The sequence below is a fragment of the Bacillus sp. AFS088145 genome (genome assembly GCF_002564465.1).
Taxonomy (GTDB): Bacteria; Bacillota; Bacilli; order Bacillales; family Bacillaceae_G; genus Gottfriedia.
The window spans coordinates 115,344-165,148 of sequence record NZ_NUUX01000039.1; the positions used below are offsets into that span (position 1 = coordinate 115,344).

Annotated in this window: 50 protein-coding genes (1 of these 50 only partly in view); 8 read left to right on the forward strand and 42 right to left on the reverse strand. The window is 32.5% G+C overall.

Annotated elements, in window-relative coordinates:
• The 3 genes from COI44_RS19975 to COI44_RS19985 form a co-directional block, all read right to left on the reverse strand.
• Positions 1-420, reverse strand: the beginning of a protein-coding gene (locus COI44_RS19975; RefSeq protein WP_098429505.1) for a D-arabinono-1,4-lactone oxidase. 888 nt of this gene lie to the left of the window's left edge; only the first 420 of its 1,308 coding nucleotides appear in the window; the start codon lies at positions 418-420; the stop codon falls past the left edge of the window.
• Positions 408-1,583, reverse strand: a complete 1,176-nt coding sequence (locus tag COI44_RS19980; protein ID WP_098429506.1) for an amino acid deaminase/aldolase — start codon at positions 1,581-1,583, stop codon at positions 408-410. Before COI44_RS19980 ends, COI44_RS19975 begins: the two co-directional genes overlap by 13 nt.
• Before the next feature lie 97 nt (positions 1,584-1,680).
• Positions 1,681-3,954, reverse strand: coding sequence for an AAA domain-containing protein (locus COI44_RS19985; RefSeq protein WP_098429507.1), 2,274 nt, complete (start codon positions 3,952-3,954; stop codon positions 1,681-1,683).
• 531 nt (positions 3,955-4,485) lie between these two features.
• Between COI44_RS19985 and COI44_RS19990 the strand changes: the two genes are divergently transcribed.
• A complete protein-coding gene (locus COI44_RS19990) occupies positions 4,486-4,716 on the forward strand; it encodes a hypothetical protein (protein WP_098429508.1) in 231 nt (76 codons plus the stop codon).
• A gap of 191 nt (positions 4,717-4,907) precedes the next feature.
• Here COI44_RS19990 and COI44_RS24310 read toward each other — a convergent pair whose 3' ends face one another.
• Positions 4,908-5,051: a hypothetical protein gene (locus tag COI44_RS24310; RefSeq protein ID WP_179887198.1), complete on the reverse strand. Its 144-nt coding sequence runs from the start codon at positions 5,049-5,051 to the stop codon at positions 4,908-4,910.
• Positions 5,052-5,292: 241 nt separating this feature from the next.
• Here COI44_RS24310 and COI44_RS19995 point away from each other — a divergent pair, with 241 nt between their 5' ends.
• Positions 5,293-5,814 (forward strand): hypothetical protein, encoded by a 522-nt coding sequence (locus tag COI44_RS19995; RefSeq protein WP_098429509.1) that lies wholly within the window; start codon positions 5,293-5,295, stop codon positions 5,812-5,814.
• 621 nt (positions 5,815-6,435) lie between these two features.
• Here COI44_RS19995 and COI44_RS20005 read toward each other — a convergent pair.
• The 3 genes from COI44_RS20005 to COI44_RS20015 all read right to left on the reverse strand — a co-directional run bounded on the left by COI44_RS20005 (position 6,436) and on the right by COI44_RS20015 (position 9,347).
• On the reverse strand, positions 6,436-7,176 hold the full coding sequence (locus COI44_RS20005) for an esterase family protein (RefSeq protein ID WP_098429511.1): 741 nt from the start codon (positions 7,174-7,176) through the stop codon (positions 6,436-6,438).
• 17 nt (positions 7,177-7,193) lie between these two features.
• Positions 7,194-8,381, reverse strand: coding sequence for an ATP-grasp domain-containing protein (locus COI44_RS20010; protein ID WP_098429512.1), 1,188 nt, complete (start codon positions 8,379-8,381; stop codon positions 7,194-7,196).
• A gap of 135 nt (positions 8,382-8,516) precedes the next feature.
• Entirely contained in the window at positions 8,517-9,347 is an 831-nt protein-coding gene (locus COI44_RS20015; RefSeq protein WP_098429513.1) for an alpha/beta hydrolase, read from the reverse strand.
• Positions 9,348-9,862: 515 nt separating this feature from the next.
• Between COI44_RS20015 and COI44_RS20020 the strand changes: the two genes are divergently transcribed.
• Positions 9,863-10,375 (forward strand): GNAT family N-acetyltransferase, encoded by a 513-nt coding sequence (locus COI44_RS20020; RefSeq protein WP_098429514.1) that lies wholly within the window; start codon positions 9,863-9,865, stop codon positions 10,373-10,375.
• A 77-nt stretch (positions 10,376-10,452) separates the two neighbouring features.
• Here COI44_RS20020 and COI44_RS20025 read toward each other — a convergent pair whose 3' ends face one another.
• From COI44_RS20025 to COI44_RS20035, 3 genes are all read right to left on the reverse strand, one after another.
• Positions 10,453-10,920 carry a hypothetical protein gene (locus tag COI44_RS20025; RefSeq protein ID WP_098429515.1) on the reverse strand — a complete coding sequence of 156 codons (468 nt, stop codon included), beginning with the start codon at positions 10,918-10,920 and terminating at the stop codon, positions 10,453-10,455.
• A 69-nt stretch (positions 10,921-10,989) separates the two neighbouring features.
• Positions 10,990-11,499: a hypothetical protein gene (locus tag COI44_RS20030; RefSeq protein ID WP_098429516.1), complete on the reverse strand. Its 510-nt coding sequence runs from the start codon at positions 11,497-11,499 to the stop codon at positions 10,990-10,992.
• On the reverse strand, positions 11,474-12,040 hold the full coding sequence (locus tag COI44_RS20035) for an RNA polymerase sigma factor (protein WP_286164008.1): 567 nt from the start codon (positions 12,038-12,040) through the stop codon (positions 11,474-11,476). The genes COI44_RS20030 and COI44_RS20035 overlap by 26 nt, the downstream gene beginning before the upstream one ends.
• A 219-nt stretch (positions 12,041-12,259) precedes the next feature.
• Between COI44_RS20035 and COI44_RS20040 the strand changes: the two genes are divergently transcribed.
• Together COI44_RS20040 and COI44_RS20045 are read left to right on the forward strand one after the other, a co-directional pair.
• Positions 12,260-13,234, forward strand: coding sequence for an NAD(P)H-quinone oxidoreductase (locus tag COI44_RS20040; protein ID WP_098429518.1), 975 nt, complete (start codon positions 12,260-12,262; stop codon positions 13,232-13,234).
• Positions 13,235-13,260: 26 nt separating this feature from the next.
• Positions 13,261-13,965, forward strand: a complete 705-nt coding sequence (locus COI44_RS20045) for a DUF554 domain-containing protein (RefSeq protein WP_098429519.1) — start codon at positions 13,261-13,263, stop codon at positions 13,963-13,965.
• A 41-nt stretch (positions 13,966-14,006) separates the two neighbouring features.
• Here the strand turns inward: COI44_RS20045 and COI44_RS20050 are convergent, their stop codons facing one another.
• Entirely contained in the window at positions 14,007-14,705 is a 699-nt protein-coding gene (locus tag COI44_RS20050) for a YoaK family protein (RefSeq protein WP_098429520.1), read from the reverse strand.
• A 996-nt stretch (positions 14,706-15,701) separates the two neighbouring features.
• On the opposite strand from COI44_RS20050, the gene COI44_RS20055 reads away from it, so the two are divergent.
• The gene (locus COI44_RS20055; RefSeq protein ID WP_098429521.1) at positions 15,702-16,589 is read left to right on the forward strand and encodes a Vgb family protein; all 888 of its coding nucleotides are present in this window, start codon (positions 15,702-15,704) and stop codon (positions 16,587-16,589) included.
• A 116-nt stretch (positions 16,590-16,705) separates the two neighbouring features.
• Complete coding sequence (locus COI44_RS20060; RefSeq protein ID WP_098429522.1) at positions 16,706-17,269, forward strand: GNAT family N-acetyltransferase; 564 nt, start codon at positions 16,706-16,708, stop codon at positions 17,267-17,269.
• Between the two features lie 626 nt (positions 17,270-17,895).
• On the opposite strand, the gene COI44_RS24315 is transcribed toward COI44_RS20060, so the two are convergent.
• From COI44_RS24315 to rsgA, 13 genes are all read right to left on the reverse strand, one after another.
• The gene (locus tag COI44_RS24315) at positions 17,896-18,063 is read right to left on the reverse strand and encodes a hypothetical protein (RefSeq protein ID WP_179887199.1); all 168 of its coding nucleotides are present in this window, start codon (positions 18,061-18,063) and stop codon (positions 17,896-17,898) included.
• Between the two features lie 62 nt (positions 18,064-18,125).
• Positions 18,126-18,632 (reverse strand): protein kinase, encoded by a 507-nt coding sequence (locus COI44_RS20065; protein ID WP_098429523.1) that lies wholly within the window; start codon positions 18,630-18,632, stop codon positions 18,126-18,128.
• 183 nt (positions 18,633-18,815) lie between these two features.
• Positions 18,816-19,010, reverse strand: coding sequence for a DUF6199 family natural product biosynthesis protein (locus tag COI44_RS20070; protein ID WP_098429524.1), 195 nt, complete (start codon positions 19,008-19,010; stop codon positions 18,816-18,818).
• A gap of 165 nt (positions 19,011-19,175) precedes the next feature.
• A complete protein-coding gene (locus COI44_RS20075; protein ID WP_098429525.1) occupies positions 19,176-19,415 on the reverse strand; it encodes a hypothetical protein in 240 nt (79 codons plus the stop codon).
• A 50-nt stretch (positions 19,416-19,465) separates the two neighbouring features.
• The gene (locus tag COI44_RS20080) at positions 19,466-19,696 is read right to left on the reverse strand and encodes a hypothetical protein (RefSeq protein WP_098429526.1); all 231 of its coding nucleotides are present in this window, start codon (positions 19,694-19,696) and stop codon (positions 19,466-19,468) included.
• Between the two features lie 177 nt (positions 19,697-19,873).
• Complete coding sequence (locus tag COI44_RS20085) at positions 19,874-20,377, reverse strand: GNAT family N-acetyltransferase (RefSeq protein ID WP_179887201.1); 504 nt, start codon at positions 20,375-20,377, stop codon at positions 19,874-19,876.
• Between the two features lie 224 nt (positions 20,378-20,601).
• Positions 20,602-22,026 carry an aldehyde dehydrogenase family protein gene (locus COI44_RS20090; RefSeq protein ID WP_098429528.1) on the reverse strand — a complete coding sequence of 475 codons (1,425 nt, stop codon included), beginning with the start codon at positions 22,024-22,026 and terminating at the stop codon, positions 20,602-20,604.
• Between the two features lies 1 nt (position 22,027).
• On the reverse strand, positions 22,028-23,392 hold the full coding sequence (gene gabT / locus COI44_RS20095) for a 4-aminobutyrate--2-oxoglutarate transaminase (protein ID WP_098429529.1): 1,365 nt from the start codon (positions 23,390-23,392) through the stop codon (positions 22,028-22,030).
• 169 nt (positions 23,393-23,561) lie between these two features.
• Positions 23,562-26,753: a DEAD/DEAH box helicase gene (locus tag COI44_RS20100; RefSeq protein ID WP_098429530.1), complete on the reverse strand. Its 3,192-nt coding sequence runs from the start codon at positions 26,751-26,753 to the stop codon at positions 23,562-23,564.
• A gap of 138 nt (positions 26,754-26,891) precedes the next feature.
• Entirely contained in the window at positions 26,892-27,530 is a 639-nt protein-coding gene (locus tag COI44_RS20105) for a response regulator transcription factor (RefSeq protein WP_056476946.1), read from the reverse strand.
• A gap of 11 nt (positions 27,531-27,541) precedes the next feature.
• A complete protein-coding gene (locus tag COI44_RS20110; protein WP_098429531.1) occupies positions 27,542-28,558 on the reverse strand; it encodes a sensor histidine kinase in 1,017 nt (338 codons plus the stop codon).
• Positions 28,555-29,292: a cell wall-active antibiotics response protein LiaF gene (gene liaF, locus COI44_RS20115; protein WP_098429532.1), complete on the reverse strand. Its 738-nt coding sequence runs from the start codon at positions 29,290-29,292 to the stop codon at positions 28,555-28,557. Before liaF ends, COI44_RS20110 begins: the two co-directional genes overlap by 4 nt.
• A 757-nt stretch (positions 29,293-30,049) precedes the next feature.
• A complete protein-coding gene (gene rsgA / locus COI44_RS20120; protein ID WP_098429533.1) occupies positions 30,050-31,096 on the reverse strand; it encodes a ribosome small subunit-dependent GTPase A in 1,047 nt (348 codons plus the stop codon).
• A 686-nt stretch (positions 31,097-31,782) separates the two neighbouring features.
• Between rsgA and COI44_RS20125 the strand changes: the two genes are divergently transcribed.
• On the forward strand, positions 31,783-33,177 hold the full coding sequence (locus COI44_RS20125) for a peptide MFS transporter (protein WP_098429534.1): 1,395 nt from the start codon (positions 31,783-31,785) through the stop codon (positions 33,175-33,177).
• 54 nt (positions 33,178-33,231) lie between these two features.
• Here COI44_RS20125 and COI44_RS20130 read toward each other — a convergent pair whose 3' ends face one another.
• The 18 genes from COI44_RS20130 to COI44_RS20215 form a co-directional block, all read right to left on the reverse strand.
• The gene (locus COI44_RS20130; protein ID WP_069032426.1) at positions 33,232-33,681 is read right to left on the reverse strand and encodes a dCTP deaminase domain-containing protein; all 450 of its coding nucleotides are present in this window, start codon (positions 33,679-33,681) and stop codon (positions 33,232-33,234) included.
• Positions 33,682-33,800: 119 nt separating this feature from the next.
• Positions 33,801-34,625: a GNAT family N-acetyltransferase gene (locus COI44_RS20135; protein ID WP_098429535.1), complete on the reverse strand. Its 825-nt coding sequence runs from the start codon at positions 34,623-34,625 to the stop codon at positions 33,801-33,803.
• 98 nt (positions 34,626-34,723) lie between these two features.
• Entirely contained in the window at positions 34,724-35,788 is a 1,065-nt protein-coding gene (locus COI44_RS20140; protein WP_098429536.1) for an undecaprenyldiphospho-muramoylpentapeptide beta-N-acetylglucosaminyltransferase, read from the reverse strand.
• Between the two features lie 390 nt (positions 35,789-36,178).
• Positions 36,179-37,063 (reverse strand): hypothetical protein, encoded by an 885-nt coding sequence (locus COI44_RS20145; protein ID WP_098429537.1) that lies wholly within the window; start codon positions 37,061-37,063, stop codon positions 36,179-36,181.
• A 142-nt stretch (positions 37,064-37,205) separates the two neighbouring features.
• Positions 37,206-37,610: a MaoC/PaaZ C-terminal domain-containing protein gene (locus COI44_RS20150; RefSeq protein ID WP_098429538.1), complete on the reverse strand. Its 405-nt coding sequence runs from the start codon at positions 37,608-37,610 to the stop codon at positions 37,206-37,208.
• A complete protein-coding gene (locus COI44_RS20155) occupies positions 37,607-38,056 on the reverse strand; it encodes a MaoC family dehydratase N-terminal domain-containing protein (RefSeq protein WP_098429539.1) in 450 nt (149 codons plus the stop codon). Before COI44_RS20155 ends, COI44_RS20150 begins: the two co-directional genes overlap by 4 nt.
• Before the next feature lie 18 nt (positions 38,057-38,074).
• Positions 38,075-38,833 carry a 3-oxoacyl-ACP reductase FabG gene (gene fabG / locus COI44_RS20160; protein ID WP_098429540.1) on the reverse strand — a complete coding sequence of 253 codons (759 nt, stop codon included), beginning with the start codon at positions 38,831-38,833 and terminating at the stop codon, positions 38,075-38,077.
• Positions 38,834-38,851: 18 nt separating this feature from the next.
• Complete coding sequence (locus tag COI44_RS20165) at positions 38,852-40,030, reverse strand: acyl-CoA dehydrogenase family protein (RefSeq protein WP_098429541.1); 1,179 nt, start codon at positions 40,028-40,030, stop codon at positions 38,852-38,854.
• 50 nt (positions 40,031-40,080) lie between these two features.
• Positions 40,081-41,061, reverse strand: coding sequence for a quinone oxidoreductase family protein (locus tag COI44_RS20170; protein ID WP_098429542.1), 981 nt, complete (start codon positions 41,059-41,061; stop codon positions 40,081-40,083).
• Between the two features lie 21 nt (positions 41,062-41,082).
• The gene (locus tag COI44_RS20175; RefSeq protein WP_098429543.1) at positions 41,083-41,877 is read right to left on the reverse strand and encodes an enoyl-CoA hydratase/isomerase family protein; all 795 of its coding nucleotides are present in this window, start codon (positions 41,875-41,877) and stop codon (positions 41,083-41,085) included.
• A 24-nt stretch (positions 41,878-41,901) separates the two neighbouring features.
• Complete coding sequence (locus tag COI44_RS20180; protein ID WP_098429544.1) at positions 41,902-42,969, reverse strand: phosphotransferase family protein; 1,068 nt, start codon at positions 42,967-42,969, stop codon at positions 41,902-41,904.
• A gap of 31 nt (positions 42,970-43,000) precedes the next feature.
• Positions 43,001-43,402, reverse strand: coding sequence for an acyl-CoA thioesterase (locus COI44_RS20185; protein WP_098429545.1), 402 nt, complete (start codon positions 43,400-43,402; stop codon positions 43,001-43,003).
• A 79-nt stretch (positions 43,403-43,481) separates the two neighbouring features.
• Positions 43,482-44,051: a TetR/AcrR family transcriptional regulator gene (locus COI44_RS20190; protein WP_098429546.1), complete on the reverse strand. Its 570-nt coding sequence runs from the start codon at positions 44,049-44,051 to the stop codon at positions 43,482-43,484.
• A gap of 163 nt (positions 44,052-44,214) precedes the next feature.
• The gene (locus COI44_RS20195; RefSeq protein ID WP_098429547.1) at positions 44,215-45,837 is read right to left on the reverse strand and encodes a long-chain-fatty-acid--CoA ligase; all 1,623 of its coding nucleotides are present in this window, start codon (positions 45,835-45,837) and stop codon (positions 44,215-44,217) included.
• Between the two features lie 60 nt (positions 45,838-45,897).
• Positions 45,898-46,650, reverse strand: coding sequence for an SDR family NAD(P)-dependent oxidoreductase (locus tag COI44_RS20200; RefSeq protein ID WP_098429548.1), 753 nt, complete (start codon positions 46,648-46,650; stop codon positions 45,898-45,900).
• A 35-nt stretch (positions 46,651-46,685) separates the two neighbouring features.
• Positions 46,686-47,924, reverse strand: a complete 1,239-nt coding sequence (locus COI44_RS20205) for an acyl-CoA dehydrogenase family protein (protein ID WP_098429549.1) — start codon at positions 47,922-47,924, stop codon at positions 46,686-46,688.
• Positions 47,925-47,986: 62 nt separating this feature from the next.
• Complete coding sequence (locus tag COI44_RS20210; protein WP_098429550.1) at positions 47,987-48,736, reverse strand: 2-phosphosulfolactate phosphatase; 750 nt, start codon at positions 48,734-48,736, stop codon at positions 47,987-47,989.
• Positions 48,737-48,772: 36 nt separating this feature from the next.
• Positions 48,773-49,546, reverse strand: coding sequence for an SDR family oxidoreductase (locus tag COI44_RS20215; RefSeq protein ID WP_098429551.1), 774 nt, complete (start codon positions 49,544-49,546; stop codon positions 48,773-48,775).
• Positions 49,547-49,805: the final 259 nt, after the last annotated feature.

Sequence of the window (49,805 nt, forward strand, 5' to 3'; positions counted from 1 at the left end):
TTCGATTTGTGTAGATAAAATTCCGTGATCAATTCCTGTCCCGTGGGTACCCGTTAAAAATGCTCCCGCAATCGATTGAACATTAATATCACCTAAATTTTCTTGCGAATAACCTGATTCGTATAATTCATTTCCTAATTGCTCAAGCTTAGTTCCAGCCCAGACTTCGGCAATCTGTTCCTCTTTGTTGATTGAAATAACACCATTTAAATTATCTAATGACATTAAATAGTCGTTTGTTGAAATTAGTGGAGTAAATGAGTGACTTGAACCTACTACTCTTATTTTCTTATTTTCCAAGTTAGCTTTTTTAACGAGGTTTACAACTTCTTCAATCGATGATGGATACAATACTTGATTCGGTTTAAACTTTACACTTCCAGACCAGTTTTTCCATAACATACTTTTCATAGGAAGCACCCCCTATCTCCTCTGTATGTTGTAAACTGGTCGATGATTTTATTTTTACTTACTACATATAAATGAGAAAAACGCTCAGCAATTTCGCCGGACTTACTTGGTCTAAATAAAATTGCTTCTCCTATTTTTAAATCTTCATGTCCTGAATAAAAAACTGGGGTTTGAACTTCACCAGCACCTTCTAGTGGCAATAAAGTACAATGATCTGGGGAATATGGAGTTGGTAATTTTTCTTTTCCTACAGCACCTGATGCGATAAATCCTCCACTAGTGCATGTAAAAATCTTATCCGCTGGTTTTCGAATGATTGGTAAAGCAAAGCCAATTGCAGGTTGATATTGAAAACTTCTGTATTCATCAAATAAAGTTGGAGCGTAAAATCCTGAGCCTACTGTTACTTCAGTAACTACTTTTTCCTTTGTCGTCGAGTGAAGACTTCCTGTACCTCCACCATTTACAAACTCAAGTTGATAGCCATCTTTTTCAATGTATTTAACAATTTCTCTTCTTTTTTTCGCTATTTCACCTAATGATTTCGTCTTTAAAAACTGGATTATTTTATTTTTCAAAATCTTATTTTTGGCATCATCACCAACACCTGCAATTTGTGCCTCATATCCCATAATTCCTTCCAAGCGCACATTCAAGGACTGCAATATATGGGTTAGTAGAGGTACTAAATCTCTAGTTTCTTTAATAGGTGACCTTCTTACCCCAAAATGAAATCCTAAATATGAAGTACTCATGTCTATGTCAATACAAAGTGGAATAACAATCTCCTTTTTTACCGCGATCTTTTCAATCATACTAATCTGTTCTGTCTGATCCACCATACAAATAATTTTTTTACCCTTTTTTATTTGACATGCAATTTTATTTAATCCTATTACATCAACTGTTGGATAGCCAATTAATAAATTATCAAATCCATTTTCAGCAAGAAAATCTGCTTCATGGGGGTTATAACACATTAACCCCTCATAACAATCATTGCTCTCTAAAATATATCTTAAAACTTGTACACTACGAATTGATTTTGTAGCAATTCGAATTTTCTTACCGTTTGATTTAGCTGCAATATCATCCACATTTTGAACAAAAGCATCCCAATCTAAAAAAGCACATGGCATAGACAATTTAGAAAATACCGATCGATCGACCATTTATTCACCTATCCCGATAGCATTTTTTATTAATTTATGCTGAAAATTATTTAATAAGAATAAAAAAAAATTACATAGAATACTTTCTATGTAACTTTTAATAGTCGATAAAGCCTTTTAATATTTGACATGTTAAAGGACAATTCAATCTCGCAGAGTTATTTGATTGGTTTAAACTAACATTTGACAAAGGAATTCCATACCACAAAAGTTCATTATCAATCATAATAAAAGGTTGTACTTGATCTTTTTTAATAAAACTTCTATTTTTTTGATTTTCAAAATGAGCTTCACTTATAAATAGCATTGGTATCTCAACCTCATTGATAAGTTTTCGAATTTCCAAAGACATTTCGGATAAATTTGGCATGGAGACGATTATTTTTATCTTAGCATTTTTTAGATCATTTACTAATTCATTTTTCAGGTCCATTGAATCATTTGAAAACAGTCTTAACCTCTTTGATATACTCTTTGAAAAAACCTTTTCAAACTCTTCTTTACTCACCTTGTATTCATTATCTATTTGGAAATGAATTAACTTATTAATCGTCTTTTTTGAATTTGTTTTACTTTTTATAAATGGAATATCTGCAATATGAATAAATTTACCTCGAGCTCTAGTCAAAGCAACATTTATTAATCTTTCACTGTTTTGATCTGTTAGCAATAATCCAGGAGAATATTGTGGTTTCGTATCAACTGAATCAAAAATGATTACGTCGCACTCCGCTCCTTGAAATCGGTGTACTGTTGCGATTTGTATTGGTAATTCTCGATATTTTGTTTTCCCGATAATCTCTTTATGGAGTGCCGTAAGTAGCTTTGCCTGTGCTCTATATGGCGTAACAATTCCAATTGACTTGACCCCATCTACTATACTTGAAAGAATACATTGAATTGCAATAATCGCAGAGCCTAAATTATATCTAGAATTCGTATTTGAATCTTTTAAAGCATAGGTTTTTAGAAATTGTGAATTTATTAAACTATTTGCTTGCATTGTAAATGGTCTATGTTTTGCGATTTCCTGTCTTTTTTTGACAGAAGGATGATCAAACACCAACGAATGATAGATTTCATTATTTGTAAATCCAGATATGGCCGGATGCATTCTCCTTTGTTGATTCAATAAAACTAAATTAATTAATGGCTCACCATTTTCTATTTTTTGCACAATGCCAGTATGGTGAAATAAATCTTCCTGTAACCACTTTTTCACATTTTCATTATGAAAGCATGTTGCAATTGGCGGTAATTGTTTAAAATCTCCACATACAACAATTCGTCTCCCTAATGTTGAAGCAAAGGCGATTTGTGGTGTATATGCCATACTAATTTCATCAACAATGACTAAATCGAACTGGCGTAAATAGATTAAAGGATCAATTGAACATTTCGATAATGTAGTTCCGATCACTTTTGCTTGATCAATCAATTCTTTTTCTTTTTCACGAATTTCCCCTCGAATTTTATTTAACTTATTTTGAATTTTACTTAAATCATCTAATTCTTTTTTTGAGGCTGCACCCCTTCTAGCTTTCCTTAGCATCGAGTGCTTTCGTTCATCTAAATTTTCCAACTCATATTGATTTATACTTCCATTTACTTCAACAAGCTTTGAAGAAAGAACATCTTCGTGTTGTAATAACACTTCATCTTTTGTATACCCATAGCGGACAATCTCGCCACTTTTCCATTTATCTTTCTTTTCTAATTCATGAATTACATTTTTCATTAAAACATCTACTGCAGCATTAGAATGGGCAATTACTAAAACCGACTTGTTTTTTTCGTAATGTTTTAAAATAATATTAGTTAAATTATAAGATTTCCCAGTACCAGGTGGTCCCCAAATATATGTTGTTTCATTATAAAACGAACGATAAATTAGCTCCTGCTTTGTTGAACTTTCTTTCTTCATTTTACTTAAATGTTTAACAGTAGAATCAGCATTCATTAGCTTCATAATCATTTTTTGTTTACTACGATAATCTTTTATTTCCTCAAGTCTTTCAATTAATTGATCTAGTAGCTCCCATGGTTCATTAAAAAGCTCCGCATATGGAATCGTCGAAGTAATTCTTTCATTTATTTTAATTTCAACTTGAGAACCTTTAAAGGACAATAATTCACCTTGATACTCTTGATTTTCTATTTTTATTCGAACCGGCGTTCCTTCTGGGACAAAAATTTCTGCATAAATCGTAAACAAGATAACCGTACTTTGTCCAATTTGATATAGTGGAGTCCCCTTAGAAAGGGTATAACTTCTCCCACCATGAAATTTCAAATAATTTCGTTCCGCTTCAATAGCAGTTTGCCATTCTGTAATTAACTTATTTACGTCATTTAATGTATTTACAATCATTTATTTCACCTTATTAATTTTAAAATTGATATTTAAAGAATTCTCTTTCTCTTTATAGCGTTAGTGAATTTCATTAAATTTTGGAAATCATTTTAACATACAAATGCTCCATAACTAGCACTATTAGAAGTTTAATCTTTAATAGTAATTTACTTATCATACACTAGTTCTTATAGTTTATTAAATTATTACATCCTATCTATTCAGTTAAAATTTTGTTCTACATGGTTCTTAACAAGTATTTAATAAAAAAATATAGATCCGATAATTAAATTATTGGTTAGAATATCAACTATTCTCACGGTGTTAGAAATCCATTAGTGAAAAAAGTGCAAGTATTGAGAGTAGTTAAATTAGACAATAGTAGTATTGCATTAGCATTTAGTAAATATGATGGATTTTATGGCAGGACTCGTTTAGTTGAAGGACCAAATGGGGAAGTATCAAATCAAAGGTTCTTCGTGGAGATGTAGAATAGACCCTGCTGAAGTCGAAACATTTTAAACAAACAAAGGAAAATACCAAGTAATTATGGGTAATAATGCAAGTGGAGATATTGATAAAATTGAATTAAGGGCATTTACTTTGAATAATAGTAGTCGAGTTTATTCGGATTACACTACGACCCTAGAAGTCCCAAAACAAGATGCTTATTTCATCTATAAAAAAATCCCAACAGATTATAATCAAAAAAACTTTGTGGGCGATATTGAATTTGTTTGTAAAAATAAAGAAAGAAAAGTTATATTTCCTGTTCAATAATTCATTACTTTAAAAATATAATATTCTTATACAATTATCTCATGCTTAAGTTACATAAGAAAAAACAGAATCTTCTATAAGGAGATTCTGTTTTTAAAATAAAGGTTAAGTATTACGATTATACTTCGCTGCTCTTTTAAGTTCTTCTACTTCATCATCAGATAATTTTTCTTTACCAGTAAAGTGATCAATTACTTCTTTTGTAGAAAATTCACGTGTTTCTTCAACTTTTTTTGGCCCATATCTGGATCTAAAATCGAACTAAATGTTAATCCTTCTTTGATACCTTTTACTACACCTTTTAATAAGCCATCCTGTTTTATATTTTCAGTCATTAAAAATACCTCCCCTCACAATTAATTGTATAAAATTTCCATTTATTTGTATAGACCACTAGAATACATTGACACTATTTCACTAACGAATACCATAGTTGAATAACAAATCAAAAGTTCCTACTTGATTAGAAGAATCTTGTTTATCAATTAAAATATGATATCCACTCTAAGTATTTCATTAGTAATTTAGGGGATAATTTATAAGTCTAAAGAATTATTTTAATAGGAGGATATATTATTGATTTACTACAATAGGTTTGGTACTAAAAGAGAGTTAACAGTAAGTGAAGGCGATCGTGTTGAAATTATTAAAAGAAGTGACATTTATTGTATTAATGACGAAGAACCTATTTATCATTCAGGGACGATAACGAAAATCGATTATGAAGATTTAAATAGAGATCCAGAAAAAGAACCTATTGGTATTTGGGTAAAATTTGATAAGGATAATGTATTTAATGATGGTGAAGAAGAATTTATTGCATTAGCTGAAATAGAGGAATTGTTTAAGAAAATGTATGACATTGTTGGTTATGCTATGGTAAATGAAGGTGTTACCTTAAGTATTACAGGAGATGGTATAGGAAAAATCATTAATTTTGATTATCAAAATGGAGATTTAATTCCTGTATCAATACAAGGAGGTACCGGGGCAGAAAAAGGAAATATTACTGAAAATGATGAAAAATTAATTCAAGAAGTCAAGCGTTATGGTACACCACAAAAGTACTTTCATTATGTGCTAACTCAGTCAAAATAAGTTTCACATTCTGACATCATTAAGAATCTTCAATTGTTGGTTATCAAGAACAAATTTATATTAAAAACTAAAAAATAATTACGCATCTAGTCATATTTCCTAGGTATTACATAAAGGTTTCGAATTCAAAAAAGGCTCTTTCGTAATGAGCCTTTTTTCGATTCAATTGATTTGATTCCATACAAACCCTAAAGAAAATTTATTCGCAAATTTCTCTTTGATAAGTTTTTAAGAAGTCTCTTTTTAAACAATCGACTAATAAAAACATCGTTGACGTCAGTCCCATCTAGACATTTAAATTCTATTTTAAATGTTAGAAGCTTTTGTGAATAATTAATGTAATCAATATTCGAGTAATAAACTTTTCGATATTTTGCTAGTTTATAGTAAAAACCCGATTGAAATATATTACCTTTTATCTCAAAAAATTCTTTGCGAAATATTATTTTTCCACTTGCCCTTATCTCATCTTCCGATCCGACTGCACAATATATTTTTTTCAATATTTAGTTCCCCTATTGTGGATTTAAGAAATATATTTATAACCTAATGCTGGGAAACATCCATTTTCTATATTTTGAACATGCATAAGAATAATCTGGTAATCATACTTCTGACAATTTATTTAAATAATTCTCCTAAATAATACGGCATTTGTTTTCGCCACCAAACCCAGTCATGCGAAACATCCCCGCCCCACTCATCAAACCATGCTTTAATTTGTTTTTCTTCAAAGGCTTCTTTTAATGTAAAATATGAAGGTAGTCCGTCTTGTTCCCAATCTCCCTGTCCGGTACAAATTATGATATCTGCTGAACGGTATCGATCAATAAACCACCCGTCATTTTGATTCCATATGTAATCACTTGGTGAATTTTCGTATACAAGAGGATCATTTCCGTAGTCCCCGAAAAAGAAACGCACATCGTAAACACCGCTAAGTGCAACGGTTTTTTGGAAGACATCCGGATGTCTTAGGAAAAAGTTCAACGCATGATATGCCCCCATACTACAACCCGTTGTCATCATTGGATTAAACCAACCTGTTTTGTGTTTAATAAATGGAATAGCTTCTGAAATCACATATCGATCATATGCTTCATGAGCTAATGCACGGTCATGTACCGATTTTGAGTCGTGTAGCCAGCTTTCACTATCTATAGTAGACAGTGTAAAAAACTGCACGTTTCCGGATTCAATAAAGTCATGACATACATCAATCATTCCAAAATTATAGTATTCAAAATGAGTCCCCCCAGAAGAAGGAAAAACTAGGATTGGCATACCACTGTGTCCATATCTGTTCAACTGCATTTCGCGTCCTAATTCCCCGCTCCAATGGCTTAAATGTTCTATATTCATAGATAAATCTCCTATCCTTATACGTTTACAATGCTGCAATTTTTTCGTTCATGAACGAAACGAATGATATCATCAACTTCTTCCTGGGAATCTGCATTAATCGCATAAAATTGATTACCTTGTAGTTCCGCAAAAGCATCTGGAATACGCTTTTCAAACTTTACACTGTCGCCAAATCGTTCATAAATAGAATTTGTATCGTGGTTATACTCATACGCATCACGCTGTGTTATACCGACACAATACTGGTTTTCGGCATCGGATTCCTTAATTTTCCCACCTGTTACAATAGAAGCATACTGATCAAATAAATCAATGGAGTATGCGAAATTGTACATATCTATCGTGTAGCCACCAGCTAAGCGGTTATTATATTCAAGTGCAACATAATCCCCATCTTCTAATTTAAAAAACTCAATATGGAAAAAGCGTTCTTTCATCCCAAAAGCTTTTACAATTGATTTACCGTAGTATTCAAGCTTTGGATCAATTTCTTTTTGAATAATATAAGCTAAATCCAACTGACCTTTTACAAGTTCCAGAGTTGGCACATTATATGTAAAGCTTGTTTGGAAAACAATATTCCCTTTCTGATCGACTAAACCATCAAATGTACAAAGTACCCCACCTTCGACATATGGTTCAATGAAGTAGACTTGTTCTTCATCCCATACTTCTTCAAAATTGCGTACAGCCTCTTCTGAACATAATTTAAATGTTGCAGCCGAACCAACACCATTATCCGGTTTAGCAATAACTGGCAAACCTAATTCATCAATGGCTTTAGTTAACTCATTTTTAGTTTTAACGACTTTTCCATCTACTACAGGCACCCCTGCTTTTTTAAACAGCTTTTTCATTTCAGATTTATATTTAACTTTTTTCAAGTCACTTGGTTTATTACCGTATACATTAAATTGCTCACGTAACTTCGCATCAAGTTCTAACCAGTGTTCGTTATTGGATTCAATGCGATCAATCGGACCATGTTTATAAAATAAAAATGCGACAGCTCGTTTCACTTCATCTAGATCTTCTAAATTATTCACACGATAATATTCTGTTAAAGCGTTTTGTAATTTGGGACCTAATTGGTCATATGGCTCTTCGCCAATACCTAATACATTAACACCTGCTGCTTTTAAACGATGAGCAAATGCCTGAAAATTTTCTGGATAATATGGAGAGATCAAAATATAATTCATAAAAATGCTCCTTTCTAAATATCAAAAAATTTATTAATTACATAATTTATTTCAATTTAAAATCAATGTAAGCTTCTTTATAAAAAGTAAGTAATAGGTATCTTATTTAAGTCAAATATCATTATTTTAGTTCATTCAAGACCATTTCTCACTTAAGAAACGTAAACATTCTGGTAAGTGTTTTGCCCAAGCTTGTTCATCATGTACTTCATCTGCAAAAATATTTAAACAAATGCTATCAATTGGAACAGAGCCTTTTATTAGTTGTTTATAATACTTAAGCGAGCAATCGATATATGCCTGCTTCATATTTCCATACATCAATTGGCGATCGGTATCATCACCTTCCTGAGTACCAACTTGAATATACACTCGTTGTTCAGGATCCAACTCTTCACTAGCTATATAATGATCAAATGCTTTACTTGTAATCCAATTGGCTAAAGAAAAAATACCTAAACCACCAATTTGATCTTTATATTCAACACCCATAAAAGCAGAAATATTTCCTCCTAGCGAACTACCAATCACCGCTGTATGATATTTATCCGATTTAGTTCGATATTGCTTATCGATAAACGGCTTCACGACAGTCATGACAAAATTGGCAAACTCCACACCTTTCCCGCCTAGCTCATAATCTTCAGGAAGTGGGCTTTCAGTAATTTTCCAAGGCGTATATTCATTAATTCGATCTTGTCCACCGTTATCGATCCCAACAACAATCATCCTCGGTAAATCAGGGTTTAGTTTAATTGCCGGAATCACTTTCCATGAATACCCGCTATAAGATTCACTACTATAGAAAATATTTTGACCATCATGCATATAGACAACTGGATAATTTTTATCCAGGTCTTCTTCATAATTTTTCGGCAATAAAACACGCACGCGACGTTTTTCATTTTTATAAGCCATATGTAATTGATGTGTTTCTAGTTTTAAATAAAAATAGGATTGATTCATTTTAACTTCCTCGCTCCTTTAAACTTACCTTTAGAAAAATCCAACAGCTTAAGTTCTTCTAATAAATAAGTGTTTGATAAATATAACTCACACTAGGAAGAGAACTCTTCAATAACTTTATATACTATTTGTTCTAATTTCTTTATTACCTCTAAATCAATTAAACTTACAATCTAACTAGCTACCTAAATAATGTTTTTCCAACAAGTTAACACATAGTCTGAAAAATCATTTGTAATTAATTCAACGAAAATAGATTAGATTCCTTCTTGAACAATGAAGTCAAATAATGATATAGAGGATAACTCGTAAATGAATGTCCTAGATTTCACACTATTGGAAGATAGTTTACTAAGGAAACAAGGTTTATAATATAAGCTATGAACAATTAATAATTGGGATTATCATTTGAATAAGCCGATCTATAGGAACAAATATCATTTTCAATTTTACGGTTTGTCTAAAAAGTTCTAAAATTAGAAGAGATAATAAATTAAATATGGGGGAAAGGAAAAATGATTAGAGAAGCTACTCAAAATGATTTAATCGACATTTTAGAAATTTATAATGATGCCATTCTTAATACAACTGCTGTTTATTCATATAAACCACAATCGCTTGAAAGCAGACAAATTTGGTTTGAACAAAAGATAGATGAAGGGTTTCCAATACTCGTCTTCGAACTTGAACAAAAAGTCGTTGGATTTGCTACATTTGGTCCTTTTCGAGCTTGGCCGGCCTATAAATATTCGATTGAACATTCAGTATATGTAAATAGTGAATATAGAAAAAAGGGGATTGCCACTTCATTAATGAAGGAATTAATCTCTATTGCCAAAGAAAGAGAGTATATGACTTTAATTGCTGGAATTGATGCAGATAATGAAAAAAGTATTGCCATGCATAAAAACTTTGGATTTGTATTTTCAGGTACAATTAAAAAGGCAGGTTATAAATTTAATAGATGGCTTGACTTGTCCTTTTATCAATTAGATCTTGATAGACCAAAGAATCCTACAGAAGAATAAAATTAGTAATCTATAAAAGGTATGTTTTGAACAATATTTTTCAAAACATACCCTTTCTTATTCGATCGAAAAGCGTTCTATTTTACCTCTAAAGCAAAAGCATAGAAAGCATCGCCATGCGATAAGTGCTTATCTTTTTTATCCATCCACCATACTCCATATGAATAATAATATACCCCTTTATTAATAGGTGCTGAAAATTGATTCTTCACTACTACTATTTCACTTTCCTTATTATTATTAATTTGAGTTAAGTGGAGTTCATTTGGTTTAGGGTTATAATTCATTATAATTTTAACCTTTTCGCCTGGTTTTACTTCAATTGGCTTTTTCCCCTTTAGCAGTTCGACCGGTCCAGCTGTATCAACACATTCTCCCTGTCCATTCGATTGCCAACAATAAGTACCTAACTTCGTATCATATGTTTGATCCTCCACTTGAACCATTGTTTTTGGAGGCTTATTACCTTTCATACCATTATTTGCTGAACATCCAGTGAAAATGAGAAAGAAAAAAAGTATCGCTGCACTTAACCATTTTGACATTTTGAACACTCCCTATTTTCAAATTGGACTATAAATATGAATCAAATTTTATTTTAAACAGTCAACCAATCATTTTTCAGTTTTTAAAAACTTTAAGATTGTTCCGTCCTCTTGTTTTACAATAATGACTTTTTGGTCATTCGTTAAATAAATTTTATCGCCAACCTTTAACATATTAGACGTAAAATTGACTTTAGGAATCGTATGATCAACAACTTCCTGGACTACACCGATTTGGTCTTTAAGTATAAATTCCATATTATGTAAAATTCCTTCAAACCGATATTGAGCCCCGTTTACAATTAATAGTCCAATACTTACATCTGCAGAAGTACTTTTAGACTCATTTTTAATACCTATGTCTTCCTTTAGCGCGTTTTTAATAGGAGAGTTAATAAAAATAATAAATGCCAGAAACAAAAGAATCCCAACTGAAACAAACGGTTTTCGAATTCGATTATATCCCCTATTAGAATTAGCTTTATTCCATATTTGATCATATGTGACGGAAGAGTTATGTTGATCTAATTTCTTTTGAAGAGTGTGTTTAATTTCAGAAATGGGATTGTTTTCCACCATTAAGTTCTCCTCCTTTCAGTTTTTGTTCTACTTTAAACAGCTCGTTTTTCGATAAACGTTTTCTTAATTTTGTCAGCGCGTAATTAAGCCTTGATTTACATGTACCGATCGGAATATTTAAAGAGTCCGCCACTTCATCTAATTTAAGTTCTAAATAATAATGAAGAACAATCACTTCTTTACTCTTCTGCGGTAATAAGTTTATCTCTTTCCATAGATGATCTTCCATTTCATTTTTTAAAATCGATTGTTCAACTTCATTTTCAGTTAGAGCATCATAATGAATGCCGAAAAGTTTCTTAATTTTTTGTTTGCGTATCATATTACGGGTGATATTTACTGTCATTCGATAAATCCAAGGTTCAATAGTTTTAGTTTGATCAAACAGATGGAATTTTTTTATGATACGAATGAACGTCTCTTGCGTAATATCATCTGCCATTACTTTTGATTTAGTTAAAAAGTAAGCAGTACGATACACCAATGACGAGTGATTATTAAACAATTCTTCTAAACAATCTTTGTCAACTCTTTCAGGCACTAGTCCTCCTCCTTTCACCATTTACTCTATATACACTTAAAAACAGATTATAGTTCGGAGTTTTTTAAAAATTTTTTCTCTAAAATTCCTTTTTAAAAAATGAGTAAGAATTATGTTAAGAAAATATACAAATTTCATCAATCCGAGTTTTTAAAATATTCTTTCGATTAGTTATATAGTATGATAAGAATTAACTTAATTAAAGGTAGGTTTTTTAGAATGAAGGCAGTTCAAATTGATGAATCAAAGCATTTATTTATTGACGATTATCATATGCCTGTTTTAGGTGAGAATGAACTACTTGTTAAAGTTCATGCTACGGCTATTAATCGAGCTGACTTACTTCAAAAACATGGTAAGTACCCCGTACCAAAAGGTGCATCACCTATTTTAGGTCTAGAAATGGCCGGGATTGTTGAACAAGTTGGGGCTAATGTTACAAATTGGAAAGTTGGAGATCGTGTTTGTAGCTTATTGCCAGGTGGAGGTTATGCGCAGTATGTTTCCATTCCTTCAGATTTAGCAATTTCAATTCCAGATCATTTATCGTTCGAAGATGCTGCGGCTATACCCGAAGTGTTTTTGACAGCTTACTTAAATTTATTTGAATTAGGTAGATTAAAAGAAAATGAAACTGTATTAATTCATGCCGGAGCTAGTGGTGTTGGGACCGCTGCAATTCAGCTTGTAAGAGAATTTGGTGCAAGTTCAATCGTTACGGCTGGGAATGAAATGAAACTTGCAGCTTGTACTGATTTAGGTGCAAATCATGTGATTAACTATAAAAATGAAGATTTTAAAACTGTAGTCGAAAAAGTTACTGATCATGTAGGTGTAGATGTTATTTTAGATTTTATTGGTGCATCTTATTTTCATCAAAACTTACAAACATTAAATACTAATGGCAGACTCATTTTGATTGGTACAATGGGTGGAGTTAAAGTGAACGATGTGAACTTATTACCACTTATGACAAAGAGAATTTCCATTATAGGGAGTACTTTGCGTTCACAAACACTTGAGCAAAAAATCTATTTAACGAATCAATTTAAAAAAGAGGTCTTACCACTTTTTACGAATAAAAAAATAAAACCGATTATCGATACAGTGTATAGCTGGCATGAAGTGAATGAAGCTCATACTCGAATGGAAAACAATTTAAATATCGGAAAAATAGTCTTAAAAATAGATTAATTATATGTAAGTTAAAGGGGATAATCATGGTACTACTCGGTTCAATTGTTAATGCAGCAGCTATTATTTTTGGCTCTTTACTAGGTTTATTTATTAAAAGAATTCCAGATCGAATGAAAAACCTAGTAACTCAGTCAATTTCTCTCGTAATTATTGTCATAGGATTTACGTTAGCAATGAAAACAAATCAAGTTCTAATCGTCGTTTTCAGCTTATCATTAGGTGCAGTTTTAGGTGAATGGTTAGATATCGAATCTAAATTAGATAAACTAGGTCTATTTATCGAAAGTAAAGTTCAATCTAAAAACGAAGGTTCTATTTCTAAAGGATTTGTTACTTCGACTTTATTATTCTGTGTTGGTGCGATGGCTATACTTGGGGCTCTAGATAGCGGACTTCGTCATAATCATGAAATTCTATATACAAAATCAATGATGGACGGTTTTCTATCGATCATTTTAACTTCAACACTTGGTATTGGCGTATTATTCTCTGCTGTCCCAGTTTTAATCTATCAAGGATTCATTGCCATTTTTGCCTCATTTGTACCGAATCTAGTAACTCAGCATTTATTAAATTCAATTATTGCAGAAATCTCAGGTACTGGAGGAATTTTATTAATTGCTCTTGGTTTAAATTCATTAGGTTTAGTAAAAATAAAAATTGGTAATATGTTACCTTCTATTTTATTTGCACTTATTATTGTTTGTTTCATTCAGTTTTTCAAATAAGATTACTAAAATGAGCCCCAAAAATGGGCTCATTTTTTAAATTAATGGAGTTTCTTTCTAAAATAACCTTTGTCTTTGTGATATAAGATTAACGCTATTATTAATACTCCTGCAGCAATCCAAACAGCTTGATTCCCAATATATTTTGTTGAAAGACTCCCAAACAATGCGCCAAATGAAAAGGAAAGGATAATAACAAGAAACTCTTTAAATTTTGTTTTTGCTTCTTTGTCATGATTTACAAAAGCTGTATATGCTGCCTGAGAAGCAATTCTAATATTGCCGGTTGTCATAGTTGAATTGTATGTCCATTTATCTAAATGAGTGAAGGTTGAAATTTGTAATGATGAGACAAAGGAGATGCAAACTGTTACAACTATATTAGGTACACTACTAGGTAATAATCCTACAATCAATAACACACTACATTCTAATAAAAGTATTGAACGTCTATAGCTATATAAAAGTTCTCTTAAACGTGGATGTTTAACGGATTCAGCAACTAATACCCCTAGAATAAAGGCTATAATAGGTAGAATATAATCCACAGAGTTTTTCCAATTTCCAAATGATAGATTTATTGCCAAAAGAACAAGATTTCCCGTTTGTGCATTGGCAAATACACCGTCTCTACTAATAAAAGTATACCCATCTAAAAAACCACCTACTAAAGCTAACAATAATCCAAGATAGACTGAATTTGATGATAATGATGGAATTATTTTTTGTTTAGATTTCAATCTAGTTCTCCTACTTCTATTACTAAACTTAGCACAATCATAACACACTTATTATGTAAATAAATGTGAACAATAATCCAACAATTACATAAAAAACAATCAATTTTCCACTAGGGTTAATTGATTTTTTAAAATGGCTCTGTTAAATTAAAAAGTTGATTTTTGAAATCAAAAAAGGCTGTCAAATTAGACAACCTTTAGGACCCTTATCGAACTAATACACTGTGTTAGTTGCATAACATGCTGCACTAATTTTTATTATCTATTTAGTTGTGATATATAAAAGCTTTGTGCTGCAACTAAAATTATAACTACCGATAAAACAAAGAAGCCAATTGACCAACTTTTCTTTTTTAAAATATAATTCTCGATCCCAGATAGAAACATGGTTGCCGCCATAATTATTCCTATAAGTCCGGAATAGAAAAAATTAACAGGAAATGATTTTAAAGAAAATACAATAAGTACTATGTAAGGAATTCCAAGTATCATCTGAGTAATTGCAATAGGCTTTACCCTGTTCTTAAAAAAACGGTTACTTAATTTAATATTATTCCCTCTCCTCTTTTGTCTAAAAAATTTAAAGTATATTTTAATTATACACTTGCAATCGAATACTGTAATGTGAGGGAATTCTAACTTTTTAACACAGAATTTAAAAGAATCCTTTTGCAAGTAAACTATTTTGTTTAATAAAAAAGGCCGTTCATTAGTTGCTTATGATTTTCAAATAAAACTTTGCATTAATCGAACAACCGTTAAGCTGCTTCGGTGTGCTTTATTAATAGTTCTAACTCAACTCATGCATTACGTTAATTGGTAGTAGAGTTAAATAATTTAAAGGGATAATTTATAAATTGTTGAAATTAAATAATTGGATATAAATACCATAATGAAGAGTTTTTTTGAGCTGGAAAATGGAGCTTATTAATGTGTAGAAGTTTTAAAATGTAAATTATATGGAAGTTGAAGGCAATCTTTAATGGAGGGGTTAAAATGAAATTTGATCTGCAAGAAATAAATATTCCATTTTCTAATTCAGGTCCATATGGGATAGCTGTTTCGCATGATGGGAAAATATGGTTTACTCAGCATAAGGCAAACAAAATTAGTTGTTTTGATCAAAATGGACATATTCAAGAGTATACTGTTCCCACACCTAATGCTAGAGTGATGTGTTTAACAGTATCTTCAAAAGGAGATATTTGGTTTACGGAAAATGGAGCCAACAAAATCGGAAAGCTCTCTACAAGTGGTCTATTTACAGAATATCCTTTGCCGCATCCAAATTCAGCCCCGTATGGAATTACAGAAGGACAAAATGGGGATATCTGGTTTACTGAGATGAATGGAAATCGGATTGGTAAATTGACTACAGAAGGGAAGATTCATGAATATGAACTACCTAACAAAGGAACATATCCTTCTTTTATTACACTAGGTTCTGATAACTCACTTTGGTTCACTGAAAACCAGAACAATGCTATTGGTAAAATAACGGATTCTGGAGATTTAATGGAATTTCCAATTCCTACACCCGCATCAGGGCCTGTAGGTATTACAAGAGGAAATGATGATGCACTTTGGTTTGTAGAAATAATTGGGAATAAAATAGGGAGAATCTCTTATTCTGGAGAGATAATAGAATATGACATCCCTACACCGAATGCACGCCCCCATGCTATTGCTGTTGGAGAAGAATTTGATTTATGGTTTACTGAATGGGGTTCAAATAAAATAGGAAGATTGACAAAAGACCATGCAATTGTGGAATACACAATTAAAACACCTAATGCAGAACCTCACGGAATTGTATGTGACAAGAATGGAGCCGTTTGGTTCGCATTAGAATGTAACAAAATCGGAAAATTAACCTTGATATAATAAGAGGTAGGTAGTTAGCTTGTTAAATAGATTAAAATGAAAACTGAATTGGGAACTCTCGTATTATGCCTATATATTGGAGATCAAGATTTAAAGTTTTCGAGAGGGGAAATTATATGAATCCTATTTTATTAGATGTTCCGTTACAAATAGAAACAGACAGACTAATTCTTCGAGCACCACTTCAAGCCGGTGAAGGGAATGTAGTAAACCAAGCTATTAAGGATTCCATTAGTGAGTTAAAACAATGGTTGCTATTATTCCAGTCAATTCCTACTATTGAAGAAACGGAAATTCTTCTGAGAAATGCCCATATAGATTTTTTGAAAAGAGAAAGCTTTCGCTATCTTATCTATCATAAGAATACTAATGATTTTATTGGAACTGCTAGCCTTCACGGAATTAATTGGAAGATTTCTAAATGTGAAATTGGATACTGGATTAACACGCCATTTAGTGGCAATGGATATATGACAGAAGTAGTTAGTGAGTTAACAGGCCTTGGCTTTCAGCTACTTAAATTTAGAAGAATTGAAATACGATGTGATTCTAATAACACTAAAAGTCGTTCGATCCCAGAAAAACTAGGTTTTGAGCTTGAAGGGATATTACGAAATGAAGATCTTTCAGCTGACGGTAAAAAACTAACTGATACCTGCATCTATGCAAAGGTAATTTAGACTAAAATTTTAAAATCTCTTGTACAACTAATGCTTTAGTTGTATAAGGAAAAAGGAACTTCGCATGAAACGAAGTTCCTTTTGTTATTCAGTCAAATCGTATATAAAATATGGATAAAGAATTAAAAGTTCTTATTGTCATATTTTTAACCCCACAAAATTTAAAGTGTATTATAGTAAATTATTCTATTTAGAGATCAAATAGACCTTAACTTATGCTGCTATTCTGAAGTATCACAAAGTGGACATTCTTCAGGGTGCTTTTCCCTTGCTAAAATAAAGTATATTCCAAGAATAAAAGTAATTATTAAAATGACAAAAATTGCCCAATATATCGGGGGATTGTTATATGTTACTGTTGTAACTTCATTCTCTATTATTGTATCCTCAAGAGGATACTAAATGGCATCTATTTTTAGGTATGTTAGTATAGCTGAAAAACTAAGAAATATTCCTACTGCACGTTTCATCATTTCCACCTCTTACCACTTTGAAATATAAAGTTTAACATAAAAAGGAAATCCTTTTTCCACTAAACTGCCATTTTGTTGAATTAAAAAAGCCGTATATAATCAGCTCATGTTCTTAAACTATTGCATTGCGTTCGTATTAGTTCCATAATGATATCATTTATTTTTACTATCCGATTCAATAATCAACTTACAAAGATAGCCGACAATATACTCTCTTTTAGTAGTTTCTTCAATATCATTATTATCTACAAGATCATTGATCCCTTTATTAATTACATTCCATAAAGGTGTATTTTCAAATTTTTCATATGGATGTGACAAGCTATTTCCTCCATTTATCTCATGTTCAACAAAAGAGTGCGTTAGTTCAATAAGGAAAGTTATCAATTCCATTCCCGTTGTACAGCATTAAAATAAATCAACTTAAACTCATTAAGATATTTATCAAAGTAACTTAATTCTTCAATAAAACCATCAATTATATCGTTTAATAAAAAAAATCCATCATTAACTAAATCAAAACTATCATCAAAACCATATAAATTACAGTATTCTGCTTCCCAATTTAACCCTGTTTGGAGTAATAGTCTAGCTATACACTTATTTGCTTCTACATAAGATAATTGTTTCAGACGTACTTTCTGACTAATTATTGAAAGGAGTAGGTTGACCTCCAACACTTCTTCACTACTTCCCCTTAGTTCAAATAATTTTGCCTCAATGTCATAAATATTTGCATTGGACATTAAAGAAGCTTCAATTATTTCATAGGGTGGAATATCATTTGTTTCAATTACTAAATCACACCATTTTATTAATTCTTCTTTACTCCAAACCGCACAACCTAGACCTAAACCATATATACTGGATAGTATTTGAATTGAATTCAAAGTATTCACTCTCAATCGTACTCAAGATTTTTACTTTATTTTAACCCCTGTTTTTTAAATTTTCATCTAAAACATTTAATAATCTTTATTCAACAAATCTGCCATTTCGTTGCATAAGGATTAACCCTTCATTCTTTTACACACTAAAAAAGATCACATTAATTGTGATCTTTACCCCTTATATTATAACCTTGACGCGATGATACTAGCAGCACCAACTAAAACACACATTGCTCCTCCAAAACGTGTACTCCACTTATAAAAAGAAGATGGTTCTGTTGCACCATCGGATTTCCAACTTTCCGTAACAGCCCAAAATGCTTCAGGATTCATTATTAGTAAAAATCCAAATAAAATGAGTAATATTCCTATAAACATATAAGAAACCCTCCAAAATATTTTGTGATCTTTACTCGCTCATTTTCTTTAATATTTTTTTGCAAAAAAGATAATTCCAATGGCAATAGCAGCAAAGATTAGAATCCATACAATAATTGGGGTAAATAACATTAGGTTTTCCAAATGACCCCTCCCTTTAATAGGTTATTCCTTGATTCCCTTATATACATAATGAGCACCAATGATAAAGAATACTAAACTTAATAAAAATGGAATTATTCCAATATTAACCAACGCCGTTCCTAAAACTCCTAAATTTGAGTCCCATCCATTTCCAGCTGGTTGAGACAGGTACAAAGAATAGATTGATGCCGAAATAAGTGTTACTCCAAATAATAAAATACTTGCTAAAACTCCAATTCCACCAACGATTAGATTCTTCATCATTTTCTCTCCCTGGTTTGTTTTATAGTTCTTCCCGGATTAAAAATCTATTAGTCTAAGAAGCTTACAACTAACCCAAATAACATTGTTAATACGATAAATGTAATAAAGAAATATCCTAAATATCTTATTAGCTTTGGCTTTTTCCCTAATTCGAAGCTTTTTCTTTTTAATGGAATGACACCCTCCATTTTTTGTAGATCCTCTATTGGTGAAAATACTTTCTGATCATCCACGTAAACTTTGCTTTCAGTCGTTTCTGATTCGTGCGTTCTTTCCATAGATTCCACCTACCTTTTTAGTTATTATGTAATTTAAATGCCTTATGCTATTTACTATATTTTACCATTTTCCATTAAAATTTGATTAGATATTTTTCGCGTTTTAATGTCATTTACCTTTTTGCCTTTAAAATAAAAAAAGACGATCAACACATTCATTTGATCATCTCTTTCTTCTTATTTAATAATCTTAACCATATGATCTTCATCGTAAAATTCACCATTAACTAATAATGCTCTTTTTTCTGTACCAAAGCTTTCAAAGCCTACAGCTTCATAAAGTCTTTTTGCAGATTGATTTGATGAAATGACTGCCAATTCAATTTGTAAAAGTTCTTCAATTTCCATAGCATCTTGTATCGCTTGACTTAAAACTTTTTTCCCTACACCTTTACCACGGTAATCTGGTGTCACGTACATTCCCCAAATTGTTCCTTTATGTTTCATTTTTTCAGATCTTTTTTGGTAGAAGCCAGCAACCCCAACAAGTATGTCTTTGTTGAATGCACCGATAATAAAATTATCAAAAGTCTTAGGAAAATTATTTGTATGCTGTTCGATTGATTTTCTCTCGTATTCAGTTAAACTTTCTCCGAATGCTTCTGGTGATAATGTTAACCCTTCACTTCTTAATCGAATAAACTCAGGTAAATCTTCAATTGTTAATTTTCGAATTTCCATACTTAATCTCCCTTCGAAGCTCATAGAGGTGTCAAATTTTTAAAAGCACTTTTTACAATCCATTTAAACCAATTTTTTCATCTCATACAAATATAACATATAATTCTGAAGTTTTAGAATAAAAAAAGGACTGATATATTAATGCACGATCAGTCCTTTCATTTTAAAGACAAATTCCAAAACCCATGTTTATCAGATTGATTGCGAGCGTTTGGCTTGCAGTCTTAAAGTTTAATAGAGACTAGTTTCAATTCAGTCATCTCTTGTATTGCATATTTTATGCCTTCTCTTCCATACCCACTTTCTTTTACGCCACCGTAAGGCATTAAATCTACTCTAAATGTAGGAACATCGTTTACTAGCACGCCACCTACATGTAATTTTTTAGTAGCATATAATGCTCTTTGTAAGTTGTTTGTATAGACACCAGCTTGTAATCCAAATCGACTATTGTTTACTTCATTTATTGCTTCATCAAACTGATCATATGAATTGATGACTACAACTGGACCAAAAATTTCCTTACAGGATACATCACTACTGTTCTTTACGTTTGTTAAAATAGTTGGTTTATAAAGACGATCATCTATTCTATCCCCACCAGTTACTAGATCGGCTCCATCTTTAATAGATTGCTTTACCCATTCATCTATTCTAGCTACATCTTTTTTAGAAATCAGAGCACTAATATCTGTTTGAAGGTCTAATGGCGAACCTATATTTAATAATTTAGTAGCATTTTTCATCTTCAATAAGAATTCATTATAAAGTGTATGGTGTACAAAAATTCTTTGTAATGAAATACATACTTGGCCGTTATAAATAAAGGCTCCCCAGACACAACGATTGATTAATTCATCAGTTAACTGGACTTCTTCATCGATGATCAACGCTGAGTTTGAACCTAGTTCTAAAGTTACTTTTTTTAATCCTGCTTTGTTTTTTAATGAGATACCTACTTCAGGACTGCCGGTAAATGTAATTGCTTTAACTTCAGGATGTTTTACTAAAGCATCACCAATTTCGGAGCCCTTTCCAGTAATTAGGTTAAATGCACCTTTAGGTAAATCCGTTTTATCGATCATCTCAGCTAATGCAATCGCAGAGAGTGGAGTCTGACTAGCAGGTTTTAAAACAATTGTATTTCCTGCAGCAATTGCTGGACCAACTTTATGTGCTACTAAATTAAACGGGAAATTAAACGGTGTAATTGCACCAATTACACCAACTGGCTCTCTGACTGTATAAGTGACTCGACCTTCACCACCTGCTACTGCATCTAACGGGATTGTTTCCCCGTATATTCTTTTTGCTTCTTCAGCAGCTATTTTATAAGTTGCAATCGTTCGATCAATTTCACCTAAAGCAGCCTTTAGAGGTTTGGATGCCTCTAGTGCTAAAATCTCAGCTAGTTTTGAACGATTTTCTTTAAACTGTTCAACTAATTGCTCTATAATGACACTTCTTTCATATGAGCTGAGCTTTTCCATTTGAGTTTTCGCGTTATTAGCCGCTCTGATCGCTTCTTCCAAATTCTCTATCGTTGCGATTGGTATTTCGGCTAAAACTTCACCAGAATGAGGTGCAAAAAGATTTTCATGTTTAACCCCTTCTACCCAACTTCCATCTATATAAAATTGTTTTTTCATTCTATTTCACCTCAGTTACAAGCTGACTAGCAACTTGATCTATTGATTGTTTTATAATATCCAGTCCTTCATCTAATTCTTCGTCAGAAATAATTAAAGGTGTTAAGAAACGAAGAATATTACTATGAACCCCTGCGCTAAGAATAATGACGCCATTTTCACATGATTTTTTTGTTAATGCTGCAACAAACTCTTTTGCTGGTTGACCAGAAGTAGGATCTATAAATTCGATACCTACCATTGCTCCTAGTCCTCTAATGTCATATATAATTGGAAAATCATTTTTCAATTGATCAAAAAATGATTTAATTTTTTCTCCAATCGATCTAGCTCGAATCCATAATTTTTCACTTTCAATTTTTCCAATCACCTCGAGCGCTGCAACACAACCTAAAGGACTTCCGCCATATGTTCCACCTAATTCACCGGGTGATGCCGCATCCATTATTTCAGTTCGACCTGTCACCGCACTAATTGGAACACCCGCTGCGATTGATTTTGACATTGTGATTAAATCCGGTTCTATTTCAAAAATCGTTGATGCAAATAATTCGCCCGTTCTCCCAAATCCTGTTTGAATTTCATCCGCTATAAACAAAATTCCATGTGACTTACAAATAGAATATACTTCTTTTACAAATTTCTTTGGAGGAACAATAAATCCTCCTTCTCCTTGTACGGGCTCCATAATAACCGCAGCCACTTCTTCTGGTGATACATCTGTTAAAAGAAAATCCTTAAATTGAGAAATACAAAAATTAATATATTCTTCTTCAGATAACTCTTTTGGTCTATTTGATAAATAAGGGAATTTAGCTTTATATGTAGCAGGAGCAAATGGTCCCATTTTATATTTATATGGTTTTACTTTACTTGTTAAAGACATTCCTAATAAAGTTCGCCCATGAAATCCTCGTGTAAACGAAATAATTCCGGATCGACCAGTGTACTTCCTTGCAATCTTAACAGCATTTTCAACTGCTTCAGCACCGCTATTTAATAAAATAGTTTTTTTAGAAAAATCCCCAGGCGTTATTTCAGTTAATTTTTTAGCTAAATCAATATAAGACTTATACATTCCTACATGAAAACAAGAGTGGATTAATCGCTCTGATTGATTTTTAATCGCTTGTACAACATTCTTTGGAGTATGTCCTACATTTAACGTACCAATCGCTCCAGCAAAATCTAAAAATTTATTTCCATCAACATCCTCAACGATTGTACCGTTTGCTTTTTCTACAAAAACAGGTGTATTATTTCCAACTCCATTTGGAACAAACTCATTACGTAATTCAATGAGTTCTCTCCCCTTTGGCCCTGGAACTCCAACTGAGACATTAACAAATTTTCGATTATTGCTCATGCTAACTCTCCCTCTCATAATAATAATTTCATTTTCAATCTATGAATTTATTAAATTATTAGCTTCATTACTAATATACTCGCTTTCAAACTTTTAAGAATGAAATAAAACGAAGCCAAGAGCTTTTTCGATGGAAAGGGAAAAGCCACTCAGGCGAGCGGCAATTATCTTAAAACATTAATAATTCACGAATGTCTTCTTCTGTTATATTAAATGAAGGTTTTCCATTCGTTTCAATAATTTCTCCTATTAATTGTTTTTTCTTCTCTTGTAGTTCATTCATTTTATCTTCAATCGTACCTTTAGCGACTAGTTTGATCACTTGAACATCATTCATTTGACCGAAACGGTATGCTCGATCTGTTGCCTGGTTTTCAACCGCAGGATTCCACCAATTATCATAAAGAATAACTGTATCAGCTCCAGTTAAATTGAGTCCCACTCCACCTGCCTTTAATGAAATTAGAAAGAAGTTATGTTCACCAGCATTAAATCGATTACAGATAGATAGTCGTTCTTCAGACGGAGTTTGTCCATCTAGATAAAAAAATTGTTCTCCCATAATTGATAGTTCTCTACCGATTAAATCTAACATTTTTGTAAATTGAGAGAATATCAATACTCTTCTACCGGCTATTTTTGATGCCTCAATTAGTTGAAATAGCTGTTCAAACTTAGCTGAACTGCCTTCATAACCATCTATAAATAAAGCTGGATGGCAACAAATTTGTCTTAAACGGGTTAAACCGGCTAAAATTTTTATATGGTTTTTGCCTAATGTAAATTTATCCACTGCTAAGTGCTTTAGTGTGTCGTGTCGTAGTTTTGCTAAATATGCTGCATATAATTTTTTTTGTTCTGGTAGCAATTCAACAGATTCCTTCAATTCGATTTTCTCTGGAAGTTCCTTAAGTACATCCTCTTTTAATCTTCTTAATAAGAAAGGTCGAACTCTTTTGGAGATGGTTTTCCTAGTCAAATTACTAAATTCCTTTAACCCGCCAAATAATTCTGGAAAAACTACATGATAAATTGCCCAAAGTTCTTCGAGTGAATTTTCAATTGGCGTACCTGTTAATGCAAATCGTTGATCAGCATTTAGCTTTTTAACAACTTTAGCTGTTTGAGTAAAAGGATTTTTAAAATTCTGTGCTTCATCAAAAAATACTGTATGAAACTTTTGTTTCTCGTACCACTTTATATCATTTCTTAACATCGAATAAGAGGTAATTAATACATCAATATTGACTAGTTCTTTTTGAATTTTCAATCTCTCATTTTTATTTCCATCAATGATAAGCGCTTGAATTTCCGGTACAAATTTGAATACTTCGCTTAACCAGTTATACGTTAATGCGGTAGGACAAACAATTAGAATTGGTGTATTAAATGAACGGATTTCGTTTAAAACGGATTGTATATATGCAAGGCTTTGAATTGTTTTACCTAATCCCATATCATCCGCTAAAATTCCTCCAAATCCGAATTTAGCTAAATTCTTCATCCATTTATACCCAAAAATTTGGTAGTCCCGTAACAGATTTTTCAAGGTTTTAGGTACGTCTTCTACTATTTCATTTGGATTTATTAAACTCTCATAAAAATGATGAAAACGATCTTCAATTTTAAATAAACTAGTTTCTTCCGCAGAATCTAATAAATATAGACCATTTTTTATCGGTAAGTTTAATACACTTTCATAATCAAACTCTTGCTCAGGTACTGCATTTAAAAATCGCCTTATCTCTTGTAATTCTCTCGTTTCAAGCGAGTACAAAGTACCGTCATGTAACCGATAATATTTCCGTTTCTCTTTTAGAGCTAATAATACTTCTTTGATTTGTTTCTCAGGAATGTCTAATTCAAATTTAAATTCCAACCAATTCGTTCGTTCTCTTTTTAAATTAACCCGTATTTGAGGCTTCTTATTTTCTTTAAAAATTCTATTTCGAACTGCAGTTGTTGCATAAATTTCAGTTAGTTTTTCAAGTTTCGGTACAATATTTCTTAAAAACTCGTATTCAAGTTCCTCATTTTGTAAGAAATAGCCACCTTCAGTTTTTGAAAATGAACTATCTTCCATTAATTGTAATATTTCTAATTCTTTTTCTTCATCTCTAATTAACGTTTTACTAAGTTGAATTTCTCTTTTATCTAGCGGATTAATCACGATACGATCATAATGAAATTCAAGCCCAGCAAGTAATTTATTTTTTATACGATCTAAATATAGCTTTGCTCTTAACGGAATTTCAGAATATTGGTTTGATAATGAAGAAGGTATTTGCACCTTCCCAAGCTTTAAAAGACCTGGAATTACTTTCTCAACGTAAAGATGGATTTGGTCTGTTGGAATATTTATTTTTTCATGTGCTGTGTTTTTAAATATTTGTTTTAACTCAACAAGTCGATTAAATTCCTCTACATTAAGATTATATATTCTTCCACGATATAAGACTGTTGAATAAGCTTCCATTATCGTTAATTGCTCAATTCCTTTTACAGTTAAAAAGTATTGATCACTTAAATGCTCTATTTCAAAATCCAATGGTAATTTATCTTCGGTAAATGAAATTCCATTAAATGGTATTCCATTTTCAAGTATTTTGACGTTTTCTGTAACCGTTAATAAATTGATGAATTGGTTCCAAATTGTCGGAGAAATGAATATGTATTCATTTTTCTTAGTCAAATGATCATTAAACATTTTTTCATCATCTAACAGCTTTATTAAAAGTTCCCAAATTCGATTAACTTCATTTTGTACACAATGTAAATTAGGGTCAAAAATAATATCATCCGAAATTTTACTTGCTTTACCCTCATTAACATCCTTTAAAAAATTTCGTAGATTTTCTACTTTCATTTTTCCAAATGTCATCGCAATTCCAAGGATTTTATAGCCTTCACTCAATTCAACGACTTCGCAAATAAACTCAAAATCAATTATTTGCCGATCGTCAAAATGCTTTAATTGTCCGCTTTTACGAAACGTTTTATCATGAAAAAGTTCTAAAATACCATTCGATCTATCGGAGTTTTCCATAAAAACATCAATTTCTGAAGGATTTCCCTCGTTTTTCTGACGTTCAAAAATCGAAATTAAAACTGCAGCTATATGTTGACAATCTGTTTTAATTGAAGCTAGTTTAGGACATGTGCACTTACTATAAAAATCCCCATTTCCTTCTTTTATTACATGAACGGTAAAATCTTCATTTCCTATAACTGTTGCGGTACAAGAATCTTCATTAACTTTTTCGATTTGTACTTTATTTGCGCGATAAAAAGAGTCACCCCTTTTGAAGGAGACTGTACCGCAGCGTTCTTTTATGATTTTATGATTCAATTTTATCTTCAATTAACTGCTCCTTCCAAAATAAATAAAACGAATATAACTATCTTACCATTATTATTTATTTATCTAAAATATTGCTTCAAATCTTCTTATAAAAATAGAAAAAAAGAAGCCATTGTTGACTTCTTTTTGTAAATAAATCTATTTTTGTTCAACAATTCCATGTCTAAAAGCATAAATTACTGCCTGAGTTCGATCGACCACTTCTAATTTCGTTAAAATATTACTTACATGCGTTTTTACCGTTTTTAATGAAACAAACAAAGTATCGGCGATTTCTTGATTTGACTTACCTTCAGTCATTAAATGAAGTACTTCTTGTTCTCTAGCCGTTAAATCATCATGTAATTCCCGTTGGGTAGATTTTCTCATTCTATTCATCATTTTCCCAGTAACAACTGGTTCTAAAACTGATCCACCTTTATGTGTCGTTCGTATTGCATTTGCAATATCACTAGCTCTAGATGTTTTTAACATATAACTAATTGCACCAGCATCAATGGCAGGATAAACATTTTCATCATCAATAAAACTTGTAACAATGATGATTTTTGCTTCTGGCCATTTTGAAATTATTTGTTTCGTCGCTTCAATTCCATCCATAACTTCCATAATTAAGTCCATTAATACAATATCAGGACGTTTTTCTAATACAAGTTCTACGCCTTCTTTTCCATTACTTGCTTGACCAACCACTTCAATATCAGATTGAGTACTTAAATATGTAGAAACACCCATTCTTACCATCTCATGATCATCAACTAACACGACTTTGATCAAATTTCCCACCTCTATTCAATTACTGGAACTTTTACTTCAATCTGGGTCCCTCTTTTTGGTATACTTACTATTTTTGCCGTTCCACCAATTTCAGAAGAACGTTCACTAATTGATTGCAATCCATACGAACCAGTTTTTCGGTTCTCGGTATCAAACCCAATTCCATCATCAATCATTCGAACTAATACAAAATCTTCAATTTTTCTAATTCGTATTTCAAAAGTTTTTGCATTTGCATGCCTTAAAGTATTCGATAATGCTTCTTGAATAATCCTAAATAAATGATCCTCTACACCTTTTGAGAGTGAAATATCATCGATTTTCCATTTTAATTGAAGAGCTTGACGATTTGTTAATTCAGTTAGAAGCTTTTCTACGCCTTCTTTTAAGCTTTTACCTTCTAACTGAACTGGTCTTAAATGTAATAAAAGTGCACGCATTTCTGATTGAGCATTAATCGCCATTTTTTCAATATATTGTAATTGTTCTTTAAATGTAGTTTCACCAAGTTCATTGATCGCAGAAATCATCATCGAAATCGCAAATAATTGTTGGCTAACTGAGTCATGTAATTCCCTCGCTAGTCTATGTCGCTCTTTTGTTACGACATCTTCAATTGTCTGAGATTCAATTAATTTCTTTTCATCTACTAATTTTTGAACAGTCTTCCTTGAATCTTCAATTTGTTTAGATATTTTTTGAAGTTTTAATTCGATTTCGTTATCAATTGACCGAATTGAATGCTCTGATTCTTTATGATAAATTCCATTTTCTGCCTTTGCTATACCTTCTAATAATGCTTTTTCATTATGACGAATCGTGCTCAAAACAGCTGTACTATAAACAATTGATATGATCATGATTGCTACAAATAATATTAATAATAAAGAAAAATTTCCAATTTTATACAAAAGTAATTTATCAAGAAAAGTATGATCAATGAAATAATAAACAACGCCACAGATTAAAATACTTGATGTAAATGCAGCCAGACAGATTGATAAAAAGATACCTTTGTCAATTTTCATTTATTTGTCACCTCAATATTTCCGATCGCTAAAGAAGTGACAATTTTTAACTTTCTTGAAGCTTCTTTATAATCATTAGAAGTGAACTTACAATTCTTGTTAAATCCGTTCAATTTATTTTTAAGGATATTAATTTTCCCTAATAAAGTAGAATGCTGAATAGAGACTTCTAAATCATATGGCACATACAAAGTAATATTACCGATGATTCCATTTAATACCAGCACTGTCTCTCCTTCAGGAATAAATGACTCCGAAAGATCGATTATGACATCTCCAATCCCAAAATAATAATCTACATCATCTAATTCAAATGAATCATTTTTTAGATGGATATTTGTGAAAAATCGATTTGAAATGAGAGAATTTGTTTCAAAGATTCCTGTATTCGTTGTTTCAACTATGTTTGGAACTATGACCTTTGCGTTAAATTTAGAATTAACGAATATTAAATATCCAACATAAATCACAATAAAGGATAATACCCCTAAGATGGATTTCAATTGAAATACATTACTGATAAATAAAATGATTCCTCCGAAAAACGCGATATTCGCAGATGTAGAAGGGTAAACTTTACGTTTTTTTGCCCCATACTGAAATAAATAAATACCTACCCCAGCTGCGATTATTGCAAAAGGATTTAAAAATAGATCAAATAATAATCCTATGCCTGCAATTATGAATAATAATCCAGTTAATTCATTGCTAGACAATCGTCTAAATCGCTTCATATAGCTCTCCTCTATTCACTAAACTAGCTTGTTAATAGCAATCGAAAGCTTTTGTTATTAACTATTCTACTATGTAGTTTATCTATTTTTTGCTCGTTTTGATACAAACTTAAGTATTGTCTTATCTCGGTCTTAAGACTGAGATTTTTTTGAGGAATTATGTAAGTACCCTTGGACTCATTATGAGTAAGGTAAACTCGGATTTTTGCCTCTTTACATACTCATGAACCTTTTATGAGGCACTAAATCTCGGATTTTTGCCTTTGTACTTCCTCATGAACCCCTTATGAGGCACTATATCCCGTTTTTTTGCCTTTGTACTTCCTCATGAACCCCTTATGAGGCACTAAATCCCGGATTTTTGCCTTTGTACTTCCTCATGAACCCCTTATGAGGCACTAAATCCCGGTTTCTTGCCTTTGTACTTCCTCATGAACCTTTTATGAGGCACTAAATCGCGGATTTTTGCCTTTGTACTTCCTCATGAACCCCTTATGAGGCACTAAATAGCGGATTTTTGCTTTTGTACTTCCTCATGAACCTTTTATGAGGCACTAAATCCCGGTTTCTTGCCTTTCTACTTACTCATGAACCTTTTATGAGGCACTAAATCTCGGATTTTTGCCTTTGTACTTACCCATGAACCCCTTATAAGTCACTAACTCGTACATTCATGCATTTTTACTTACTCATGAACAACCCCATAAAAGTCACTAAAATCTCAAAAGAAAAAGAAGAGTATAAATACTCTTCTCCCTTATTTATAAGACTTAGTATTCATCATTTTACTAATTTTTTTCCACTTATCTCTTTCTTGTCTAGCTAGTGATGCGTCTTGTTTACGTTCTGCATACGCTAGTTCTCTCATTAATTTACGATAGCTTGTGAGTCTTTGTTGATCTAGTTCACCATTTTCGATTGCTTGATTGACCGCACATCCTGGTTCGTTTTCATGTGTACAGTCTGAGAATTTACATGATTTAGCTAATTCTTCGACATCTGTAAATGTCGACCTTATATGCTCTTCTCCACCCCAAAGCTGTAGTTCTCGCATACCTGGTGTATCGATAACCATTCCACCAGATGGTAGGAAAAATAATTCGCGGTGTGTAGTTGTATGTTTACCACGATCGTCACCTTCACGTACGTCCTGTGTTATTTGAATTACTTCACCGATTAACGCGTTTAATAATGTAGATTTACCAACACCTGAAGAACCAAGTAAGGAAACAGTCTTCCCGGATGTTATGAGCTGTTTCAGTTCTTCTATACCTTCTCCATTTGTACTATTTACAGAATAAATCGGTACACCAAATGCAATCTCTTCAACTGCTGCAATTTTGGTTGGTAGGTCAGTGCATAAATCCTTTTTTGTTAAAATGATAATTGGACTAGCCCCACTATCATATGCAACAAGTAAATAACGTTCTAATCTTCTTATATTAAAATCGTTATTTAATGCCATTACTAAAAACACGTAATCTATATTAGCAGCTACTATTTGTTCTTCAGTTTTTTCTCCTGCAGATTGCCTTGAGAATTGACTTATTCTCGGCAATACCTTTTGAATAATAGCTTTGTTTTCACCTTTTAACAGATCAATAACAACCCAATCTCCAACGGATGGATAATCACTTTTTACTTTTGCTTGGAATTGAAATTTCCCAGAAACTTCACCAGTTAGTTCATTTTCTCCATCATGCAATTTATAAATTTGTCTTTGTTCAGATATAACTCTTGCAACTACAGTATTTTGATCCTTTTCTCCGAACGCTTCGTTCCAACCTAATTGTTTTAAATTCATTTTGTCCTCCAATTATATAAGGACAATTATGAAGATTTACTCCATTTTTTGTCCTCTACTTTTTACCTTCTTCTGAACTAAATTAATTAACTTTCCCATAATCATCACTCCGTTTCATATATAGTTCTTTTAGTATATCCAAATTTTAGAAAATCGTCCATATGAATTAATTGAATATTAAAAAAGGACAAAACATTCTATTTTCATTTCGACATATTTTGACAATTCCCATTCTTTTGTTTAATTAAACTTTTATAATATTAAAGTAAAAAATAATAAAAACCCTTGAAATATTTCAAAAACTTATTATTATTTAGATATAGGTCTTTTTGATTAGGCTGTACTAATACAGGTCATTCGACAGGTCTAAAAATACTAGTTTAATGAGAAAAATCAGTATTACTAGATTTGTCTGACAATATAAAAAACTTTACAGAAATACGCTGTTGTGTGTTATACTAAAATAGTAAATTGGTCCCAAGTTATTTTTGGCGGATCTAGATATAAATTTAGTAGTATTGTTCTGATGAAAATAGTTAGAAATTTTTTTTAACTCAAATTGTCGAAATTTGTTGAATTCGGAAATTATTTTTTACAATAAATTGACAGAATAGTATATGAATTGACGACAATAAATATTCATACAGAAAATTACACAGAATAGCACTTATGAGGGAGGAATTTGAATGAGCGTAGCAGCAAAACAAAACGTTTCATCAAACGAGCAAAATCAAAAAACGAAACACCCACCTGGCCTTTATTTACTTTTTGCAACTGAGGCTTGGGAACGCTTTAGTTATTATGGAATGCGTGCACTTTTAGTTCTTTATTTAACAACTTCAGTAGTTCAAGGTGGACTTGGATTTAAAGATGCTTGGGCACTACAACTTTATGGATTATTTACTGGACTAGTATATTTCACTCCAATCATTGGTGGTTGGATTACAGATAATTTCCTTGCAAAGCGTGCTGCTATTACAATTGGTGGTATTATTATGGCAGCTGGTAATATCGCATTATTCGGTATTCATTCTTCAACTGGTTTATATCTTGGTTTAATTTTAATGATTATCGGTAATGGTTTCTTCAAACCAAACATTTCAACAATTGTTGGTGAACTTTATGAAGGAGATGACCCACGTCGTGATGGTGCATTCACAATCTTCTACATGGGTATCAACTTAGGTGCATTCTTTGCTCCACTTGTTACTGGTTATTTAGCACAAACTTTATTTATGTCTAAAAATGCTGCTGGCGATGATTTATTTGGTTACCGTTATGGTTTCTTAGCATCTGCGATCGGTATGATTATTGGTCAAATTATTTTTAACGTATTAGCTCAAAAGTATTTAGGTGATTTAGGTACTAAACCTAACGCTAAAGTTGTGAATGAGGGTAACAACAAATCAGTTAAGGATGTTCCTCTTACTAAAAAGGAAAAACAACGTACTACAGTTATCTTTATCTTAGCTGCATTCGTAGTATTTTTCTGGGCTGGATTTGAACAAGCTGGTTCATCATTAACACTTTATACTGAGCGTTTCTTAGATCTTAAAGTTGGAAGCTTCAATGTACCATCTGCATGGTTCCAATCTGTTAACCCATTATTCATTATGCTTTTTGCTCCAGTTCTTTCTATGATCTGGATTAAAATGGCAAGAAATGGTAAAAATATTAGTGTTCCTGCGAAAATGGCAATGGGTCTTATCCTATTAGGTGTTGGTTTCGCTTTCACAATTATGGCAGTTATGAAAACAGGTTCTGATCCAAATCACATTACTGTAAAAGCAAACATGTTATTCATGGTTATGACATATTTCTTCCATACAATTGCTGAATTAGTACTTTCACCAGTTGGTTTATCAGCAGTATCTCGTTATGCACCTGCTAAACTTGCTTCATTATTAATGGGTGTATGGTTATCATCTAGTTTCATTGCAAACTTAGTTGGTGGTCAATTAGCTGCATTTACAACAACTCTTGGTATGCTACAAGTATTCTTAGTAGTAGGTGGAGCAGCAATCGTTGCAGGCTTAATCTTACTTGCTTTATCACCAAAACTTGCAAGAATGTTAGATTAATTACAAAATTAAAAGAACTCGATCAGATCGAGTTCTTTTTTTATTTCTGCATTTTTATTTGCCAGTACTTCCAAAACCACTTACTCGTTCTTCACCAGCGAAATCATCATCAGCTAATAAGAACTTTTGGAAAACAGCTTGTCCAATTCTCTCACCTTTTTGAATGATAACGGGCTCCTTTGATACATTTATTAATTGCATCATGATATGGCCATCGTTTGAAGGATTGCTGTAGTAGTCTGAATCAATAACCCCTACCCCATTTCCTTTCATTAAACCTTTCTTTAACGGTGTAGACGAGCGCACAAATAATGCTAAAAATTCGTCTTTTTGCATATACGCTTTTAACCCTGTACCAACAAGTTTGATCTCGTTTGGATTGATAATTGTCTCTTCAATACATTCGATATCATAACCAGCTGCATGAGTCGTTGCTCTTTTTGGTAGATTCACTCCACAATTTTCAAATCCTTTTGCTACTTCAAATCCTCTTATTTTTTCCAAAACTTTCACCCTTTACCATTTAATCCATTTCTAGTGTAACATAGATATTTTCATAAGGATAAAATTAATGTATTACATAAAAAAAGAGGCTGTCTAAAAAACAGACAGTCTCTTACAAATTATTGGCTAATCTTATAATAATCTTGCGTGTTATATTGTCTAAATCCACAATCGATATATAATTTCTTCGCGTTACTATTTTCTAGAGCAACTTCTAAATGAATTTCGTTTCCAATCTCGTTTTCTTTTTGAATGGTTTGGAGTAATGCATTTTTTCCATATCCCCTACCTTGGTATTCAGGAAGTATTGCAAATCCATAAATCCAACTCTCATTCTTTTCACGAAGCAAACTCATCTTACCAATTTTTTCATCATTTACTTCTATTATAAATAAGTCCCGATTAGGTTCGTTTAAGATGCGTTGATTGTACTTCTGGGCATCGCTATTTTCAAATCCAAAACATACAACATCTAAATTTGAAATAAATGTGAAATCTAATTGCTCTGCTTTCGCGAATTTAACGATTGGTGTAAATTCTTTTACTTCTTGGTTTTTCCAAGCCATTTGATATTCAGAAAAAGAATAGGTACATTTTTTTTGATTTCGAATAAATTCTTTCGCTGATGCTGAAGCTTCAGGAGCATTTAATAAAATGGTAGTGGCCGGAGCTATTGATTTCAGTGCTTCATTTAACAAACTAGAAAAAATTCCTTTTCGTCGAAAATCCGGATGAACCATACCGCAGATTTCAACTTTTTCTCCAAAATAATAAGTCGCTAAAAATCCAACTAATTGATTTTCTCCATAGTGAAAGAAATCTTCTTTTACATCTTTTCTTCTATTTCTTAACATTTCCCAGTTTAACTTTAACGTTATTTCATCAAATTTTTCGCATGTATCTTGTAAAATGCTAATTTCGTTTAATTGTTTTTCTGTAATCAAATTTTCCACCTTCTTCTTACAATAATTCTCTTAGTCCCATTAGAGTTATTCAACAAAAAAGCATTTCTTCCTTTATTTAGAAGAATGCTTTAATCGAATTAATTACTATTTATTTCCTCAAGTAGTATATCAAGTGCTTCACTTTGATTCGATGATTTCATATTGGTAATGAAAAAGTCCTTTTTAGTTTGAAGTTCTTCAATCGATTCTTGGAGTGATTTAGTCGTTAAATCCTCTTCTTCCATCATTAATGCAAAGCCTTTTTCTTTAAAAGAAATTGCATTTAAAATTTGATCTCCCCTACTTTGATTTTTCGTAAGTGGGATGATTAACATCGGTTTATGTAATGCTAAAAATTCAAATATTGCATTTGAGCCACCTCTAGTGATAGTCATTTGAGATGCGGCCAGTACGTCTGCTAGTTCGTCATGAATATATTCAAATTGCTTATATCCTTGAATATTTTTTAAATTTTCATCAATATTTCCTTTACCACATAGATGGACAATCTGATACTTTTTCGTTAGATCCTGTAATGATTCTCTAACAGTTTCATTGATTTTCTTTGCACCCAAACTTCCACCCATAATTGTTAATATTGGTATATAACTTTTAAAATTAAGGAATTCTATGCCCTTTTGTCTTGAGCCATTTAATAATTCCTTTCTTATAGGTGAACCAATTACCGTTGTTTTATTTTTTGGAAAATAATTTTTTGCTTCTTCAAAAGAAGTGAAAATTTTTGTAGCAAATCGCTGGGAAATTTTATTTGCAAGTCCTGGTGTCATATCACTTTCATGTATAAAAATTGGAATTTTCAATGTGCTAGCAGCAATGATTACTGGTACAGAAACAAAGCCACCCTTTGAAAAAACTAAACTCGGCTTAATTTTTTTTAATGCTCTTCTTGCGTCAAGACAGCCTTTTATTACTCGAAACATATCAATAATATTTTCAAAATCTATATATCGTCTTAATTTTCCGCTTGAAATCCCGTAATAAGGTAATTCAATTTTATTTATTAGTTCCTTTTCAATTCCTTTTTTAGATCCAATATAATGGATATCCCAATCATTTTTATTTAATTCATTAATAATGGCGATATTTGGTGTTACATGCCCCGCAGAGCCACCACCTGTAAATACTATTGTTTTCGTAGACATATTAACTCCTATCTATTTTCTTATTCAAATTAATTAACTTAATCACAAATTTTCACAAAGCCCATACTCCGACCAAAAAAGCCTAATGGAATTATCTTTATCGCCCCCACTATATTAACACTCTAATTATTCTCAATTTTATATCTTTATGAAATTTCATAGCTAAAAAATGCATAATTAGGTAAAGTATTCTATTGATAAATTCACCAAATCAGAGTGTATTTCCTCCAAAAAGCAAAAATGCATTACTTCACTTTTAAGAAGTAATGCATTTACTCTGTGCAAAATAATTTTCCAACTAACGCCATTTTATTCAATATCAAATATTTGGCTAATGTATCGAATAGGTTAAGACAGTGCCCCCAAATTCAAGAATTAAATCAACTAATACTATCTTTTATCATTAGGATCAACTTCAAACCATTCTGACATCGATAAATTGGTAGTAGAGTCCTCCCAATCATCAATTGATAAATCAGAAAAGTCCGTTTCTAATAATTGTTCAGATGTCTTCTTTTCATTAGAGGCGTTAACATGATTGTTATGTTCGTGTTGTTCTTCATTTTGATTTGTAAAATCAGATGATAATTCCGAATAATTTTTTTCATTAAAACTCGTTAATCCAGTTGTGGTGCTGCTAGATTGACTTTCGTCCACTGTACTTGCAGAATACTGGTTTATATTTTCTATATTTTGATTATTATACTTTTTCCTATTGGCTACTCTTGAGTTATGTTGCTTTTCCTCGAAATGTTCATGTTCTTTTTGCTCTTGATGTTGTTCATGGTGTTCATGCTCAAAATGTGGTTGATGGTCTTCATGTTCATGATGTTCTTGATGTTCTTGATGTTCTTTATGTTCTTGATGCCCATCATGTTTAGGCTCAAATATACTTGCTGAAAATTCCTCCACATTATGTATTAAATTTTCAGCCCAATTAGGATGATCAGGATGGTGTTCATGACCTCTGTGATGCTTTTGATGTCTGTTTTGCTCATGATGTTCATGATGCTCGTTTTGCTCGTCATGTCCATTATTATGATCTATATTGTGATGTGAGCTTGATTCAGTTTCACTGCTAATCATCGATAGTGTAGTTTTTAATTCTTTTTCTATATTAACAATTTGATGGTCAAAATTATGTAATTGCTTTTTAATTTCTTCCATATGAGATTCTATTTCATCTATTCTTTTGTTAACCTTATGCAAATTTTTTTGGTGTTCATTTTTTTTCAAATCAAATTGCTCTAATAATTTATCAAATGAAAGATCCATTTTTCTCACCTATTTCGTTTTTTAATATTATGTGTAAATCTACTGTATCCAAATCCTATTTAATGTAAAATTAACATTTATCGAAGTTGAAATTGTAAAATACAAAAGGGACTCCTTTTAGAAGTCCCAATTAGAATCAGTATCATTCATATAATTTAAATAAAATTTTACCAGTAATAACTGTTACATCGTTCTGGTTCTTTGCGTTTACTTTAAAATGTAGGTTGTTTTCATCAACTTTATCAAGTGTAGAATTTAATGTGATGACATCATTTAGAAATACCATATTTTTAAATCTTATGGAGTAATTTTCAATAAATCCGACTTCTACATAATCTGAAAAAAGCTTCGCTAAATTCCCCATTGTCCACATGCCATGTGCAATAATCCCAGGTAAACCAGCTTTCTTTGCTTCCTCATCAATTGTATGAATAGGATTATAATCACCTGATGCACCTGCGTATTTTATTAAATCAATTCGCGATACTGGTTCAAGTATGACAGGTTTCAACGAGTCACCAATTTGTAGATCTAATAATACTGTCATACCGTTAACACCTTCCTAACCTCTTCAGTTATAATAACAACTGATTTAGTAGTAAATATAATATTGCCTGCTTGATCTTCTCCATTATCTGATAGTACTAAAAACCCCATAAACCCGTGCCCACCACGTTTTTCATAATAATCCTTAATTTCTGTATAACAATTAATGGTTTCGCCAACTAAAAGTGGCCTTTTATATTCAAATGTTTGCTCACCATGAATTAGACCAACATTAGGTAGGTTAAAATTCTCTATTTTCCCATAGTCAAATACTCTAGGAAATGTCGTCGGAGTAATATTTTGTCCATATCTAGATTGTTTTCCGTATTCTTCATCAACATAAATTGGATGTAAATCCCCAATTGCTTCAGCAAATTTTTTCACAGCACCACGTTCTACAGTATTTTTTACTAATTTAGAGCGTTTACCAACAAACGATTTAAACATTAAATTCACCTCATTTTTTTAAGCTTTAGGTCCACCTGCAACATATAAAACTTGTCCATTTACATAGGAAGACTTTTCATCAGCAAAGAAAGCAACTGCATTTGCAATATCCTCTGGTTTACCTGTTCTTCCGGCTGGTATTTGGCTTAAACTTGCCTCGATAAGTTGTTCAAAAGTAATACCAATTCGATTTGCTGTTTCCTTCGTCATTTCAGTTTCGATAAACCCTGGTGCCACAGCGTTAGATGTGATTCCATATTTACCAAGTTCAATTGCAAGTGTCTTCGTTAGTCCTTGTAAACCAGCCTTTGCAGTTGCATAGTTTGATTGGCCACGGTTCCCAAGTGCAGATGTTGACGAAATATTAATGATTCTTCCATATTTTTGTTTAACCATATAGGCTTGTGCAGCACGTACAACATTAAAAGAACCTTTCAAGTGAACATCCATAACAGTATCCCAATCTGAGTCTGTCATTTTAAATAATAAATTATCACGAATAACACCTGCATTATTGACTACAATATCTATTGAACCAAATGTATCATGTACCTCTTTCATCGCAGTTTCAACTTCATTAGAAATTGTAACGTTTGCAACTTTAGTGTATATTTCATACTGCTTAAATTCTAAAGCAATTTGTGAAAGTGCTTCTTCATTCACATCAATAATAGCTACTTTTGCTCCTTCTTTTGCAAATAATTCGACAATTCCCTTTCCGATCCCTCGACTACCACCTGTTACAAAGGCTACTCTACCTTCAAATCTTCCTGCCATATTCCTCTCTCCCATCTTTTAAACGTATTGTCCTAATTTAACATGCCCTTTTAGTAAATTACGTGAAATGATTAATCGTTGAATTTCATCAGTACCGTCGTATATTCTCCATAATCTTGCTTCACGGTACCATCTTTCAATTGGAAGTTCTTTTGTATATCCGATTCCACCATGAATTTGAAGTACACGGTCAACAACTCGATTTCCCATATTCGAACCATATAGTTTTGCCATTGATGCTAAATGTCTATTGTCTTCTCCTTGATCGAGTGTATATGCTGCATTTAACACGAGCCATCTGGCAGCTTCTATTTCAACAGCAGAATCCGCTATTTGCCATTGTATAGCTTGTCTTTCAGCAATTGGTTTACCGAATGTTTCCCTTTCTTTTGAATAGTCAATGGCCATTTGTAATAAACGTTCAGCTGCTCCAACTGCTGTAGCCCCAACAATCCATCTTGCAAATCCGATCCATTCAAGTCCTAAATTATAGCCACCATTTAATTCACCTAAAATATTTTCTTCAGGCACACGAACATTATCAAATACTAAACCAGCTGGTCCCCATTCGCCCATTGTATGGATAAATTCAGATTTCCAACCCATTACCCGGTCGACTATAAAACAAGTTACCCCATCTCTTCCACCAGTTTTTTGATGTCTTTCTTTATCCGTAATTGCAATGACCATTACAAAATCCGCTTCGTTTCCACCTGTAATAAATGTTTTCTCACCGTTTAATACCCATTCATCCCCATCCTTTACAGCGGTCATTTTAATATTTTGAGTATCAGAACCCGCATTAGGTTCCGTCATCGCAAAGCATGATTTTTTTTCACCATTTATTGTAGGAATAAGATATTTCATTTTTTGTTCTTCGTTACAATAAAATAAAATATTATCCGCATAACCACCAAATTTAAAAGGAACGAATGTTTTTGAAATTTCCATATAAATAATTGCTAACATCATTTGGCCTAAATCAGCACCACCATATTCAGTAGGTGTATTAATTCCCCAGAAACCAGCTTTTTTTGCTTTTAATTGAAGTTCCTTTTCAACCGCGGAATCTAAGCCTGGTCTACCTTCACGTTCATTTCTAAGTACTTCATTTTCTAAAGGGATTAATTCTTTTTCAACAAATTTTCGAATTGTTTTTTGAATCATTTTTTGTTCGTCAGTCAGGCGTAAATGCATTTAAATTTCCCCCGTTTCATCTGATCAAAGTTTTTCATATGAAAAATTCATTATTTTCTCGGCTCTAAAATCACTTTTCCAACAGTTTTTCTTGATTGCAATATCGTATGAACATTTGCTGCTTCACTTAATGGAAATACCTCTCCAATCGTAATCTTTAATTTTCCTTCAGCTAAATAAGTAAATAACTCTTCTAAGCTTTGTTTAATTAAAGCCTTTTTTCTCAAAAGGGGTGGTAAGAAAAAACCAATTACTGATTGATTTTTTGCCATTAAAGAGGAAGGGTAAAATTTACTTTGCTGGCCACTTGCCACACCATAAATAACTAATCTTCCGAAATAAGCTAAGCAATCTAACGTTTTATAAAAAACAGCGCCACCTGCCATCTCTAAGGCAACATCTACACCTTTTCCATTTGTAGCTTCAAGTACTTTTTGTTCCCAGCCTTCTTCTGTATAATTGATTAATACATCTGCGCCCATCTCTTTTGCTAGCTGTAATTTTTCATCTGTACTTGCTGTTGCGATTACTTTGCCAGCTCCAAAAAGCTTTGCTAATTGCACTGCTAAAGTACCTAGACCACCAGCTGCCGCATGAACTAAAACGGTTTCTCCTGGTTCTAGCATACCCATCGTTTTTAAGATATGGTAAGCACTTAATCCTTGGACGGGTAATGCAGCGGCTATTTTAAAATCCATTTCATTCGGTAAAGGAATAATTGACCGCTCATCTGTCAAAGCAAAGTCTGAATATCCACCACATTCCAACATTGAAACAACTCGATCACCAATTTTTACTGAGCTAACTTCATCTCCAATTTCCACTACGACTCCAGCAACTTCAGCACCAGGTACATACGGCAAGGTAGTTTTGACTACATATTGATTTTGTCTTCGCGCAGTATCAGCATAATTGACGCCTGCTGCATGCACTTCAATTAATACTTCTTTCCCCTTTGGTACTGGTCTTTCAAGTTCTACTTTTTCTAATACCTCGGGTCCACCAAATTGTTTAAATTGAATTGATTGCATCGTAAACATCCTTTCAGTTTTTTATTTACTGGTAAAAATCGCTTTTCTTTTTTCTTTAAATGCAGCAACACCTTCTTGATGGTCTTCAGTTGCTACCATTAATGGCTGAGTAATTCTTTCAAGTTCTAGCATTTCATCTAATGTTGATGTAAAAGATTGATTAATTAGTTTTTTCATCATTCCATTTGCTTTTCCAGGACCTGCGGCTATTCTATTCGCAAATTTTACTGTTTCTTCAGCTAAATTTTCAGGTGGTACGAGGGTGTTAATCATACCTAGCTGATACATTCTTTCAGCATGAACTGGCTCTGCAGTAAAGAAAAACTGTTTTGCTAAATATGGACCAATTAACCTTGGTAGGAAATAAGAACCTCCTCCATCTGAGATTAATCCCACTTGAGAGAAGCTTAAAGCAAATTTACTATCGTCTGCTGCGATGATTAAATCACATGCTAAAGCCAAGTTAAAACCAGCACCGGCTGCAAATCCATGAACTGAAGCAATGACAGGCTTTTCGATTTCACGAATCGTTTTAATAACTATATTTAAGATTCCTATATGCTCATATACTGCATTTGGAGTGACGTTTCCCATCGTTTTAACATCTCCACCTGCTGAAAATGAACGACCTGCACCATTCAGTACAATCGCTTTAATTTCCGGATTCAGTTTTGCTTCATTAAGCGCTTCAGTCATACCATTCAACATTTCATAACTAAAAGAATTTAGACTTTCGGGTCTATTTAGCGTTAAAGTTAAAATCCGCTCTTTAACTTCTACTAATAAATGTTGTTTACTTAAATGTTGTTTACTCATTTATTACACTCCTTTTATATGAATCTATTTAACTGCTATTTCATTGGCAATCCTAATCAGATTTTCTGCGAATTGATCAAACTTTGCAAAACGCTGATCACTTGTTTGACCTGCTTTAAATCGATAGAAAATTTGTTGAACAATTACTGCTAATTTAAAATAAGCGAAAGCCATATAGTAATGTATGTTTGATAAATCTCTGCCACTTTTCTTTGCATACTCCTCAATAAATTGATTTCTTGTAATAAATCCTTCTTGTATCGTTACAGGTGGCTTACCTAATCCAAATTTTAATAAATCTGGATCATCATTTTGAATCCAATAACATAAAGCTACACCTAAATCAGCTAATGGATCACCGATTGTTGCCATTTCCCAATCAAACAGTCCAATTATTTCTTTTAAATCGTGACTAAACATCGAATTATTCAATTTAAAATCATAATGAATGATAGATGAATGATGATTTTTTGGTACATTATTGACTAACCAACTCATGAGTCGATCAACCTCTGCAATTTCACTAGTCTTTGCCCTGTTATACCGTCCAATCCAGCCGGTAACTTGTCTTTCCATAAAATTCTCAGGTTTCGTTATTTCTAGGAGTTTTGTTTTTGTATAATCAATGGAGTGTAACTCAACCAGCTTATTTACCATTACAGTAGATAATCTTTTTCGATCTTCAATTGTTACGTTTAAATGTGGAGGAAATGATGAGTCAAATACTTCACCAATTTTTCTTTCCATAATGAAAAATGGACTACCTACAATTACTTCATTTTCAGAATATAAAATTGGCTTAGGTGCAGCCGAAAAGTGTGGATGTATTTCTGATAAAATACGAAATTCTCTTTTCATATCGTGTGCTTTTGGAGCAACTGGGCCAAGTGGCGGCCGTCTTAACACAACTTCCCATTCTCCAATTTTTAATAAATAGGTTAAGTTTGAATGACCTGCTGAGAACTGACGAATCGCTAATTCTCCATCTGGTAGATCATCAATATTTTTTTCTAAAAATTTATGTAAAACATGAGGATTTAACTCTTCACCTTTGCGAACTTGAATCGTTTCTAATTCTACCGTTTCAGCCATATTTACCCCTCCTTCATTTTAGAAAATTCAGTCACTTAACAACTAAATGCCTTTCTAACTGTTCTCTAAATAACTCAGGAAGTACTTCACTACGCTGTTCTTTAAAATTAAAAAATACGATGATCGCATTACCTGTAGCAATCATCTGATTTGTCTCTTCACAACAAATTTCATGTTCGAGATGAAAGCTTTTGTTTCCTATTCTTGAAATATAGGTTGATACTGACAATTTTTGATTAAATTGACCTTGATTCACAAAATCACATTTTGTAGACGCTAGAATAAACTTCCAATCATCTAGATTCATTGAATAGCCAAGCGATTGGAAGAATTTAATTCGCGCTTCTTCTAAATAAATAAAGTAACTAGTATTGTTAATATGACCTAATGCATCGGTTTCACAAAATCTAGGTGTAACGGTGAATTTTTCCATAAAACAACCTACCTTTATCAATTATTTTGTATTTACCAATACTAACTGGTCGGTATGTAAAAGAGAAGGAGACAATTGATTACTCCCCTACTTTAATCCCTTTTAAGATCATTTCTTGAAATGACTTCGCTATTTCAAATGCATTTTTTTGTCCTTCTGCGTTATACCATTCATAACTCCAGTTCATAACACCTAATATACCGAATGAAACGATTGGTACGTCTAAATCTGATCTTAAATCACCATTTTTAATTCCTTCATTAAGAAGTTTCTCAATATTAAATCTGTATAAATCTCTTTTTGCTTTAATTTCTGTTAAACTTTCAGGATTTAAATGTCTCATTTCACGATAAAACACTTTTGCACTTGGACCTTGCTTTTTAATGTCCATTAAGCTTAAATAAATGACTTCAAATAGCTTATCTGAAAAGCTTCTCTTAGAATCATTAATAACTTCTTCCTGCTCATTTAATACTTCATCAATAAATTGAAGATGAATTTCCATTAGAAGCTGTTCTTTGCTTGTATAATAGTAATAAAAAGTTCCTTTTGTAACTCCGATCGATTCGACGATATCTTGAATGGATGTACTCGTAAATCCTTTTTTATCAAATAGCTGTATAGAGTGTTCCTTTATTTTTTGTTTCATTAGATGTCCTCGCAATCTTAAAAATTCAATAGAATTATATCATAGTACAAGGAAGGTTTTATCATAATCCAATTTTTATATGTTGATAAATAAGTATGTGGTTGATTTCCACTGCAGGATGCTCGCTTTCCCCGGAGGTAATTGCAGTATTAAAGAATTTTCATTACCCTTGATAGATAGAGCTTTCTTCTTCTCTAATAGCTCTCCTTAATATTTTGCCAACATTCGTTTTAGGTAGTTCGTTTCGGAATTCAATGATTCGTGGAACTTTATATGTCGCTAAATGATTTTTGCAGTATTCCTTCATTTCTTCAATGGTAAGAAGTTTATCTTCTTTAAGTACAATCACTGCTTTAACTGTTTCACCTCTATAAGAGTCGGGTACACCTATTACAACAGCTTCTTTTACGTAAGGATGCTCATAAATTACTTCTTCGATTTCCCGAGGATACACATTAAAGCCACTTGCTATAATCATATCCTTTTTTCGATCTAAAATTGAAACGTATCCATCTTCATCGACGCTCGCAATATCACCAGTATATAACCATCCATCTCTAATTGTATTTGCCGTTTCTTCTGGCAAATTCCAATAGCCTTTCATTACTTGAGGTCCTTTAATAATTAATTCACCAATTTCACCTACTGGAACTTCGTCTAATCCGCTAGCTATGTCAACGATTTTTGAATCAGTAGATGGATAAGGGATTCCCACGGTGCCAGGCTTTCTTGTTGCAAATGCTGGATTACTATGAGTTGTTGGAGATGCTTCAGATAATCCATAGCCTTCTAAAATAGTAGCACCTGTCTTTTTTTCAAATTGCTTCATGAGTTCAACTGGCATCGGTGCACTTCCACAATTGCAAAGCTTAATTGCATCAATTCCATATTTTTCAGACTCAGGATGATTTATTAAAGCAATATACATTGTTGGAACGCCAGGAAATAGCGTAGGTTGTTCATTCTTTATCGTATTTAAAACTTCTTCAATTTCAAATCGTGGTAGGATGATCATTTCGTTTGCCATAAAAACACTTAAATTAATACATACAGTCATTCCATAAACATGGAAAAACGGTATGATGGATAAGACCCGCTCACAACCAGGATTGAATGCGCCTTTAAAAAATTCACTTTGCTGCATTATATTTGCGTATAGATTTCGGTGGGTTAGCATTACTCCTTTAGAACGTCCAGTAGTTCCACCTGTGTATTGAAGAATTGCAACATCTTCATGAGAATCAATTGTAACTGGTCTCGATTCCAGATTTCCGCTTTGCAAAAAGCTTCCAAATGATATTCCTTCGTCATAATTCTCTTCTGTACCAGTTAAATTTACTACTATAATTTTCCGTAAATTTGTTTCTTCAATTAACGGTTTGACCGTAGGGTACAAACTGTTTAATACAACAATCGTTTCAGTTCCTGAGTCATTTAATAATTCCTTTAGTTCCCTTTCAACAGACATTGGATTTATTTGGGTTACGATACCACCTACAGTTAGAATTCCATAATATGAAATAACATATTGGGGACAATTTGGAAGCATGATCGCTACACGGTCACCTTTTTCAATGCCATTTTTTTGTAAAGCAGAAGCAAATCTCTTTACTGCCGACTGTACTTCTTTATACGTATTTTTTTTACCATAAAATGATAGACAAGAATGATTAGGATAGTTTTCAGCAGTTTCGTTAAACATTTCTGGAATTGATTTTGTCGGAATTGATAGTTCTTTTGCAATATATTCAGGATAGTGAGCTAACCAAACTTTATTTGTTGACATACATAACTCTCCATTTCTGATCATGAATATTGTTTTAAACAACCTTTCAAACCTAATAGATTAGAATATTAATCCTCCACCATCAACTGATAACGTTGCTCCAGTCACGAATGATGCTTCATCAGATGCTAAAAAAAGTGCAGCTGATGCGATTTCTTCTGGAGACCCTATTCTACCAAGTGCATTTGCACGAGATAAAATCGGCCACTTTCTTTCATCATTTTTCCATTCCTTTATAATATTTGTATCAATTATTCCTGGAGCAATTGCATTTACTCGAATATTATATTTTCCGTACTCTAATGCTGCATTTTGCGTTAATAATACTACTCCACCTTTAGAAGCATTGTATGCACTTACATATTTTCGTCCTTTTAAACCTAGTAAACTAGCAGTATTGATAATCACACCATTACCAGATTTTTTAAGTTCAGGAATTGCATATTTTATGCCTAAAAATACACTTTTTAAATTAATATCGATTACTTGATCCCATTCCTCTTCTGCTAAGTCTACACTTCTTACTTCGGAGTTTCCTATTCCAGCATTGTTAAACAAAATATCAATTCTACCAAAATGTTCAACAGCTCGCTTCATCAAATTTTGAATACTTTTGCTTTCGGCTACATTCGTTTTTATGAAAATTGCTTCCTGATTTTGTTCTTTTATAACAACTAGCGATTCTTCGCCAGTAACTTCATTAATATCTGCTATAACAATTTTTGCTCCCTCTTTTGCAAAGCGGATAGCAGTTGCACGCCCGATCCCACTACCTCCGCCTGTAATAACTGCGACTTTATCTTTTAGTCTCATATCGATCCTCTCTCAATCTTGTCATTTAATTTGAATTAACTTTTTATTGTAGAGAAGTTTTTTTCTGTAGCATATTTTTTTAATTCTAATCTTGCTAATTGCGCTCGGTGTACTTCATCTGGACCATCAGCTAATCTTAGCGTTCTGGCATTTGCCCATTGAGCAGCTAACGTATAATCATCAGATACACCTGCAGCACCAAAGGCTTGAATAGCGCGGTCAATTACTCGTAAAGCCATTGAAGGTGCGACGACTTTTATCATTGCAATTTCTGCTTTCGCCTCTTTATTACCAACAGTGTCCATCATATATGCAGCCTTTAAGGTTAGTAATCTAGCTTGCTCAATTTCTATTCTTGAATTAGCAATCCACTCTTGAATAACGCCTTGATTTGCAATAGGCTTACCAAATGCTGCTCGATTTTGAACACGCTTACACATTTCTTCGAGTGCCCGTTCGGCAGCTCCAATCAATCTCATACAATGGTGGATGCGACCTGGACCAAGTCTACCTTGTGCAATCGCAAATCCTTTCCCTTCTCCCCATAAAATATTGCTTGCAGGAACTTTTACATTTGTAAACGTAATTTCTGCATGTCCATGCGGTGCATGATCATAACCGAATACTGGTAATACCCTTTCAATTTTTACACCAGGTGTATTTAACGGGACTAGAATCATAGATTGCTGTTCATACTTAGGTGCATCCGGGTTCGTTTTTCCCATAAATATTGCAATTTTGCATCTAGGATCCCCCGCTCCTGACGACCACCATTTTCGACCATTGATGATATAATAATCACCTTCTTTTTTGATACTCGCTTCAATATTTGTTGCATCAGAAGAAGCGACCTCAGGCTCGGTCATTGAAAAGCATGAGCGAATTTCACCATTTAAAAGTGGTACCAACCATTTTTCCTTTTGCTCATTCGTACCATATCTTTCTAAAACTTCCATATTCCCTGTATCTGGTGCACTACAATTAAACACTTCTGGCCCAATCATAGATCGTCCCATAATTTCGCATAATGGAGCGTATTCTAAATTCGTTAATCCTGCTCCTAGGTCACTTTCAGGTAAAAATAAATTCCATAATCCTGCTTGTTTTGCTTTTTGTTTTAATTCTTCCATAATCGGAGGTACATCACTCCACCGAGTTTCTTGTGCATTTAACTGTTGCTCATATATTCGCTCATTAGGATAAATATTGCTTTCCATAAATTTTGTTAATTTTAATTGAAGCTCCTTACTTTTTTGCGAATATAAAAAATCCATTCAATCATCCCTTTCACAACTAGTTTTTGACTAACAAGTTACAGTGTTTAATAGAACAATATTTATATAGTTTCCTTTGAAAAATTGACATCAATTACGCTCTTACCCTCTGCAAATATCGGTACAACATTAAAAATACCTTTACTACTAACGAATTTTAATTCCTCTTCAAATCCATAGCGAATTAACATTTTACCAACATTCGATTCCGCTAAAACCTCAAAACATTTTTCTTTCAACCCTAAGTAAAAATAATGGGCAGATTTAGCTGCATCGGATAAATCGAAAGGACATGATTGATTTACTAAGCAATCAATAAAATAACCTGCACCATAAAAGTCTTCCATATTAAATTGTCCTGACGACCCAGAACATACTAAAATAACAGACTCATCTTTGTAAGATTGTCTTAAATGATTTGCAACTGCATTTACATTCAAAATCGATGCAGCGTATACTCTCTTTGCTTTTTGAGAATTTTTTAACGCCACTGTTCCATTCGTTGTTGATAAAACGATTGACTGATCAGAAACAATTTTCTTTAATGTTAGTGGATTAGGGGATAGAAAACCTTCAATTGTATTCCCTTCATATTCCCCTATTAATAAATATTCTTTGTCCAAATTTTTATTTGCGAAAAGAACTGCCTCTTGTCCATTCATAACAGGTATGACCTCTTTAGCACCAAAGGCTATTGCCGCTGTAATTGTTGAAGTAGCAAGCAATACATCAAAAACGACTACTATCTTTTCATCGTTTAGTTTTTGATCATCAATTTCTTCTTTTTTCATCAAAAGATGAAGTTTGCCCATTTACAAAACTCCTTTTTGATTATGATGTTTCAAACATTAAACGATCGATGTTCCACCATCAACAACTAGAACAGACCCAGTCACATAATTCGAAGCTGGCGCTGCTAAAAATAAAGCCGCACCTTTTAGCTCGTCTTCATTTCCAAATTTCTTGAGTGGTATAGATTCTAATATTTCATTTGTTCCGTGGGAAATAACATCTTTAGACATTTTTGTCGGGAAAAATCCAGGAGCTAATGCATTTACATAAATCCCACTTGGACCCCATTTCGCAGCTAAATCTTTTGTAAAACTGATCACTGCACCTTTACTTGCACTATAACCAACAGCATTCATTACGTTTGGATTCGTTCCCACTAAGCCGGCAATAGAAGCAATATTTATAATTTTTCCGGTTTTTTGTGCTAACATGATTTTCCCTACTGCTTGAGACATTAAAAACGTACCGGTTACATTAACATTCATTACTTTATTCCATGCCTCTAATGGCATTTCTTCAGCTGGTGCTCCCCAAGATGCACCACTATTGTTTACTAAAATATCAATTTTGCCAAATTTCTCTTTCGTCTCGTTAACTACTTTTTGCACATCCTCTTTGTTTGTTACATCACACTTCAATGCAAAAGATTCTACACCTAAACTTTTCAATTCTTCACTAATTTCCTGGCATGCTTCTACATTTCGAGAACAAAGTACAACATTTGCACCTGCTTCAGCGAATCCTTTCGCAATTTGTTCACCAAGACCTCGTCCACCACCAGTTACAATTGCTACTTTCCCAGTTAAATCAAATAACTCTTTTACGTGCATTTCAAATCCTCCTAAAATTAGTATTTATTTCATAAAGCCCCTATTTTTTCTCAAAACTTTCGCTTCATTTTTAAACAAACATTAGATACTAACCAGTCGGTATGTTTGTTAATTAGATAATACAAGAAAAATTCTGAATATTCAATAACAAATGCAGTTAATTTTTTTATATTACTTTTTATCCATATTCATATTTACTTGATTATTTGCTATTTTAATTTTGGTTATGAAATAAAAATATCTTTTGAAACGTTTAAAT

Coding starts and splice junctions, on each gene's coding strand:
- COI44_RS20145 (WP_098429537.1), bottom strand. CDS start 37,063: ATGGATCTTTCATTTGATAAATTATTAGAGCAATTTGATTTGAAAAAA.
- COI44_RS20010 (WP_098429512.1), bottom strand. CDS start 8,381: ATGAATTATATTTTGATCTCTCCATATTATCCAGAAAATTTTCAGGCA.
- COI44_RS20165 (WP_098429541.1), bottom strand. CDS start 40,030: ATGCATTTACGCCTGACTGACGAACAAAAAATGATTCAAAAAACAATT.
- COI44_RS20155 (WP_098429539.1), bottom strand. CDS start 38,056: ATGTTTAAATCGTTTGTTGGTAAACGCTCTAAATTAGTAAAAAATACT.
- rsgA (WP_098429533.1), bottom strand. CDS start 31,096: ATGAATTTAAAACAATTAGGTTGGAACGAAGCGTTCGGAGAAAAGGAT.
- COI44_RS20085 (WP_179887201.1), bottom strand. CDS start 20,377: ATGGAAATTCGAAAATTAACAATTGAAGATTTACCTGAGTTTATTCGA.
- COI44_RS20200 (WP_098429548.1), bottom strand. CDS start 46,650: ATGAGACTAAAAGATAAAGTCGCAGTTATTACAGGCGGAGGTAGTGGG.
- COI44_RS20205 (WP_098429549.1), bottom strand. CDS start 47,924: ATGGATTTTTTATATTCGCAAAAAAGTAAGGAGCTTCAATTAAAATTA.
- COI44_RS24310 (WP_179887198.1), bottom strand. CDS start 5,051: ATGACTGAAAATATAAAACAGGATGGCTTATTAAAAGGTGTAGTAAAA.
- fabG (WP_098429540.1), bottom strand. CDS start 38,833: ATGGCAGGAAGATTTGAAGGTAGAGTAGCCTTTGTAACAGGTGGTAGT.
- COI44_RS20080 (WP_098429526.1), bottom strand. CDS start 19,696: ATGGAAAGAACGCACGAATCAGAAACGACTGAAAGCAAAGTTTACGTG.
- COI44_RS20090 (WP_098429528.1), bottom strand. CDS start 22,026: ATGAAAAAACAATTTTATATAGATGGAAGTTGGGTAGAAGGGGTTAAA.
- COI44_RS20180 (WP_098429544.1), bottom strand. CDS start 42,969: ATGGCTGAAACGGTAGAATTAGAAACGATTCAAGTTCGCAAAGGTGAA.
- COI44_RS20075 (WP_098429525.1), bottom strand. CDS start 19,415: ATGAAGAATCTAATCGTTGGTGGAATTGGAGTTTTAGCAAGTATTTTA.
- COI44_RS20170 (WP_098429542.1), bottom strand. CDS start 41,061: ATGCAATCAATTCAATTTAAACAATTTGGTGGACCCGAGGTATTAGAA.
- COI44_RS20055 (WP_098429521.1), top strand. CDS start 15,702: ATGAAATTTGATCTGCAAGAAATAAATATTCCATTTTCTAATTCAGGT.
- COI44_RS20005 (WP_098429511.1), bottom strand. CDS start 7,176: ATGAATATAGAACATTTAAGCCATTGGAGCGGGGAATTAGGACGCGAA.
- COI44_RS20190 (WP_098429546.1), bottom strand. CDS start 44,051: ATGAAACAAAAAATAAAGGAACACTCTATACAGCTATTTGATAAAAAA.
- liaF (WP_098429532.1), bottom strand. CDS start 29,292: ATGAAGCGATTTAGACGATTGTCTAGCAATGAATTAACTGGATTATTA.
- COI44_RS20185 (WP_098429545.1), bottom strand. CDS start 43,402: ATGGAAAAATTCACCGTTACACCTAGATTTTGTGAAACCGATGCATTA.
- COI44_RS20040 (WP_098429518.1), top strand. CDS start 12,260: ATGAAGGCAGTTCAAATTGATGAATCAAAGCATTTATTTATTGACGAT.
- COI44_RS20060 (WP_098429522.1), top strand. CDS start 16,706: ATGAATCCTATTTTATTAGATGTTCCGTTACAAATAGAAACAGACAGA.
- COI44_RS20070 (WP_098429524.1), bottom strand. CDS start 19,010: ATGTTTATAGGAATATTACTCATTTTATTTGGATTTTTACTAATAATG.
- COI44_RS19980 (WP_098429506.1), bottom strand. CDS start 1,583: ATGGTCGATCGATCGGTATTTTCTAAATTGTCTATGCCATGTGCTTTT.
- COI44_RS20030 (WP_098429516.1), bottom strand. CDS start 11,499: ATGGTGGAAAACAATCCCATTTCTGAAATTAAACACACTCTTCAAAAG.
- COI44_RS20210 (WP_098429550.1), bottom strand. CDS start 48,736: ATGGGCAAACTTCATCTTTTGATGAAAAAAGAAGAAATTGATGATCAA.
- gabT (WP_098429529.1), bottom strand. CDS start 23,392: ATGAGCAATAATCGAAAATTTGTTAATGTCTCAGTTGGAGTTCCAGGG.
- COI44_RS20195 (WP_098429547.1), bottom strand. CDS start 45,837: ATGTCAACAAATAAAGTTTGGTTAGCTCACTATCCTGAATATATTGCA.
- COI44_RS20025 (WP_098429515.1), bottom strand. CDS start 10,920: ATGTCAAAATGGTTAAGTGCAGCGATACTTTTTTTCTTTCTCATTTTC.
- COI44_RS20125 (WP_098429534.1), top strand. CDS start 31,783: ATGAGCGTAGCAGCAAAACAAAACGTTTCATCAAACGAGCAAAATCAA.
- COI44_RS20175 (WP_098429543.1), bottom strand. CDS start 41,877: ATGAGTAAACAACATTTAAGTAAACAACATTTATTAGTAGAAGTTAAA.
- COI44_RS20140 (WP_098429536.1), bottom strand. CDS start 35,788: ATGTCTACGAAAACAATAGTATTTACAGGTGGTGGCTCTGCGGGGCAT.
- COI44_RS20020 (WP_098429514.1), top strand. CDS start 9,863: ATGATTAGAGAAGCTACTCAAAATGATTTAATCGACATTTTAGAAATT.
- COI44_RS20045 (WP_098429519.1), top strand. CDS start 13,261: ATGGTACTACTCGGTTCAATTGTTAATGCAGCAGCTATTATTTTTGGC.
- COI44_RS20215 (WP_098429551.1), bottom strand. CDS start 49,546: ATGCACGTAAAAGAGTTATTTGATTTAACTGGGAAAGTAGCAATTGTA.
- COI44_RS19990 (WP_098429508.1), top strand. CDS start 4,486: ATGGGTAATAATGCAAGTGGAGATATTGATAAAATTGAATTAAGGGCA.
- COI44_RS20150 (WP_098429538.1), bottom strand. CDS start 37,610: ATGACAGTATTATTAGATCTACAAATTGGTGACTCGTTGAAACCTGTC.
- COI44_RS20110 (WP_098429531.1), bottom strand. CDS start 28,558: ATGAAAATTGACAAAGGTATCTTTTTATCAATCTGTCTGGCTGCATTT.
- COI44_RS19985 (WP_098429507.1), bottom strand. CDS start 3,954: ATGATTGTAAATACATTAAATGACGTAAATAAGTTAATTACAGAATGG.
- COI44_RS20015 (WP_098429513.1), bottom strand. CDS start 9,347: ATGAATCAATCCTATTTTTATTTAAAACTAGAAACACATCAATTACAT.